Origin of the sequence: Paenibacillus sp. 1011MAR3C5, from assembly GCF_003591485.1 — a bacterium.
In the GTDB taxonomy this organism is placed as follows: domain Bacteria; phylum Bacillota; class Bacilli; order Paenibacillales; family Paenibacillaceae; genus Pristimantibacillus.
The window spans coordinates 57,672-115,342 of record NZ_QZCF01000011.1; the positions used below are offsets into that span (position 1 = coordinate 57,672).

Here is a 57,671-nt window from a genome sequence, read left to right on the forward strand (position 1 = left end):
CCGGTGAGGGAGCCAATGCCTACGACTGCCTCCATGAATTGCGTAATGGATATCGACGTTCCGACCGCCAGAATGCTGAGCCACTGCTCCTTGAAAAATCGGCGTACATCCTTCGTGATGAAGAATATAACGATCAACTCCGCAATGAAAAACCAAAGGATGTAGTAAGCGATCCGGTCAAGCGGCGCCAAGACCTCCTTCGAGATCGGGGTAAAGCCCAATATCGTAACCACTACAAGATATAGCGACAGAATAAACGATACAATCAGATACCACTTCTTAAATTCCTTATGTTCCATGATCGCGCCTCCTACTGAAAACAAGGAATAGTGTAGCATGTTTTAGGGAGGGGGAGCTAGTCCGACTTTGAATCCCAACACTAGAGAGCATGTCTAGCTGATGCGCACCACGACTGATCGCTTTTGCTGCCAATCAAAAAAAGAGTGAACGCACCCGGCGTACACTCCTTTTACTGTTGTTTATGTCATTAATGTCTGCATAAAATGCTCCTGAAACCGCTTGGCGTCGACACGGGTGCAGACGTTGACGTTCGGCTGGTCCGTACAGCGCGGACGCAGATCGGCAATGGTTCTGCCATAGGAGTGGACACCCTCGAGGTCTACCTGGAGAACCATCGGCTGCACCTCGACCAGGCTTGGGTCGATCGCCACAGCTACCGCTAGCGGATCATGCAGGGCACAGCCTGTCCGATCGCCATAGGCTTGCCGGTAGCCTTCGATATAGTAGGAGGTAATGTCGGCCAAAAAGTGTGCAAGGTCCGAATTCTGCTCTCTCCACTGCTGAATATCCTCTAGCCTGAGCTCAGTCTGCATGGTCACATCCAGTCCGATCAGCGTAATCGGAGCTCCGGATTGGAAGACGAGCTGAGCCGCTTCCGGGTCGGAATATACATTCGCCTCCGCATGCATCCGGCGGTTACCCGCCACCTTCACAGCTCCGCCCATTACGATAACCTGCCGCACCAGTGTAGTAATCTCCGGCGCTTGCAGAATGGCAGCAGCCAGATTGGTCAATGGGCCGACACAGATGAGCGTCACCTGCTTGGGGTATCGCCTAATCTGATCTACCATAAAGGCCGCCGCGGGCGTTGACACTGGCTTGCCTGCCGGATCGGGGAATGTCAGGTCTCCAAGCCCATTCTCGCCATGAAACTGGGCGGGATAATCCTTCTTAGAGGGATGGAACAATGGGGCGGCTTCCCCCATTGCGACTGGAATCCCGGTTGCTCCTAACTGTTCCAGCACATGGAGCGTATTGCGCGTCGCGAGATCCACCGGTACATTTCCGAAGCAGGTTGTGATCCCGATAACATCCAGAGCCTGGGACCGGATAGCGTAGGCAATCGCCAGCGCATCGTCAACCCCTGTATCTACATCCAATAATATTCGGTGCATCAATCATGCTCCTCCTTCGTCTGACGGTTATGACAGCACCGTGCGAATGTAATGCTGCAGGAATGCCTCTTCACGGACATGCATACATACGGAGGCATTGGTCCGTGACGGCGGCCGTCTGAAGTCGACCAGCGTCGCACCGGAGGATAGCTGACCCTTTGTCTCTATATAGACGTAATAATCCTCCATCTCTACAAGGGAAGCATCCTCGACGACAGCCACTGCCAGCGGATCATGCATCAGCCGGTTTTTGCCCTCGTTCAAGCGTTCGCTTGCCTCAAAGCTGAATGTGAAGATATGCTGCATGAATGCCTTTAATTCTGCCTGTTCATCCGTAAAACCGTTCATCAGCTCATGAAAATGAGCTTCGCCGAATTTGGCCTTCCCGGTTACGTCAAGGCCTACCATCGTAATCGGAATCCCGGACTCGAACACCCGGTGGGCTGCTTCAGGATCGCCATGGATGTTGGCCTCGGACACCGGCGTTGTATTGCCTGGCACTTTGATGGCGCCACCCATCAGTACCAGTTTGGCCTTCTGTGCAATCGACGGATCTTTGGCGAGCGCGACTGCCAGATTGGTCAGCCTGCCGGTGAATACCAGCGTAATATCATGCGCCTGCTCCCGCACCTTTCGAACGATGAAATCGGATGCCCTCTCGTCCACCGGCAATTGACTAGTCTCAGGCAGCTCGTATCCGGCTAGGCCGTTGGCTCCATGAATGGCGGTTACGTTCTCGCGGCGGGGACGAAACAAAGGGGCGTCCGCCCCCATGGCAACCGGAATCTCGTAGCGGGGCTGAGCCAAGGCCAGCACCCTCAGCGTGTTGTCCGTCGCCTGCTTTACATCCACATTGCCAAATACCGTTGTAACGCCTTCTATATACAGCTTATTGGATTTAAAGGCATAGATGAGCGCGAGAGCATCATCCACGCCGGTATCCACATCCAACAGGATATGCTTTACTTGCTCCATATCGTCACTCCCTTGCTCCCTCACTTATGATGCTTGGCAAGCTCGTCCGCAAGCTCCGGTATCGCCAGGATGTTGCTGCCGATACCCAGGGAGTAGCAGAGTCTGCTAATATGCGGCTGCTTCAGCATCGCCTGCTCCAATACATCCAGATTCCAGAAGATGGCCCTCTTGTCGTCATCCGCAATGACCTGGCGGTTCGCCATGACGATGATCCGCTGGAAGTTGTTCACGACAAATTCCATATCATGCGTAATCGTGATAATGGTTTTACCTTCCTTTTTTAATGTCTCAATGAGATGAGATAACCGCGCCATAGCCGGAATATCCTGGCCCGCTGTCGGCTCATCCAGAATAATGACACTGGAATCCATCGCAATGACGGAGGCAATCGTGACGAATTTACGCATGGAGTAGGGCAAATTGTAGGGATTGTCCTTCAGGAAAGGGACGACACCTGCCAGCTCCGCCGCTTTCATGACGTTCGCTTTGACCTGCTCCTCCGGAAGACCCAGCTTGCGGGGGCCGAATTCAATCTCGCTGTACACATCGTTATGAAAGATCTGGTCATCCGGGTTCTGGAACACATAGCCGACCTTTCTCGATATTTGCGCGGTCGTATAATCCCGCGTATTCCAGCCATCAATGACGACGTCCCCTTCGGAAGGCTTCAGCAGTCCGTTCATCATCTTGACCGTTGTTGTTTTACCCGCGCCGTTCTGGCCTACAATGGCAACCGATTCGCCTTTTTTGAAGGTCATGTTGACTCCATCCACTGCTTTGTAGCCATTCGGATAGGCAAAGGATACATTCGTTAGAGTGAGGAAGCTCATGCTTTTACCCCCTTCTTCATCCAAGCCTTCACGGCTTCAATCGCTTCTTTTTCCGTTAACGGTATCGTACCGAGATCCATTCCGCGCTTGCGCATTTCCAGGCCGAACATCGAATATTGAGGGATGGCGGCCCCGAATGAAAGGGCGCGCTCATCGGTAAGAATCTCTTTCGTGTTACCTTGCATCACCACTTCACCCTCGTTCAGAAGGATGACGTAATCGGCATATTCGGCAATCAGTTCGATTTTGTGCTCGACGAGAATGATAGTTTTTCCTTTCTTCTTCATCAGCTCAATAATTTTGAATACTTCTTCCGTGCCCTTCGGATCAAGCTGTGAGGTCGGCTCGTCAATGACCAGCACATCCGGCTCCATGACGATAATGGAAGCGAGGGCAACCCGCTGCTTCTGACCGCCGGAGAGCTCAAACGGGTTTTTATCCCGCAAATAATCGATTCCCAGCATCCGAATAACCTCAGCTACCTTGGCTCGGATAAGCTCAGGCTCCATGCCCAGATTTTCGAGGCCGAATGCAATCTCTTCGAATACGTTATCCTTTACGCCGCTAATTTGGGTAAAAGGATTCTGAAACACATAGCCGATTTTTTGGGAAAGCTCGCCCAATTCCCATTCACGAATATCCTTGCCTTCAATCAGTACCTCGCCGCGCAGATCCCCTTTATAGAAATGGGGGATAAACCCGCGTATGACGTTGCACAGGGTTGTTTTTCCGCCCCCGTTGGCACCGACCAGCGCGTACAGCTTGCCTTTTTCAATCGTTACATTCACGTCTTTAAGTGCATCCGTCTCGCTAATGGGGTATTGGTAGGATAAATTCTTGATCGTAATGATACTCATAGCGCAACTCTCCAGACGATTAGGATAACAAGCAGAACCAGCAGCAGGATTTGAACGAGCCGGTCAGCCTTTGTTTTCTCCAGTTTGTAGATGCTGCTTTTCTTCACTTTGGCTGAGAAAGCTCGCGATTCCAGCGTCAATACCCGTTCCTCCGTGCTTGCCACCGATCCTAGAATAAGCGGACTAAGCGTTGGTATGAAGGCCTTCATGCGGACAAACAGCTTGCCTTCGGTTTCGACACCTCTTGTTTTTTGCGCATCCATGATGACATGGGTCAGCTTTTTCATCTCCGGAATAAGCTGCAGCGTGGACAAGATCACATAGGTTACTTTGGACGGCAGGCCGACCTGTTCCAGAGAATAGACCAAATCCTTGACCTTGGTGATGCGGAAGAACAGAATGAATGCCGATGCTACCGCCACGATTTTGGATGTCAGGAACAGGGCGAACTCCAGACCCTCCCGCTTGATGGAGAAGATGCTCCAGCTCCACATAATGTCTTTGCCGGGATAGAAGAAGCATTGCAGAATAAAGATGAATACCACAATCATGAGCAGTGCCTTGACCGCCAGATTGGAAAATTCCTTGAAGCTGCCGGCAAAGTAGGCCAGCACCATGCAGATTGGCAGAATGGCGTAGCTGAACCCGTAGCCGGGTACGATAAAGGCGGCCAAACATAAAGCGATGGTAATGAAAAACTTGGTTGTTGGATAAAGACGGCTTAACATGGACCGTTCATTATTCACAAGAACCCCTCCTTCTAAAGAGCGCAACCATTACTGGCTATACGTCATTTCTTTTTGATGAATATCGCGCCGTAATTCAGCTTGGACAAGTATCTAGGCGACATCTTCATCACGATGGCAAAGGCGATGAGATTGGTGAGAATTTTATCGACGCTTTCCACTAAAATTTTGGTTGAGAATACCGCTGTCCATATCTGTTGTCCCGACGCCAGGAACGTAGCGACCACGGCATCTGAGGAGTTGCCGGTCGCACCGCCGAACATCAGTACCTGGATCGGAGATGCAACGATCAGCACGGTTAGGACGACGGCTAATGAAGCCAAGATGACTTTCCACAGCTTCGTATACATCCCTTTCATGGCCAGCACGCCGACCACCAGACCGACGGCCATTTGTACAGGTGTAAATGCGAACGAGACCGGATTCGTTATTCCGACTACGAGATTGGTGCTTGCCCCCGTAACCATACCCACCCAAGGACCGCCGATCATAGCGGTCAGAATCGTTCCGATGGTGTTCAGATATATCGGCAGCTTGAGCAGCAGCACAATTTGCGCACCGACAAAGTTGATTGCGATACCGATTGGAATTAACAAAATGGCCAACAATGAAAAATCATATTTAAGTCCGCGTTTGATTCCCATCGCTTTTTCCCCCTAGGAGTATATTTGGCATAAAAGAATCTCATTAAAGTGCGTGTTCAAAAAGTTGGCTTTTCAGGACCGAGAAGGTTACTAGTGTCAGCCAAGATGGTATGGAGCGCAACCTCCACCATGTCATGGAAGGACTTCTCGCTTTGTTGATGTGACGAGCGTTCATTGGTCAGCAGATGGCTGCCTACCGTTAATATGGACAGCGCCCTTACGCCATACTTAGCGGCTAGCGTGTACAATGCAGCACTTTCCATCTCGACCGCGAGCACGCCGAATTCCATGAATTTATGAAGTCGATCCAGCGTTTCCCTGTAGAATTCATCCGAATTATAAATATTGCCGACAAAGACATTGACGCTTTTCTCTTGAGCCAGTTGATGGGCCTTGCTTAACATCCCATAGTCGGCTGTAGGAGCGTAATTGCAGCCATAAAATATTTTTTCCATCATATTGCTGTCTGAAGATACGGCTTGAGCCAGCACGATATCGCGGACCTGAAGCTCCTTTTGCATGGCGCCGCATGTACCGATGCGGATCAGCTTTTTCACACCGTAATCCTGAATCAGCTCTGTCGCATAAATACTCATGGTCGGGTTGCCCATTCCTGTGCCTTGAACCGACACCGGAACTCCTTTATAAAGCCCGGTATACCCATACATGCCTCTTACTTCGTTGTAGCAATGGACATTCTCCAAAAAGTTCTCTGCTACAAACTTTGCCCGAAGCGGATCGCCGGGCAGCAATACACGTTCTGCGATATCTCCCAATTTTGCTCCCAAATGTATACTCATGCTGCTCCTCCTGCTGGCCTCCCTCTTAAGAAAGCGCTTTATTTTCTATCTGTCTTCATCATAGTAAGAATCAGCGGGAGAACCAAGACCAGAAAGTTACGGAGCTTAACGGAAAAATGCAACCATGAGGTCTCATGGTTGCATTAATTCCTTGCGGATATTCTCCAAATCCCGCTTGGTCGGTATCGTGGAGATGATGACCACGGGTACGGTATTCAGCTCAACGGGGAAGGTGCTGATGACAAAGTCAATGCCGTGCTTCTGAATGATTTCATCATGGAGTCCCTCCATAATGGAGGTGTTGATGATCAACTCGTCACCGATTTCATTCTTGATGAGCTTGGCTACGTAATGGCGGATGGAGAATTCCCCGCCGATCAGTAGGAAAGCTCTTTTGCTCTTATAGCGCAAGCTGGAGATGATCAATAACGTCAGCTTCGTCAGATGATAGTCATTATACAGAATATCGGAATACCGCTGACTCCAATCCTGCATGCAGCTCTTTACCCGTTGGTACATGGGACTGCATTCTTTCTGGACATATTCAGTCAGGTTGCTTGTCGAGATCGCAATCATATCGGGCAGTACATTTTCCAGCCTCAGCTTCTCGAAGAATTCCCCGACTTCCCAGATAAACCGGTCATTCATATCAATGGCAGGGAAAGCGGTAAGCGCAAGCATGAGAAAATGATTGACGATTTGATACTTTTCCTCTTGGATCTGCACGAGATTGGTTTTCTCCATCGCGATCATCGTGCTGATTTTCGCCTCATCATAATAGTTGTATTGGCCCAAGCTGAACATGGCTTGAAGGAACCGGATTTCGTCCATCGGCAAATGAATGGAATACCGCTGCTCAAGCGAGCGGGCCAATGCGGTAACGGATGAATGGAGCATGCTGCTCTCCCAGTCGTATTGACCTTTGGGAACGTCTGCATATTTCCCCTGCAGGACCCTCGTCATAATGATGGCTGCCAGGAAGGAAAGGCTCCGCTTAGCATTGAGGAAATATACGATATCATTCTCTGACTCGATTCTCGTGATGTATTCGTGGATTTGAGCCTGGTCCATGCCAGGGAACGGCCAGCCGGAAAATTCATAGGCATCGTAATACAATTTCCAATAAAAATAACGGATATTCATTTCATTGCCTTTGACCTCGGGCATGGAATACGCGATGCGCAAATGATATCTCTTCAATTCATGATTGTTCAGCCGAATAATCAGCTTTTTCAGCGAGGAGGAGCTCATATACAGCTTGTCGGCCAGCTCTTCCAGTGAGCTTAGGCCCCCCTCGGCGAACAGCAAATCGAGCAGCTGATACAAGGTTCTCTGCCTGTACATGGAGGAGATGACTTCACCGATCGCGGCATTTCGTTTCTCATAATGAAGCATGACGCCTTTGCCTCGGGAAATCTCAATATGAATCGAAGGAGGAAGCTCCTGTATGGTTTCGTCAATAATTTTACGGATTGTTTTGTCCGATACGCCAAGCTGCTCTTCAATTTCGGCCAGGGTAAACCAGCGATATTCCGAATCGAGCAGGATCAACAGTTTTTGTGTTAATGTAAATTCCTTTTCCATGGTCTAATCTCTCCTTCCTGAAAGAATCAGTAAGATGAAGTCGTCTCTTAAGTTGATAGACCTAAGTATGGGACATAATGTGCGTATTTATAAATCACTTCGTAAAGCCTATTGGGCTCCCCGCTTAATTTGGCGTACAGATGGACGAGTATCCTTATAGGTATCGTAATGGGCTTTGCAGCTTTAAGCAATCGGTATATTCAAGCGTTAGGGAAACGCACCCTGGTTGCCAATGCAAAAACACCTCTAAGTTGTCCTCCATATCAAATAGGCAGGATAGCAAAATAATGTCACGAATACTTTCTGCATAGAGTTATTTAAGATGTTCGCAAATAAAACGTTAGATGAAATACCACTAATAATGAAAGGACAATTACAACAATGAAATCAAAGACTATAAAATTACTTAAGTCATCACTACTTCTCTCGGTAATATGTATATTTGTTTCTTTGATTGGATTATTTTCGAATGTTATTATGCAAAATGCGCAAATACCTACCTGGATAATTTTAATTCAGATTATTCCACTGCCAATTTTTTTAATTATATTAACAATGACTAGTCTTGATTTAGGCAAACAGGATGATGTAACTATAAGGGGAAAATTAGTTGAAAAGAAAGTATATACTGTTGGAATTTTAATGGAGAATGGTAAAGTGAAGAAATTTAGGGCGCATGAAGCATTTGTTAAAGAGATTAAAGAGCGGAGATTACAACAAGAAATTGAAATCCAGTATTATAGACGAACTAAAGCAGTGATACAAATTAAGAAATGAATTGAATCAGAGTTCCGCCAGTAGTTATTTCTTCCAGATCATCGCGGAGCGGTAAGAGAAAGAAGCGATTATCCTGACCTTCAATAAATTCTACGGGCATGGGGAGAAAAAAGGTCGGACTCCATACCGTGTCGAATCATTAGACAGAGATTGTTCAGATTATAAAATGACGTCGAGGTACGAAGTGATGAATGAAGAAGAGCTGAAAACAAAGTTTTCAAATTTGTCCATCTGGAAAAAGAATGGTCAGAGAGCACCGCATAAACCACTATTGCTGTTGCTGACACTTGCTCATTTCCAACAGAATATTACGGTCCTCTTCTATGAGGAAATAAGGGTCAAGCTAAAAAAGCTGCTGTTTGAATTTGGACCTCCAAGACAATCATATCATCCAGAAGAACCTTTCGTAAGATTAACTACTGACGGTATCTGGGAGTTGAGTGAACCAGTAGATAAGAGGCGTTTTTCGGAGAAACAGCTTATAGATAACCATGTTACAGGTGGGTTTACTGCTGATGTGATAAGTTTGATGAACAAGAATGGGGATTTAATTCAGCAATTAGCAGAAAGATTGCTGTATGATCATTTTCCTGAAACGACACATCAAGATATCATTGAAGAAGTAGGGTTGAACACCTCTGTTGTCATTAGACGGAGACGCAATCCTGATTTTCGGAATAGAATATTGAGAGCTTATGAATTCAGTTGCGCGGTCTGTGGATTTAATGTCCGGCTAGGTCATCAATTAGTAGCAATAGATGCAGCGCATATCCAATGGCATCAAGCTGGCGGGCCTGATCGTGAAGAGAATGGGATTGCTTTATGTACATTGCATCATAAACTGTTTGATCGAGGCGTATTTTCCATTACGAATGATCGACAATTTCTGGTTTCGGAAGAAGCACATGGATCGCATGGCTTTGAAGAATGGCTGATGAGATATCATGGCACAGCTATCCGTTCCCCAATAAATCCTGTGTATGGACCTCAAAAGGATTATCTCGATTGGCATGTAAAGGAAGTATTCAAAGGGCCTGCCCGTTATTATGGTTAATACAACAGAAACCCAGCCGTAAAGGCTGGGTTTCTGTATTGTTGAAATAGAATTACTGCCGCCCGAACGACTTTAATATTTCCTCTGAAATTCGATGAATGGCTTTAACTTCTTCTAATGATTTGCTGCGTAAAAATTCAGTATGTACCGTTAAGACGTACTCTTTATTCATTTCTGTTTCATCAACCGGGTTATCCTTTAAGTTGTTAAACGGGAATAGTTCGTTATATTCAACATCGAGCGCAATAAGGATCTTTTCCAGTGAATCTAAGGATATGTTGCGGGTTCCTCGCTCGACACCACCGATATATTGATACATGAGGTCAGCTTTTTCTGCCAGTGCTTCCTGTGTCATTCCTTTTCTTTTGCGAATGGTACGTATGCGGTTTCCGATAAATTTTCTTAAGATCTCCATTAGCAAATTCACCTCATTACTATGAGGGTAGGTAAATGGATATGAATTTATAAGTCACTTATGAGTTTTATTATTGATATTAATACATATTAGGATTATAATGAATTCATGAACAATCAACATGTCTAACGTAGGGAGAAGGGTATGGATCTTCTTATACGCGGTATTCCAGCAAAAGCGTTGTTTTATCATTCCGATAGCAATGAAGCCTATGAAGTGTTCGTTTCGATTCAGCATGGCTGGCCTGATGCTCCGCGCTATTGCCGCAGATATGGAGATGTGGACATTTTAGAGGTGGAGCGGTGCGATTATGAGTTCATCCATTATGTTCATAATCGAACGTTGAAGCGGTATTTCGTCGAGAAGATGATTATGGATACAGAGAGCGAAATTCAGATGTATGAGAAGGAAATTATGCATTGCCCGATCATTCATTTGGCCCAAAGATGGGCAGAGACGGACAACGATAGATGGTGGACGCAGCTTTATCCGTCACGCTTTGAATTGCTGCGCTTGAACAAGCAGCGGGCGTTAAGACGGCTCAAGCGTTATTTGAAGCTGCGCAAAGAATGCTGAACGGCTCAGGTATCTCAACAGATTTGGATTACTTCGCCAACTTAAACGATACAAACAAAACCGACCACAGACGGGTCGGTTTTTTCATTGATTCATCCGCTTTAACGTACCGTGCTCAACATGCCCCTAAGCGAAGCATTACCCCGAATAAGGAAGCTCCACGGTGAACACCGTTCCTTGCCCCGGCGTACTTGCCACTTCAAGCATCCCTTGATGGGCAACGACGAATTCCTTGGCAATGGCAAGTCCGAGACCCATACCGCCGCTATTGCGTGCGCGGGCTTCATCCGTTCGATAGAAGCGATTGAAGATATGTTCCAGCTGCTCGGGGTCCATACCGACTCCAGTATCGGAGACCGCAATTCGCAGAAAGGACTTATCTCTGTCATGCCGATCCTCCAGCATAACCCGGACAGCCCCGCCCTCTGAGGTATAGCGTATCGCATTGACCAGCAAGTTGAGCAGCACTTGGGTAATACGGTTAGCGTCGAGCTCTATCATTCTCCCGCTTGAATGATTATCCAGTGTTAAGTCAATGTGCTTCTCTCCGGCATCCGGTTCCACATGCAGCATCACTCGCTGCACGAGCCCGGCTATATCCGCCGGTTTCTTCTCCAGCGGGAGCTTGCGGGCTTCCGCCAGCGACAGGAGATGGAGATCGTCAACCAGCCGCGACAGACGGATCAACTCGTCTTGCAGCGGGAGCAGATTTTCCGGCTCGATGGCAGAGCCCGACTGCTGAAGCGCGTCGAGCTTGCCGCGCACAATCGTCAGCGGCGTGCGCAGCTCATGGGCGACATCGGCAACCAGATTGCGCCGCACATCCTCGTTGCGCTGCAAATGAGTGGACATCGAGTTAAAAGCGATGGCCACCTTGCCATACTCATCCTTCGAGAGGACAGGAGCTTGCGTCCCTAGCTCTCCTTGCCCTAGTCGATCGATCGCTGGAATCAGCCCTCGAAGCGGGGCTGTAATTCGTCTTGCAATCCAGTAGGCAATTAGAAGCGAGATGAGAACAAATAGAATGGTCGATACCAGCAAGAGAAAGGTTACCGAGATCGGGATGCCAAGGCGCAGCTTGGATAGTCCGGCTACCTCGGAGTCGTAATACCGCAAGTGTCCGATCACTTGGCCATCTGAGCGCAGCACTTCCTTCAACCCCAGATTAGCGATCATCTGAGGATTGGCTGTTCCTGCGGCATACAGTTTCCGGCGGTCCTTGGACAGCAGTACGATGCTTGCTTCCGGGTAATGGCGCCACCCTGCGTCGTCTGGCGTGAATTGCTGAATGCCGTCCCACGAGTTCCCATGCTGATTGTAATAGCGGGTGAACTGCTCGGACAGCTCCTCCATGAGTTCCCCTCTGGCCTGTCCCGCCATCACCTCAAAAGACTCCTTAATAACGAAGTACGTCAGGAAGACGAATATCGCAGCCAGACAGACGACGAATGATACGATGGCGACAAATATTTTACGGGTAACCGTCATTAGCTGCCGCCGAACCGATACCCAAAGCCGTACACCGTTTGAACATAAACGGGATTTGCGGGATCATCCTCGATTTTTTTGCGGACACGACTAATATGGGCGTCCACCGTTCGTTCATCGTTCAGGATATCGTCCTCAAGCGCAGCTTGCAGAAGCTGCAGCCTGCTGTAGACGATTCCCGGCTTGGCAGCCAAGGTGAGCAGCATCTTGAATTCCGTAGGCGTAAGCGGCACTTCCTCGCCGCGTTTCCATACGCGGCATTGTGCTTCGGACAGCGTCAGCTCGCCGCGCTCCATCGTCTGGGGCGCCATGGCATTGCCGTCCATCCGCCGCAGGACGGAACGGATTCGCGCAGCCAGCTCGCGCAGCGAGAAGGGCTTCGTCAGGTAGTCATCGGCGCCGACCTCAAGCCCGATAATTTTGTCACTCTCCTCATTGCGGGCCGTGACCATAATAATGCCCACCGGGCCGAGCTTGCGCAGCTCCCGGCATACATCAATTCCGTTCATGCCCGGAAGCATCCAATCGAGTACGACGAGCGACGGATTAGCCTCCTTGGCTTTATTCAGCGCATCGATTCCGGTGTTCGCCGTCACGATGTGATAGCCTTCCTGCTGCAAGAATGACTTCATAAAATCGATAACCCCGGCCTCGTCATCGACCAGCAGCAATGTATGCGTCAATCGCTTGCACCTTCCTTCTTTAAGTCATATTCCCATCAGTATATCCCATATTTTCAGCCCCTGGCGAAAATTCATGTGATCCGCAACAGTTCGTCATAAGTTCACAACATCTTGTTGATAGGATGGCATCAGAGTCAGGAATGAACACATGAAATGGAGGATAGAGAAACCATGAAAAATAGAGCCGTTATTGCGCTGATTGCCACGGTTGGGGGAATCGTCGGAGGGTTTGTGTTAGCCGAGCTGATCGGCATCCTTGGATTTTTATTATTCGGCAAAGCAGTCGGGGTCAAATATTTGCCTATTATCCTGCCCGTTCTTGGTGCAGTCGTCGCCTTGATCTTCACGAGTATTTGGAAGCCAAGCAAAGCTCATGACAAGTAGGAAGAAACAAGAATAGAAGGAGAGGAATTTATATGTCGGACATAAAAACAAACGGCCGTGTCAGGCTGTTCAAAATGATATTTATCGTATTTGCTTGGGCGCTTGTGGCCTGTATTGCCTTGCAGACGTTTATAGCGGGAATGGCTGTATTCGATGATGCCGAGCACTGGAGGCAGCATGTCATCTTTGTACACCTCTTTGAGTTTATCCCGCTCTTGATGCTCCTGTTCGCTTTCCCGGCCCAGCTTCCCAAACGGTTCAAATGGATGAGCCTCACGTTGTTTCTGCTCATCTATCTTCAATATTTCACGGCCAATATGCCGGCGGCAGGCGCGTTCCATCCTGTCATGGCGCTAGTGCTTATCGTGCTGGCGCTGCATGTGGCGAGATTGGCGCAAGCATTCCGAAAGAAGGCGTCTTAATATGGTGGATGTTCGTAACCATCAAAGAAGACGCATCTTCATAACTGGATTGCTGCTTATCTTGCTGATTGCAGTTGCAGGTTGCGGCTATCAGGATGCGAAATATCCCGAAGAAGTGAATATGGGCGATCACCACGGTCATCACAGCAGCGAGGTAGCAGCCGTACAGGCAGCATCCTGCACGGACTTCAAGGATGCTCGCGGCAGCGAGCCTGTCCGTTCCTTTCAATTGACAGCTGCCAAGACCACTATTGAACTTAATAATGGCCAAAAGACGGATGCATGGACGTACGAAGGAACATCTCCGGGGCCGGAGCTGCGTGTCCGGGAAGGCGATCGGGTGGTTGTCCAGCTAGACAACCAAGATATTGATAAAGGTGTATCCATTCACTGGCATGGAGTCGTCCTGCCATGCTCGCAGGACGGCGTTCCCGGCGTGACTCAGGATGCCGTATGGCCCGGGGAGAGCTTCACATATGAATTCATAGCCAGACATCCCGGCACCTACTGGTATCATTCTCATCAGCAAAGCTCCGAACAAGCGACAAAAGGGTTAATCGGCAGATTAATTGTGGAGCCCAAGGAGCCAACATATCAGGCGGATCGGGACTATGCCGTCACGATGCAAAAGCTCAACAATCATAAGCTGACGAATGGACAGACAGGAGGGCTTGCACTGGAGGCAAGGCCGGGGGAGACGGTCCGGCTGAGGATCATTAATGCCTTTAACCGTGTTCAGCATATGGGTGTGGCAGGTACAGACTTCCGTGTCATTGCGATGGACGGACAAGACCTGAATGGCCCAACGGATTTAAGCGAGAAGTGGGTCGCGATTGGCGGCGGCCAGCGCTATGACCTGCTGTTCACGATGCCCGCAAGCGGTCAGGTGCAGGTGTACAGCCGAGATGAAGTGGAATGGAAGGTGTTACTGGGAGAAGGGGCCGCACCGCAGAAGCTGGGCAACGATGCCGATTGGTTTGATTTCACAACGTACGGCACACCTGTAGATGACGGGATTACGACGGATATGATGTTCGACCGGACGTATGATCTGAAGCTTGGAGGGGCGGAGATTAACGGCAAGCGATTTCACGAGATCCCGCCGATTATTGTCCAGGAAGGCGAGTGGATCAAGGTGCGATTCGTTCACCAATCGGGCAGCGAACACCCGATGCACCTGCACGGCCATCTGTTCAAGATCTTAACGAAGAACGGCAAGCCGTTAACCGGCAGTCCGATCTATGCAGACAGCGTGCTGGTGTCCCGCAATGAAGAGTATGAGGTGGCTTTCCTGGCCAACAATCCGGGCTTATGGATGGAGCACTGCCATAATTTGAATCATGCGGCTAATGGGATGACGATGATGGTGAATTATGAAGGTGTGACGACCCCTTACCGGGTAGGTACCAATTCGGGAAATTTGCCTGATTAACGAGGGGGAATTGTTGCCCGGCGGTATGAAAACCTGACCGATTTTGGTCAGGTTTTTTATTATTTTGCTCAACTGTACATTCCATCTTGTTCAAGCGACCTGTTCCTGTTATGATCATGATGGCTTATTAAACGCATTTAAAAAGTAACTCTACTCCGAGGTTGGTGAGACAGGTGAATGAAATACCTACTTCGCAGGATACCAAGTTAGCCATCATTCGAGGCATTCGATCGGTGTTATTAGAGCTGGGCAGCGCCACGAAGGTGGAGCTTAGCGGGGCCTTGCAAATAAGCTTCCCCACAGCAGGCAAGTTTCTGTTGCAGATGGAGAAGGCGGGGGAAGTTTTTTTAGTGGGGTTAGATGAATCCAGTGGGGGACGAAGGGCGCAAAGGTACGCCTACAATCCAAATTATCGGCTGGGCTTGGCTATTTTTTTGGAGCGTAACGAAACGAACTATACCATATTCAATGCTTTGGGTGAACGAATCGATGATGGCAATACGGCTAGTCTGCTCGGGGAAGAGATTTCGAGCTTAACGAAGCTGATTGAGACGATCAAGCATGCCTATCCTGCTATTCATGCCGTATCGATCGGCGTGCCGGGGGCCGTAAATAACGGCAAAATTTTTCTTATACCTGCATATGAACACTACCGCGATGTGGATTTGAAGCACTATCTAGAGGAACGTCTGTCTATTCCTGTTGTCGTCGAAAACGATATGAACGCCGCTGTTCTCGGCTATCAGGATCATCACAAGCTGCAAGATAAGGCGTCGTTGGCCTACATCTATTTAGGGCAAAATGGTCCAGGCGCAGGGATCGTCGTTAATGGTGAGATTGTGCGTGGGAAGTCGTATTTTTCGGGAGAAGTTTCCTTTATACCGCAGTACGATAATCAAAACTTTCATCAGGCTTTAACCATTGGAAAAAGCGGGGGAGCAACAGCTTCAGCGATGGAGGATAGAATCGATGCGATTAGCCGAATCGTCGTTTCTATAACCGCAATCTTGAACCCGCATACGATCATTTTTGGGAAGGAGGAAGTGAATTCCTCTATGCTCTATCAGATCACAGAGAGAAGCGCAGTGTATGTTCCGAAGGAACACCTTCCGGAGCTGGCAGCTAGCGATTGGAAACAGGATTATCTATACGGATTGCAGCGGCTTGGACTTAGCTTGCTGCTTTCCTACCACACACATACGTAACCATCACGAAGGAGCACAGATACCTCATGGCAACTTTCTTCTTAATTATTATTTATTTGGCGTTTATTAGTCTGGGACTGCCGGACTCCATGCTGGGGTCGGCATGGCCTGTCATGAGACTGGATATGGACGCTTCACTTGGTACTGCGGGTGTGCTGTCCATGGTTATTGCTGCCTGTACGATTGTATCCAGCTTATTGAGCGGAACGGTGCTGAGATTATACGGCACGGGTAAGGTGACGCTGGTCAGCTGTATGCTGACAGCAGGCGCTTTGGTCGGATTCTCTTGGTCGCCATCCTTGATTTGGTTCGTTCTGTTCGCCATCCCGCTGGGACTGGGCGCGGGTTCGGTCGATGCAGGCCTCAACAGCTATGTCGCTGCCCATTACAAAGCCCATCATATGAGCTGGCTGCACTGCTTCTGGGGTGTTGGCGCATCGCTTGGACCAATTATTATGGCGTCCTTCATGGCTGGCGATAACCTGATGTGGAGACAAGGTTATCTGGCTGTAGCGGGCATTCAATTTTTGCTTGTGATCATTCTGTTCGTTACGCTGCCATTATGGGACAAAGTAGCGAAAAGCAGCAAGATGGCGCGGGACGATCATGATGCTCCGGATCAGCGTGAGGAGGGGGCAACTACGGCTTCAGGCACGGTGAAATCTTGGCGTGTAAGAGGCGTCAACCTGGCCTTGCTAACTTTCTTGTTCTATAGTGGCGTTGAAGCCAGTGTAGGCTTATGGGGAAGCAGCTTCCTGGTGAATATGAAGGATCTGCCCGCGTCAACAGCGGCCCAGTGGGTATCTTTATTCTATGTAGGGATTACGGTCGGCCGGATGCTGACGGGCTTCATTACGTTTAAAGTGAACAACCGCATGCTCATTCGATATGGTCAATGGATTGCGTTGGCTGGCACCTTGCTCTTGATCCTTCCGCTACCGTCCATTGTCTCGCTGGTCGGCTTGATGGTCATTGGACTTGGACTCGCGCCGATCTTCCCATGCATGCTGCATGAGACGCCTGCCCGATTCGGAAAGGGTCATGCTCCGTCCATTATTGGTTATCAGATGGCGGCAGCCTATACGGGCACCACATTGGTGCCGCCATTCCTGGGTTTGCTCGCGTCCAACTCCACAATCGGCATCTTCCCGATGTTCATTGTTTTGTTCGCCGTAGCAATGATTTTGTGTACGGAGCGATTGAATTATTTTGTGAGAAAAGTGCGGGTGGGATAAGAGATTCAATGAGGGTCATAGCCTTCTCCATGTTTAAAACATAACCATTCGGGTAAAGGCATAACATACCCAGTACAAGGGCTGTACAAGTCCGGTGCAGGATGGGATTGAAAACATTGGAGGCTGCCTATGAAGCGGATATACGCGTGGCTTAATTTGATCGGTTTTGCAGGCATGATTGTCGTGAATTTCTTAGCGAATAAGCTGCCTATTGGCGGCCAAACGACGGGAGAGATTTCGGCTCAATATCCGGTGCTGGTGACGCCAGCCGGGTATGCTTTTTCCATCTGGTCCATCATCTATATGCTGTTGTTCCTGTTTGTTATCTATGGCTTTACCAAGGACGGGAGAGTCAGCGGCAGGGTGGCGGCAATCGGCAAATTTTTCTTTCTTTCGTGCTTGTTCAATATCGGCTGGCTATTACTGTGGCATTATGAGTTGCTGACGAGCAGCGTGTTTATGATGTTCGCGTTGCTGATTGCGCTGGGTATCGTGTATGGTAAAATCAACCGTACACAGCCCGCACGGCAAGCGGAGAGATGGTCGGTCCGGCTGCCGTTCAGCATTTATCTGGGATGGATCTGCGTAGCGACGATTGTGAACGTGGCGATCGCGCTCTCTGCTGGCGGATGGGACGGATTTGGCCTGCCGGATACAACGTGGGCGATCATTATGTTAAGCGCCGCGACCGTTGTTGCATTGGCATTGGGACTTAAGTTCAAGGACATCGCCTGCATGCTGGTTTTCGTCTGGGCATTCATTGCCATTGGCATCAAGCAGCAGGCTTATCCGGAGGTTGCCTATACAAGTTATGCTTTAGCAGGGCTGCTCGTTCTTGTGGCATTGTTCATCGTTGTGAGAATGGTGAGGGGGACGAGAGAGGTGGACGTAGTGTAGCCAATTTTGTTTGTCGTTATTGCAGGTATAAGAATGATTTGCAACTTAATCGGTTTTTGTTGTGTTCTATATTGAGTGAGTAAGCGCGATAGCGGTGGTGAGCAGTCACCGTTATTTGTGTTTATGTAGAATAAGTAAAGGACTGATCGAATGAACCGATTCAGAACAAGCATATTGATCGGATTAACTGTATTGCTGCTTTCATCTGTCATATTGAATGTCATTCAAAATAATAAGAACAAAAAAACGGAGTTTGCCCTCTACCAAGTCGCAATGGATTTTAATCTTCTAGAATACAGAAAGATCGGAACGATTTATCAATCACTTGCTAAAGCCGCAGAAGAAAGGAAATTATACGCGAATGATTTCCGTCTTCATGAGAAGTTTCAACAATTAAGTATGCTGTATATGGAAATGGTGATGCTGTACGGGACCCTGCATTCTTACCAAGATATTAGCAGTATTGGAACGAATCGAATGTTTGATATGTTACAGGATTTTGGACAGTACTTTTCACTGTTAAATTATGCTCAATCTCTTTCTTTAGCTGAAGATGAGATCGGTCAGTACGTTCAATTAACCGATAGGCAAGTTGAAAGCATTGCTGAAATCGCACAAGTGATGGGGGAACTTGATCACATCAGATTAGGGGTGGGGTCTTCATCGGATGATATCCGTTCGAATTGGGTGAATATCATGTTGAATAATGAAGCTATTAGCAACTCGCCTGGCGTAGTAGAAAAGCATCAGCATATTATTAATGAGATAAAATCTTTGAGTGAAGAAAAACAATCATAATGCCGACAACTTTTGTTAATATCTTTTTCAATATATAAACTGACGATCAGGAGTGCTTACGGTGAAAAACAAATGGCTAACACTTTGTTTTCTGGTGTGTACTGCGCTACTCTTAACTTCCTGTTCGACAATTAATGGAGCGGACTCTTTACCACAAGTTGAATTGGATAGGGCTGCCCTTCCCGAAGGTTACACCATTGATTCGTTTAAAAGTGCAATTATCGAATATGTCAATTATCGGATGTGGACAAGTCCGGATCATATCTACGGAACTGTCAGCGAAAAAAGCTTTGAGCCGTTCGTTGGTCAAATAATTGATGTCAACATCAGGGTATATGTCGATGATGCTGAGAAAAAGACGGTGTACGCCCACACGAATGAAGCGGATTGGCTGATCGTGCTAAATCAGAGGGCGGACATAGTGTATGGAGACGGACAAGTGAGCGAAGGGGAAACGAACTGGCCGCAAGGGAAGTGGGAGTCCGTGGCTCAATTTCCGATTTCGGTCGAGAAGGCCCGTAAGCCGAACTACGGATCTTCTCCACGCAAAGACAAGATGATTGCTGCGGCAGAAGTTCAGTTAAAATACTATCTATGTGAAGACTTCGTTCGAGGAGAAGGCGGGGAGAAGTGGATTGGCGCCACAGCTTACTTAACTGATTTCTTTGAGTATGAGGAGGGCGCTTCGGCTTGGCTGATCCGAGGCGATGGATATGCTGCCTATACACCGCTTGCTTTCGTCGAGGGAAACAATGCCTTCAAAGCAGTTGGTGTAAAGGGTTTCTCTCTGGAAAATATACACTCGCAGGACCCTGGATTTACGTATGAGCAACAGATCAAAGACACCGTGTTAAAGTTTACTTGTGAATAGACCCAAATGCCAGAAGGGCTGTTCCAGCAGATAATCTGCGGAACAGCCCATTTGTGATTAACAGCTCCATTATCGCGCCCCAGCTTGCTCCAAGCTCTTAATCATTTCTTGATAGCCGTGCTTCTTCGCATGCTGGAGCGGGGTGACGCCTGCGGAATCGCCGAGGTTGACATCGGCTCCGTGCTCAATCAGCAGATCGACGATCCGCTGGTGCCGCTCGCCTCCGTCGCCCAATATGACGGCCTCCAGCAGCGCGGTCCAACCAAGATTGTTCACATGATCAATGTTCACATCAGAGATCGTCAGCAGCTCCTCCACGATCTCGACATGACCCCGGTCAGCGGCGGGGATAAGGGCCGTGCCGCCAAAACGGTTGGTCAGTGTCGTATCCGCACCCGCTGCGATGGCGGCCCGGACGAACGGGAGCAGCCCTTCCGCTCCTGCGTAGAGAAGCGGGTTGTCAGAACGCTGGTCCCGATTATTGATATCCGCACCATGCTGGGCGAGCAGGTTAAATACGTCCAATTGATTCGAATGGACGGCGATCATGGCGGAGGTGCGTCCTTTCGAATCGACTGTATTCGGATCGGCACCATCATCCAGAAGCTTGAGAACAGCTTCCTGATCTCCTTCTGCGACTGCGGTCCATAACGCCTGGTTCTGAGCAAGATTTCCCATATCATTCACCGTCTGGGAGGATTGCGGCTGGCCTTCTGTCTGAGTGCTGCGGCTGCTTTGGCAGCCGGAGACGGTCAGGGCAAGGGCTAGCAGGATCAAGACGCTTATTCGCAACATGTCCCATCCTTTCTCTCAAGATCCGTTCATTTACGATTGCAGGGTGATGTCAGACGCCGTCGCCCAGTTGCCGACAGGTGTTACTTCATATGTTACGCCTTCTGCAAGCTTGCCTTCATTCTGCAGTTCGAATACGCCAACTGCGCCTTTGCGAGTCTGTACTTTGTATTGAGCGGTCAGCGTCGTGCCGTCGGAGCCCTTCAATTGAATCGAGCGGTAACCGAACAGCTCATCCTCAGGGTCCGCTGTCAACGTCACATTCAGCGTAGCCGCATCTACCTTCGATACGGAAGCAATTTGAAGCGGCGACATAGCTTCAGCTGTGAACGTGTTGTTCTTAAGCACGAACCAGTCTGCTGTCACGGTATACTTCACACCAGGCTGAAGTGTTGAGCCAGCCGGGAGACGGAACTTCGGTTCTTGCTTGCCGTCCGTCGATTGCGTGAATCCGACATAACTTACCGTAATCGGCTCTCCGCCTTCCGGTGTCAGCGTAGCTTGTCTAGTCGCTAGGGACGAGATAATCTGCATAGGTTGCCCGTTCCACTCGTTGTTCTCATCCACGACGATTGCATTGGCGCCGCGGCCTCCGGCATAAGCGGAGATCAGGTAGCCGTAGTCGACGACTCCGTCAGCGCGGAAGGAATCTACCTCGAATGTATCAGCCGTTACCTGGCGGACGTCCTGAAGCTGGATCATCTCATCGCTTGCTGTCACCGTATGCGATTGCTGGCCTTTATAGTTTGTTGTATACGTCGTACCCGGTGTCATCGTCTGTACCGGAACGATGTAAGTCGCGATAGATCCCGTCTTCAGGCGCGGCTGATTGACGAGCTTCAGATCATGGTCGAAGGCAAAGTTGGCATTGGCTGCAGCCGTCGTCTCATCCTCCAGCGTAAGCGGTGCGGAGAATGTTACTTCCAGCGTAATTTTGTTTAGCGATTTGATGGATGTGATCGAGGCGGATTCGGAACGAATCGCTTGCTCAGACAATACCAGAAGCTGAGCGGCTTGTCCGCGAGTCAGGCTTTCCTGGCCGACACCGCTTTGCTCCATCCAATACTGCACGGACTTGTTGTCGCGCTGCAGCGCCTTGGCGATGATAGCCGAGATATCGGAGCTTGCTGCCGGTGCGTTCGGCTGCAAAGCCTCTGCGCCTTCGACCAGGCCGCTTGCAGCAGCGGCTTCCAGATACGAGGTGTACCAGCGGTCCTGCTTGCCTTCCAGCTGTTGTGCGGCTTTGCCTTGATCAGGATTCAGCGCGAGCAGAATCATCTTCATCATCTCGGCATTCGTTACTTGCTTCTCGGCTCTCATACTGCCGTCGGCGTAGCCTCTAAGCACGCCTTGGTTAATTAATTGCTGGATGGCTTGTTCGGCTTGCTGGTTGAAATTCGTGACTGCGGATTGCTGAATATTGGCTACCGGCGCCAGTGATGCCGCTTTTGCCGTGAACGGAAGCAATGCGCCCCCGCCTATAAGTACTGATAGAGCGACGATTGCCGCTTTCTGATTGATCATTTTCATTTGCTTATCTTCCTCTCCGTTAATAGTGGTGTGTGGCTTATATTCATCTTAAGCGACCACTCTAAATCGGCAGATAAGAAAGTATAAACAATTTCTAAACGGAAGGATAACTTTTTGCAAAATCGGCTGTCAGGCCCTCAGATCGTAAAGCGATAGCCGGCGCCCCAGACGGTCTCGATGAACTGCGGATTGGAGGGATCGGCCTCGACCTTCTCTCGGATTCTGGAGATGTGTACCGTCACTGTAGCGATGTCGCCGCTTGATTCCAATCCCCAGATTCGCTCGAACAGCTCATCTTTATTAAACACCCGGTTAGGATTCGAAGCCATGAACAGCAGCACTTCGAATTCCTTGGCGGTGAGCGATACTTCCTTGCCGTGTACGAAAACCCGATGCGACGACTTGTGGATGGACAGTTCGCGGATATCAATGCGATCCGTACTTGCAGCTTTCTGTCCGCCTGTGAACCGTTCATATCGCGCCAGATGCGCCTTCGCCCGGGCGACCAGCTCGTTCGGGCTGAACGGCTTCGTGACGAAGTCGTCCGCGCCAAGGCCGAAGCCCCGGATTTTATCGATATCCTCTTTTCTCGCGGATACGATTAGAATCGGCACATCCAGCTGTCCCCGGATCATCCGGCAGATCTCGAAGCCGTCCATGCCCGGCAGCTGAAGATCGAGAATGATCAGATCATAGCTTCCGCCAAGCGCCTTCTCCGCGCCTTCGCGGCCATCGTGGCACACATCCACGCCGAAGTCATGCAGCAGGAAGTAGTCCTTTTGCAGCTCTGCAATATAAGGGTCATCTTCAATGATTAATATTTTCTTCACCATGCATCACCGACGATCTACAAAGTTTTTTAGTGTAAAACGGATGGTCGTGCCTTGTCCGGGCTCACTGCTTGCCCAAATCACGCCGCCATGCCCTTCGATAATCTGCCTTGCAATCGCAAGCCCCAGTCCGCTGCCGCGAACGGATGGGCTTCGTGACGCTTCCTCCCGATAAAACCGCTCAAAGATATGAGGCAAGGCCTCCGGGTGAATGCCCGGGCCGTTATCCGTAATGCTGACCAGGACTTGTTCTTCCTGTCGCTTGATGCCGATCGTTAATCGCTTCGGATGCTGATTCATATACTTCAGGGCGTTGTCGAGCAGGTTCATCAGCACACGCTTCAGCTTCTCGCGATCGGCGAGCACGTACAACGGCTGCGCTTGTTCTTCTTCATCCCATTGCATCTTCACGGACTGGTTGTCCAATTCGATCGACAGCTCGCTTACGATACGATGCAGGAACGGACTCAGCTCCACCTGCTCGAACGAGAAAGGCTCCTTGTTCAGATCAAGCTTGGAGTAGAAGAGCAGCTCGTCGACCAGCCGTTCCATATCGGAGGCTCTCGTATGGATGGCCTCCACATACTTGTTCAGCTTCTCCGGCGTATGCGTCACACCGTCTCGAATGCCCTCGGCATAACCTTTGATCGTCGTAATCGGCGTACGGAGATCATGCGATATATTCGAGAGCAGCTGCTTGCGGTTGTCCTCGTAATGGAGCTGAAGCTGGACCGACTGATGCAGCTTATCACGCATTTGATCGAAGGTCTGGACAAGCTGTCCCACTTCATCGCGTGAGGAAGCCTTAAGCTCATAGGTCAAATCGCCGTCTTTGATATGCTCGGCTGACTTGCGGAGTTGGTCCAGCGGATGGACAATCTTCCGGGTGACGTAGCGATAGAGCAGGAAGCCGGTTAATAATAAAATCGCGACAAAGACGAATATTAACAGGGGAAGCAGCGTTCTGATCATCTCGGCGAAGGGGCTTCTCTCCCGCAGGACAAAGACACTGCCCTTCTCATCGGCCTCTGCGGAGAAATAGAAATCAAACTTCGCGTACGAGAAAAAATGATTGCCCGCATTCATCGTATGGCGAATGGTGTTGTTATACATATCGTAAGGCGGTAATACCTCGTCCAAATTAACATCCTTAAGCTTGGGAGCGGCATAGAGGATCTTATCGTTCTCCCGGACGACCAGCATTGCCTGCACCATCTTTAGCTGATAATCATATTCCTCGAGTATCTGCTTATTTTTGAGCTGGGCGGGGTCATGCTTGGCGAGATATTTCATGTCGAGAAATAAATTTTCTTCTTCCTCGGAGAGAGGGTGGAGCGAGAGATGAATCTTGTAAAAGCTGCTGATGCTGCGGAAGTCGCCTGTAACAGCGACGGATAGAAGGTAAGCGGCAAGCACGAATAATATGACGGAGATGACGACGACCGATGTGAACGACAATAGCAGTCTGAAGCGAATAGACAACGTCTCACCCTCCCGTATAAATCGATTGTAAGCGTAGAATGGCACATCCCGCGCATTATTTATGAATTGTAGTGGAGAAAGTTATTCTGCGCAACCGCGGAGTGAATCATAATTTACATTGACATATCGAGAATATTCGATATAATGATAAACATGAATCCAATCGAAGTGTTCAAGGCATTGTCCAACGAGTCGAGATTGCAGATTTTGGAATGGCTGAAGGAACCGTATGACCATTTTAGACCCCATGAAGGGATTGATATGAAGGAAATCGGGGTATGTGTAAGTCAATTTACCGAAAAGCTGAGCATGACGCAGTCTACGGCTTCTCAATATCTATCGATATTGCAGAGGGCAGGCCTCATCAAGACGAGGCGTATCGGCAAATTTACGTATTACCAGCGAGATGAAGAGGCGATAAAGAGCCTGGCAGATTTCTTGAAGCGCGAGCTATAAGTGAAAACTGAGTTCTTGAATAAGGAATTCAGTTTTACTCCGGCCAATCAATTCGACATATTGCGATTTATTTATTTTTTTTAATTAACATATCGATAATTCGTAATTTGTCTTCATATAAAACAAAGCATAGGAGTTGGGTCATATCATGTCCGTTAGTTGGAAAGTATACATTTTAGCTATTATCAGTTTTTTAGTGGGAACATCGGAATATATTCTATCCGGCATTTTGGATAAAGTAGCGGCTTCGTTCGGCGTATCGCTCGCTTCCGCAGGGCAGCTTATTACGGTTTTTTCGCTTGTCTATGCGATATGCACGCCCATTCTTATGGCATTAACCGCGAGTATGGAACGGCGCAAATTAATCATTTCCGCTCTTGGCTTGTTTGCTGTCTCTAATTTATTGGCGTTTGTCCTTCCGGGGTATGGTTTATTCGTCGCTGCTAGAATCATTATGGCGCTTGGGGCGGGGGTTGTCGTCGTTACCGCTTTGAATATTGCGGCTAAGATCGCTCCGAAGGGCAAGCAGGCCAGCTCGATCGCTACGGTTATTATGGGATTTACGGCATCTCTCATTATTGGCGTCCCGCTTGGACGGGTAGTATCGGACGCGATTGGCTGGAAGTATGTATTCGGCTTTATTGCGCTGCTCGGAATGATCGCAATGTTGATTATCTATTGGACCATCCCGCGTATGAAAGGGGATGAGCCCATACCGCTGCGCGAGCAATTGGGGCTGCTTAGGAGGCCGAAGGTCGCTTTGGGGTTGTCGATCACCTTCTTTTGGCTTGGCGGCTACTCGATCGCGTATACGTATTTGTCGCCCTATCTGCTTCAAGTGTCGGGTTTGAGCGATTCTTATATCAGCGTAGCTTTGCTCGTATTTGGCATAGCCAGCTTGATTGGTTCAAAGATTGGCGGGGCCGGCACGGATAGATGGGGAATTCATCCTACATTATTTGGCGGTATGACCGTGCACATTGTGATGCTGCTCGCTTTATCATTTGTAGGAAATACGCTTGCCGGCATACTTGTCGTATTAACCTTGTGGTCCATTTCGGCATGGTCTTCGGGACCGACTCAGCAATACTATTTGACGACGATTGAGCCGGAGGCTTCCGGGGTCATGTTAGGACTTAACCAGTCGATGATGCAGCTTGCAATGGCAGCGGGTGCGGGCATTGGCGGGGTTGTTGTGGAGGGAATATCGCTTTCGGCCATTACTTGGATCGGAGCGGCAGGCGTAGCGATTGCTATCATCGCGGCTCTCATCCTTATACGTCTTGGGTCAGAGCGAAAGATGAAGGTTCAGGGGCAAGTTATAGATCAAGGATAAACTGGAAATTGAAGACTCTGTTTTCTAAAACCCGGCTCCGCATGCTATGATGGTGTCAAATCATACCTAATAGCCAGGGAGACTCATATGGAGAAGACCAAGATTCTTATTATCGAGGATGAAGCTGCGATTGCCGAACTGCTCGCCTACGGATTATCGAAGGAAGGTTATGTGGCGCAGACGGCAAATACCGGCGCAGCCGGACTTCGAGAGGTGGCGCAATTCATGCCGGATCTGCTCATTCTGGACTGGATGCTGCCGGATCAGAGCGGGTTGGAAATATGCAAAAAAGTAACCGCGAGCTTCAACATTCCTATTCTGATGATTACGGCCAAATCCGATATTACCGATAAAATTCTCGGCCTCGAATTCGGGGCGGACGACTATGTGACCAAACCCTTCGATCTGCGCGAGGTGATTGCCCGAATCCGCACCATTCTTCGCAGAGTGGCTCAGGCCAGCCGTGCCGGCCAAGAAGAGAACGGGAGCGATACGCTGCAGATCAAGCATATGGAGATTAACCGTCAAGAACGACTGGTGAAGAGCAAAGGCGCTATGGTGGAATTGACACCCAAGGAATATGACTTGCTGCTCAAGCTAAGCGGCCATCGGGGGCGAATCTTTTCGCGGGAAGAGCTGCTGGAGCTGGTGTGGGGTTACGATTATGTCGGCGAGACCCGGACGGTCGACAATCATATTCAGCGGCTGCGCAAGAAGCTGGACGCCAGCGACTTGATTACGACGGTATTCGGCGTTGGCTACAAATTCGAGAAGGATGCAGATTAGCGATGAAGCTGCGCATCCGATCCATCCGGACCAAGTTTATCATCGGTTTTTTTCTGATCTTCGCGGTATCCTTCGTGCTGCTGAATCAGACCGTCACAAGCATTATTCGGACAAGCAACCAGAATATCATTACAGATGATCTGATCGGGCTGAAAAAAACAGGCAGCAGCTATGTGCGCCAAGCCTTCCTGATGAATCACTTCGGCAATGACGATATCTACTTCGAGCAAATCGCGGAGGAAATGATTCGCGATCTCTACTATGCGACATCCAGCGAGGTCAGCGCTTATTCCATAGACGGCAAGCTGATCCATGCCTCCGATCCTTCCGTATTCACTGGTACAACAGTTGATGATCTGGAAGAGGCGATCCGCGGCAATACCGCGTATACCATCTCCTATGAGGAAGGAACGGCAAGCGTTCTGTATGCCTATCCGGTCGTCATCGACGGCGTGAAGGTCGGCATTCTTCGGTATGCCAAGCCGTTCGATCTGCTGTATGAGCAATCGGGGCGCATCCTGAATGCGGTTTTCTATATTGCGCTGGCGATCTTCGCGGCGGCGTTCCTGTTCTCCTACCTTTTATCGCGCCATATTTCAATTCCGCTGACGAAGCTGGCCGCTGCTTCGAATGAAGTGACGAAAGGCAATTTGGATATGCGCCTTTCTATGAAACGGCAGGATGAGATCGGCAGGCTTGCAGTCAACTTCAACGAAATGATTGATCGATTGAAGAACCAGATCGGCAAGATTGAGCGGGACCGCGATCGGCTGGAGAAGCTGCATTTGCAGAATAAGCATTTTTTTGACCATGTGACGCATGAGCTGAAGACGCCGCTCACCTCGATATTGGGCTATGCGGAGCTGATTAAGGAGAATGGGAAGAGCGATCCCGCTTTCTTTGCGAAAGGCATGAATCATATTGTGGATGAAAGCCGCCGGCTGCAAGACATGGTGGCGTCGCTGCTGGAGACGTCGAAGGAGCAGGGGCGCTGGGAGGAGACTGGACGAATCGACGCGGGGCAGCTTCTAAGGGATGTGTGTGACGCGATGTCCTTCAAGGCGCAGCGCTACAAGAAGGTGATTCGCATCGAAGCAGCAGGGGAGCTGTATGTAGAGGCACAGCCTGACAAGCTTCGCCAGTTGTTCATCAATCTCATTGACAATGCGATCAAGTATGGGCATCCTCAGTCGCATATTGAGGTGAAGGCGAGCGCTGAATCCGGCATGATCCGCTTCGAATTTGCCAATACGAGCGATCCCATATCGTCTGAGCGGCTGACGAGCTTGTTCGAGCCGTTCCGTACGGACGACGAGAAGCTGGCAAGAGAGCAAGGCAGCGTAGGGCTAGGCCTTCATATTGCGCAATCCATTGTGGAGGGATTGAACGGAACGATCGCGATGGCAAGCGCGGACGGAATGACGCGTGTAACAGTGCTGCTGCCGATTGCAGCGGAGGGGGTGGGATGGTCATGAATGCGAAACGAATGCCATGGCCCGCTTGGATCGCCGGGGCAGTCCTGCTGCTGCTCTTATCTGGCTGTGCGGGAGGACTGCGCACCGAGACAATCCTTATTCCCGATCAACCTGAGACTGTGCCAGACACGGGAAGCGGACATGCCTTCGACGTGAATACGATTTACCGGCTGCCGGGAATGGAAGAATTCAATGTGAGCTCGTGGCGGTGGATGGCATCGGATATGCTGGCTCGGCTTTCATGGGGGAGAGGCGGCTGGGAGAGTATCGACCGATATGCGTCACCGTACGAGAAGCCGGAGAAGCTTCTTAAGCTGGAAGGCTATCCGCTTGAATTCAGCGACGTATCACCGAATGGCCGCTATTTCGCCCATTTAGCACCTGGCAATGGAGACCAACATCATTCAACCTTAACGCTGGTATCGATTCCGGAAGGCGTCAAGACAGAGGTCAATTCGCCATATCTGCTGCCAAGATCGGCTGCGCGGGAGCTGACGTGGTCTAGCAATAGCCGATTTGTCTCTTCCTTCTACATGGATGAACAAGGGGGAATTGGCATTGCGGTCTATGATGCCGAGCTTGGCGAGCTGATAACGTATATGATGCCGGACCAGAATAAGTCTTCGCTCCTTCACAGCGTGAAGCTGTCGGCGGAAGGAGACGGCGCGATTGTGGTCAGATCGGAGCCAGGCAAGCTTACGAGCTTTGTATTGGGCCTATGGAAGGACGGCCGATTCGTCAGTGAATACGAGCATTCGCTCCATGAGAATGGAGGGGTGGAGTGGCTCGATCCTAATCGTGTCGTGTTTGCCGGTACGGATGGAACGCTGTTCGTCTATGACCGGCGCAATGGGGATCTATCTGTATTAATGGATCAGAGCGGTGCATTCGCCTTATCCGCAGACAGGCAATACATTGCCTATTCGACCGATGAGGCGACCATTGACGTTGCAAAGCTGCAAGGCAACAATCTGTTGAACAAGACAACGGTGTACCACGGCTTGATCGCTGATGAGCTGGCATGGAGCCCGGACAAAAGCGCGCTATTGGTGCAGGGGCGCAAGCCTTACGAGGCACCGTCAGTCGTAGCGCCGGCCGTTGCGGCTGAAGAACCGCTTCCTGCTCCGAGTCAACGGGACCTGTTCGGTCAACAGGCGATTATTATCGCATTCAAGAGCAATAAGTAGGACATACACACATGAGCATCTTCCAAGACGGGGATTCGACGCGCTGCGAATCGTTGACAGAGGATGCTTTTTTTTGTGACAACTTGTAGACATCTCCCACATGCTTTCGTGACATTGCTGCCTTACAGTGAGGAGGCAGGCAACACAGGGGCAAAGATAGAAGGGAGACGCTATACGATGAGAACAAGATTTATAGGCATACTGACAAGTTTATTGTTGATTTTTGCATTGGCCGCATGCAGCGGCTCGAATGATGCGGGTAATGGGGCGACAGGCGGCCAGCCTTCGAATACCTCTGGGGATAGGCAATCGGACAGCGGCAATAGTGAGGGGGGACCATCTCCTCAGAACGGCAGCGGATCAGGTATCTCAAAAGGTGAGAAAAAGACCATTGTATTCTCGACCTTCTGGAAGGATGAGAAATTCGCGGAAGCCAAGAAACGGTATGAAGCGCTTCATCCTAATATTGAGATTAAGCTCGATTATATCGATACAGACAATGACCAAGTGGAGGCCGATCTGGAGAAGTTCGCCACGACGGTCAATACCGCGATGCTGGCGGGAAAAGGGCCCGATCTGCTGGAGATGGACAAGCTGCCGATCGATAGTTATGTGAAGAACGGCCTGCTGATTGATCTGGAGACGATGATCGAGCGGGACCAGACGTTTAAGCGTGACGATTATTTTACGAATATTTTGGATAACGCCAAGGTAGGCGGCGGGTTGTACGGCATGCCGCTTTCGTTCTTCCTTATGGGCTTCGCAGGCGATGCGGATGCCATTGCCAAGGCAGGCGTGCAGGTCGATGACAAGAGCTGGTCCTGGGAGGATTTCGCTCAGGTTGGGAATAAGCTGGTGAAGGACGGAGAGTTCAAGAACGTGATCGCGGCCACTCCGGGCAGCCTGCTGACGATGATGGTGACCGACCATTATGCCAGCTTCGTCGATGTGAAAAACAAGAAGGCGAGCTTCGATTCTGCGGCGTTCATCGCGATGATGCAGCAGGTGAAGAAGATGTCGGAGGAGGGCGTTATCGGCGAAGGGCGTCCGTATTTCTTTCCGACCCAGATCAACTCGGCAGGCGATTACCTGACGACGATGCAGGAATATCTCTCCAAAAACATGCATCTGTACGCCAAGCCGCATACGAAGGAGACAACCCCTGGGGGCTACTTCCGCTCGTACCGAACGATCGGCCTGAATGCCAAGTCTGAAGTGAAACAGGAAGCCTGGGATTTCATCAAATTTATGATGTCGGAGGAAATGGCCTATTCGCCGCTTTCGGCCGGATTCCCTATTAATAAGAACGTATATGCGAAGGGCATCGAGGAGTTGAAGGGGATGGGTTCGGTGAAGGGGCATGAGGAAGGGCCGCTCAAGGGAGCATCCGTGCAGGTGGACGATGCCCGCATCGAGCGATTGAACGGCTATGTGAGCGGAGCGGTTCATCCCGTAGCGTATCAATCGGACAAAATCGAGGAGATCGTCTATCAGGAGACGATGGCTTTCTTCAGCGGACAGAAGTCGGCGGAGGCTGTTGCGAAGCTGATCCAGAACAAGGCGACTACCTATCTGAATGAGTAAGAGTAAGCTGCAGCGCTGGATGCGCAGGGATGCCGCCGCCGCGCTGTTGTTTCTTGCCCCAAGCGTAATGGGATTCGGGATCTTCTATGCGATCCCGTTCCTGCTTGGCATCTACGAATCATTCACGGACCGGACAATGGGAGGCGCGTTTGTCGGCTTGGACAATTACAAGGAGCTGCTGGATAGCGGCTCCTTCCGCAAGGCGGCAGGCCATACGCTGCTTTTCACCGCTGCAGGTGTTCCTCTGTTAATCGTGTTATCACTCGGCCTGGCGATGCTGTTGAACCGCAGCTTGTATGTTCGGAATGGGCTGCGGACCGCATTTATCATCCCGCTCGTCGTGCCGGTGGCTTCGATCGTGATGATCTGGCAAATCTTTTTTGATTGGAACGGCACGCTTAATGCCTGGCTGCATGCGATGGGCAAGGAGAGAGTCGATTGGCTGCAATCCGATTGGTCAATGGGCATCATTGTCATGATGTATGTGTGGAAGAACATCGGCTACAACATGATTCTATTTCTGGCGGGACTTCAGTCGATTCCGAAAGATTATTACGAGACGGCGAGAATTGAAGGAGCGGGAAGGCTGCGTCAGTTATTCGGCATTACGCTTGTGTATTTGACGCCCACGATGTTTTTTGTCGTACTGATCTCGATCATCAATTCATTTAAGGTATTTCGCGAGACGTATTTGCTGGCGGGCGATTATCCATATGACCGCATTTATATGCTGCAGCATTTTATGAACAACATGTTTTTTTCGCTCGATATGCAGAAGCTGACGGCTGCCGCTACGCTGATGGTCGGCTGTATTGTGCTGCTTGTATCGGGGATGCTTCGGGTGGAGAGGCGATTCCGTGAGGATATGGAGTAAGGGGGAGTGGCAAGTGAGGAAGAGATGGGAATGGCTTCCCCGGCTGGCTCTGTCGCTATGGCTCGGATCGCTCGCGGTACTGATGCTGGTGCCTATTCTGCTGACGGTGACGAATTCGCTTATGACGGAGCGGGAGATTGGGCTGAACTACGGCTTGCTGGGGCAGATGGTCGATACGGCTTCGGGCGGGAATAACGCTTTCGTCAATCTGAAAATAGTGCCCGACTGGTTGTCGTTGGAGCAGTATACGCATGTGCTGGTGCTTGCGCCCAAGTTTTTGCGCATGTTCTGGAATTCGGCGGCGATGGTCTTGCCGATCATCGCGGGACAAGTCGCTGTAGCTGCGCTCGCTGCTTATGCTTTCGCCAAGCTGCGGTTTGTGGGAAGGGATAAGCTGTTCATGGTCTATTTGATGACGATGCTGATGCCTTTTCAGGTGACATTAGTGCCCAATTATCTGGTCATCGACTGGCTAGGGCTGATGAACAGCGAGGCCGCAATCATATTACCTGGCATCTTCGGCGCGTTCGGCGTCTTTATGCTGCGGCAATTCATGGCTCATATTCCGTCTGCCTATACCGAGGCGGCCAAGATGGATGGAGCGGGGCAATGGACGATTTTCCTGCGCATCGTTCTGCCGCTGGCGAAGCCGGGGCTCGCGGCGCTTGTCGTGCTGCTGTTCGTCGACTACTGGAATATGATTGAGCAGCCGATTATTTTTTTGCAGGAGGCTTCTAAGCAGCCGCTGTCCCTCTATCTGTCTTATATCGACAAGGAGGCGAGAGGCATCGCGTTCGCAGCGTCCGTACTATACATGACGCCGATGGTGCTGCTGTTCCTTTATGCGGAATCCTATTTTGTCGAGGGCGTGCAGTTGTCGGGCATCAAAGGGTAGATGAGTTTGGGAGTGATGGAGTGTGGAGATAGAAGAGGTGACGGCGCATGCGAAAAAAAGAAAGCTCCGCCTCGCAGCCGGTATATTCATAGGTTTGCTCATCTTGCTGACGCTTGCGGGGAATACGCTGCAATCCTTGACGCTGCCCAGGGTATACACGGTGGAGGCGAGCAGCGGCGAGCTGATTCACGCCTATCAAGGCATATCTGTGGTGTATCCTTCGGAGGTGAAGGAGCTGGCTAATCCGGCTGGCTGGAAGGTGTCGAAGGTGCTGGTGAAAAAGGGGGAAATGGTGCAAAAAGGGCAGACGCTTGTCGAATATGATGATTCGGAGGCAAAGATGCAATTGGAGGACCAATATTCGGCTTTGAAAAAGCTGCAGATGTCAATGGAGGGGCTGGAGCATAATTACAAGTTGGGCTATATGTCCGAGGATGTATCGGCCAAGATGAGCGCCAAGCTTGCGATTGAGACCGCCAAGCTGGATATGGACGATCAGAAGCGGCGTATTGAACGGTTGGAGTCGGAAGCGAGCGAGCATCATCGGTTAACGGCTCCGTTCGACGGTCTTATCTTGGACGTGCTTGCGGAGGAGGGATTCGGCGGCTCCGGCTCTCCGGATGTGCGCATATCCAGTACCGCGAGAGGCTTTCAGGCGGACTTTGCCATTCCCCAGTCGCTCGCGGAGCTGCTCCAAGCAGGAGAAGACCTTGAGGTAGAAGTCGATGGCGAGAATCGCCGCGTAACTACAGGTCAATTGGCTGAATGGATTGCGGCTGATTCTTCAGCGGGGAATGGGGCAGGCAGCGGAGCGGGTAGCGCCGCTGGCGGGCAGAATGCTCCGACTGCGTCGATCAGGCTGCTCCTCAGCGACCAAGAGCTTCGCGGAGGGGAGAAGGTCAGCCTGAATCTGAAGCGGTCCAAGGCAACAGACAGCGTAATTGTTCCGAATGAAGCGATCCGCAAAGATCTGGAAGGTGCGTACGTCTATATCCTGAATGAACAGCAAGGTCCGCTGGGCAATGCCTACTACGCCATGCGCGTATCCATTACAATCGCTGATGCCAATGAAACATCCACTGCTGTTAGCTCCGGGCTGTTCGACAAGCAGCGTGTGATTCTAAGCAGCAGCGAGCCGGTGATGGATGGGATGCGGGTGCGGTATTAAGGACGATATTGGTGAAGTCCGAACCTAGTTCGGACTTTTTTTGGATGCAATCGACATAAATTACGTCAAAATCATTGACATAAATTATGTCAATGCGTATATTGGAGTCATAAAAGATGTCAGCAGGTGATGAAAATGAGAGAAGCGCATCAAGTACAGACGGTATTGGAGTATTTGGTCATGCTGAATGAACTGTCCTATTCTGGTATCGGACGAAAGCTTAACATTACGCCGCAGCAGTTCTCCGATTGGATCAAGAAGCGCAGGCCGATTCCGCAGGAGAGGCTTCATGAGCTTGCCCATTATTTTGGAGTAGTGCCAGACGCGCTCATTGATTCGAATTATTATGCGAAGCCGCTGACGCTGCTTGGACGGATCGAGCTCCATATGCGGCTTGTAGAGCAGAAGATCGCCGCACTGGAAGCCGCTGGCGCGGAGCGTGAGGATATGGAGCCTTATTACGAGAAGCAGAAAGGGCTCAGGCGGGAGAGGGAGGATGAGATTCGACTGGCTAGAGCAGCAGAGCTGCTGCGGCAGGGGGATCATCAGATTCGTTCAATTATTGATGAGGTGCTGGATGTGCTGGAAGCGGGACATGTCGATGAGTTGATCCGCAAGCTGAAGAGGGAGGGTTCGTAGATGAGCACGGCCATTTACTTGAGCAGGGATACCGTGAAGATGCTGGGCAAAAATCAGGATGTCCCTTACGATGGGGCGTATCTGTTCACCAATAGCCGTCAGGTTGCCAAAAAAGCGATGGTCATGCCTCCGGCGAAGCCGATGAATTGGATATCGCGTTTCGGAAGCATTACCGTGTCTCAGGTAGGCAAGGAATACCCGAATGGGGGGATGAATGAGGCGGGCCTAGTCGTGGAGCAGACGACGTTATGGAGTTCATTCTACCCTGAAGTTGGGGCGTTTCCTGCGATTGGTGAATTGCCGTTGATTCAGCTATTGCTGGATACATGCGAAAACGTGCAGGAGGCTATTGAGCTGGCTGCCCGGGTACGTATCGCCGAGCCCATGTCCCGGCTTCACTATATAATGGGCGACGCGCTAGGAGAGTGCGCAGTCCTCGAATATGTGGACGGTGAGTTGAAGGTGTATGACAAGGAGTCGCTGCCGAAGACGATTCTGGCGAATACGCCTTATCGCGAAGCGCTGGCCGATCTGGCCGATACGCGGAATCATTGGCAGCGATCTGATGATGATTACGCGCGGAACTCCATGGAGCGCTTCACCATCGCTGCTGCTGCGGCATCATTGCCTGTGCCGTCAGGCAGAGAGTCCAGGACGGCATATATGCTGAACGCGCTGATGGCCGCGGGAAGAGAGGATACGGCATACAGCCTCGTGTATGACATTGCGGACAAAAGGCTCTATTTTAGAACAAAGCGATATCCGGCACTGAAGAGGATTGAGATGACGCACCTGGACTTCTCGCCGGGGGCTAGAACGCTGGCCCTTGATCTCCATCAGCCGGAGGAAGGTGACAGAGGGAGTCATCTGATGCCTTATGATCAGTCGCTTAACTTTCGAGTAGTCCAATCCTTCTTCCGGGACCCGGTTCTGACAGAAGCATTCGGCTGGAGCCTGTCGGATGAGATGCTGGAGTTCCTGTCAGCTATACCAGACTCCTATGAGGAAGCGGCAGAGAAGAGAGAGTTATAGAATTGCGAACGAGGATATGTCTTAAGCCCATCAAGGGCTTGAGGCGTTTTTTTATTTGGCGAATCGCTTATTCTACTCTTCCAAGTGTTCGACAGCTTATGAGCAAACTGCAGATCGTCCTGTAAAATTAAGGAGCCAATCCAGGTAAACTCTGCTAAAATAACTAAGGGATGCGGACTGGCAGAACTATGTTGCTTTGTAAATTTTGCATCGATCTGGGACGTTGCACGTAATTAGTTTTATGGAGAGATGGATAATGGTTCCACTCAGTGCTCGGAGAGCCCATTCGATGGAATGGAGGGGGTGTATCGGATGAATAGCGCCAAGGCGGTTAAGCTGCTTGGATTAATAATCGGAATCGTAGTACTGAACATCGCAGTATTGTCCCCAGGGCTGCTGGGGGTCGAGATTGGAGGCGACAGCGTACTGGAGACGGCCTCCGGCATTACGCTGCTGGTTGTCAGCTTTTTGGTGCTTCTGTATGGAAGCTACACGCTGCTCATTAAACCTCCGTATGTGCCGCCTGTAAGAGAGGTTAGGACACATGAGGATTATGTAGCTGCGCTTGCACAGTTCCGCAATGTGAAGGGCTTAAAGAAAGAAATCGCCCTTGCTCTGGATCAGCTCGATCGGATCGATAAGAAGAAGGATACGCTGCTTGATGTGCTGGAGCAACGATTCGACCCCTCGGAATTAAGCTACAAGAAGTTTATTTCGGTTATTGATGAGGTTCGCAAGCTGTTTTATCTGAATATTCGCGGTATCCTGAACAAGCTTAGCGTCTTTGACGCCCAAGAGTTCGCCAGCTTTGCCGGCCAACAGCACAAGCCAGGTCTCTTCTCGAACAGGCTGGTGCAGGAGAAGGCGGCGCTCTATCAGGAATACATGGCTCATATGTCCGGATACCTGGGGGTCAATGAGGAGATTTTGCTGAAGCTGGACAAATTGCTGCTGGAGATTTCCTTGCTGGGCAGCACGGATTACCGTGATGTGGATGATATGCCTTGCATGAAGGAAATCGATCAGCTCATAAAACAAACTAAATTTTATAAGCAATAAGGGGGAGTGGGACATGGCAAACAAAGGCAAGGCGTTTTTTGTACTAATTGCTATAGCCGCTGTTGTTTTTGGACTCGTATATGCAGGAATTACATTAACCTCTAATCTGGGCAAGTCGGATTCGCAGGTGAACACGGAAGACGCGGGCAAGCGCCTGGATAAGCTGTACAAAAATATTAACGTCAATAACGTTGAGCCAGTGAAGGGTCAGATCGACCTTGATCCGGTTGCGGTCGGCGATTCCTTGCCGGATATCTCGAAGTTTGCGGTTTCGGTCGAGAATACGACAGACAGCTTCGTCGAGATTTTCTCCTCCACGGAGAAGTCCGGTACCGGCATCGACGGCTGGCTGAATGAAGTGGCGGAGGCTTTCAATCAATCGAATGCGCAGGTGAACGGCAAGCCTGTATCCGTCAAGATTCGCAATATTGCTTCAGGCACAGCCACGGATTATATACGGTCGGGCAAATATGTTCCGGATGCGTTCACGCCATCCAATGAGCTGTGGGGAGAGATGGTGAAGGCCGAGGGGATATCGGCCGAGCTAGTCTCCAAGCGCCTCGTCGGCAACGTGACGGGCATCGTTACACGTAAAGCGAAGTACGATGAGCTGGTTGAGAAGTACGGATCGATTAATGTAAAAACCATTACGGATGCAATCGCGGACAATGAGCTGTCCATGGGCTATACCGATCCTTTTGCAAGCTCGACAGGCCTTAATTTCCTTGTGACTTCACTCAGAACATTCGATCATACGGATTTGCTTGGAGAGACTGCGGTGCAAGGGTTCGAGCGCTTCCAGGCGAATGTGCCGTTTATCGCCTCGACGACGATCCAGATGCGTGACGCGGCCAAGACGGGCATGCTGGACTCCTTCGTTCTGGAATACCAGACATATGTGAATGCAGCGGATCTGAAGAGCGGTTATGTGTTTACGCCGTTCGGCGTAAGGCATGACAGCCCGCTGTACGCGCTTGGAGATCTGCCGAAGGAGAAGCTGGATATCATTAAGGCGTTCGCGGATTTCGTTGCCCAGGATAAGAACCAGAAGCTCGGGACAGAGAAGGGCTTCAACGGCCTGGAGGAATACCAGTCGGAGCTGGAGGCGGTTGATGGCGGTACGCTATTATCTGCACAAAGATTGTGGAAAGAGAAGAAGGACGGAAGCAAGCCGATCGCAGCCGTATTCGTAGCCGATGTATCCGGCAGCATGGACGGCGAGCCGCTGAACCGCTTGAAGGAATCGCTCTTGCAGGGACAGAAGTATCTCGGCCGCGACAATAGCATCGGATTTGTGTCCTATTCCAGCGACGTGTCCATTAATCTTCCGATTGCGAAGTACGATACGAATCAGCAGTCCATGTTCGTCGGAGCGATTAACAGCCTGCAGGCAAGCGGCGGGACGGCGACGTTCGACGGCATCGTCGTTGCGATGAAGCTGCTTCAGGATGAGGTGGCACTGAATCCCGACGTGAAGCCGGTCATCTTCGTGCTAAGTGACGGGGAGACGAATGAAGGCCATTCGCTTAAGGATATTAGAGGTCTGATCGAGACGTATAAAATTCCGGTTTATACGATCGGCTATAACGCTAATATCGAAGCGCTGAAGAGCATATCAAGTATTAATGAAGCTGCCAGCATCAACGCTGACACCGATGATGTCGTGTACAAAATCGGCAATCTGCTGAATGTTCAGATGTAAGTTGTAGCGAGGTTTGGAGCAAGCGTTTGATATAAATGGAGTACCTATTCGCTAAGGAGGGATTGCATGTCGTTTACGATGGAAGTGATCAAGCCGGAGGAAATAAAATCTGCGATTGAAGAGCAGGTGAAGCCGGAGCCTGAGGAAGTAAGCCAACTGAAGGAGCTTGCGCAGAACAATGTATCCTCGATTCTGGCACTCGACATCGAGTCGCTGGAGAAGCGCAAAGAAATATTACAATCGATCGACAGCTTCGGCATGAACACGATGAAGTCGTCCTCGGACAAAAACTCGCTATTGCAGGTTTCCGTAGGAAAGCTGTCCAAGACGGGCGATGAAGGCGGGCAAGTGGCCAAAGGCCTGACAGAGCTGCATTTGCAGCTTAAGGATTTGGACCCTAGTGCGGTCGACTTTGCCAAAGGCGGGTTCCTGGGCAAGCTCTTTAATCCGCTGCGTCATTACTTTGCGAAATACCAGAAGGCGGATGCCGTCATCTCGGATATTATCACTTCCTTGGATAAGGGCAAGACCGTCCTCAGAAACGACAACACGACGCTTGAATTCGAGCAGCAGGCGCTGCGGGATCTGACGAAGCGTCTGCAGAAGGAAATTCAGCTCGGCGTGCTCATGGACCAGGAGATCGAGGCTCAGATAGAAGCGGCAAAGCTTCGTATGGAATCGGAGGACAAGATTCGCTTTATTACGGAGGAAGTGCTGTTCCCGCTGCGCCAGCGGGTGATGGACCTGCAGCAGATGCAGGTCGTGAACCAGCAAGGCATTATGGCAATCGAGGTCGTCATGCGGAACAACAAGGAGCTGATCCGCGGCGTTGACCGGGCAAGGAACGTAACCGTATCCGCTTTGAGGATTTCGGTAACGGTAGCAAGCGCGCTCTATAACCAGAGAATTGTGCTGAAGAAGATCGAGCTGTTAAATCAAACAACCGATAATCTCATTAGCGGCACGTCCAAGATGCTGAAGAATCAGGGCGCGGCGATCCATAAGCAATCGCTGGAGACGAGCATTTCGGTAGACACGCTGAAGCAGGCATTCTCTGATGTTCTGGAGGCTTTGGACTCGATCAGCACCTACAAGCAGGATGCATTGCCGAAGATGAGAGATACCATCACTCAGTTCAGAGAGCTGGCTGACAGCGGTGAACAGCAGATTCAGCGTTTGGAGAAGGGGCAGAAGCTGGGGCTATAATCCATTCAAGTGATCAATGATTAAGACCATACATGATTAAGGACCCAAAGGAAAGGGGCGCTGATGCGCTCCTTTTTTCATTAAATGACGCATATAGACATTAGAATGAGAAAACCTCCCTCCATTCATCTGGAGGAAGGTTATCGTTACGATCTTTATCGGAGCAGACAATTGGGCTAGACGTTAGTTGCAGCTTGTTCCTTGCGCCGATCGTTAATGAGACCTTCGATGCGGCTGCAAGCGTCTTGAGGGCTCTCCATGTTCATCCACATCAACTGCATCTCATCTTTCAGCAGATTGACCTCGCTGTTCGTCAGCTTCAGCTCCAGCAGCGTCTTCGCATTAGGCAATATATCTTTGAAGATATTGTAGTCCTTGGGATGGATCTGCGGATTAAGCAATGAATCGTCTTCCGCGATTTCCTTCCGTGCCGGTATGGTGCAGCCTTGCTTCTTGAGCAGCGACTGCGCTTCGGCTCCTACCATATAATCGACGAAGCTTTGCGCGAGCTTAAGCCGCTGGCTGTTCTTATTGATGGCGAGCCCTCCGCCAAGCAGCAGCGTCCCATCGGACTTCTCCTTCGGGACAGGGCGGACGTTCCAAGGCAGCGCGTTTCCTCTGAATTCATTCATGAAATAGTACGTACTCAAGATCATGGCTACGCGTTCCTTGACGAACAATGCCTCCGCCAGGTACTCGCTTCCATGAGAATAGATGGGGGAAACCTTTTCTTTATACATTAAATCCAGGCAAAATTGCAGTGCCTCGATCGTATTGGCATTGTCAATATTGGCGGCCTCATGGGATGACGCCAAGCTCCCATCATTCTGCAGCATGAACACAGGCCAGCGGTGCGGAGATGAGGAGAAGCAGAAGCCATAATGCTCGATCCGGTCATCCTCGTCCAGGTCAGCCGTAAGCTTCTTCGCTGCATCGAGCAGGGTGTCCCAGTTATGAATAGGATAATCGCTTCCGATACCTGCCTGGCCGAATAGCCCTTCATTGTAGCAGATGACTACTGGCGAGAACAGGAAAGGCGTAATCATCGACTGGCCCTCCCATTCGAACAATTCGAATATTTTGGGATAGCTGTCCTTATCGGGCTGCAGCTCAGGCGAGATGTAAGGCTGGATCAAATGCATCTTCTCCAGGTCCAGCAATTCGCGGAACTGACTGTCGGACACCATGAACACATCCGGTCCATCGCCATTCTCCATGAGCTGGACGATTGTATCCATATAGCCGGACTCTGTGATGATCGAAAGCTCAATGTCCGCGAAGGGTTGTGAGGCTTTATATTGGTTGATAATCTCGCGTACGATATCGATTTCATAGGAGGTCGAAAACCACGCAAGCTTGATCGTTTCTCTGACGGCAAGACCGTTATTCGGAGCGATGACCCGGTTTCCTTTGCCGGATATTTTTTCTATGAGACCTTCTTCGACGAGCTCTGCAAGTACTTTGCGTACGGATACGCGGCTAAGCTGATATTGCTCGCTCAAAGTATTCTCAGGTAGGATAAATTCATCAGGCTTAATATTCCCGCTTAAAATTTCACCGCGGAGATCATCCTTGAATTTCTGATACCGCTCCATGAAATCATCTCTTCTACGTAACACAACAATCCGCTCCTATAACTTTATATCAGCTTCTTTCTATTATATACTAGCCTATTTCTAATTTATACTAGTTTCCTCCTTCAACCAACGATCCAGGAACTGATAGCTTATGCCGCGAATCGGCTCGGGGAAGTCATGTCCTTCATTGCCTAGCAGGGACATATAGCGTTCTGCGCTGCCCAGCCATTGATATAAGCGATGAATATCAAGTGAAGCGAAAGAGGCAGCTTGCCAGTTCGGGAAGATCGCATCATTCTGAGTAAACCAATTGAAGATCGGTCTTGGCGCCATGAGCGCCATAATTTCGTGAAATTCGAATGGTACGTATCCAGCGTTCAGATCCTCCGTCAGCCTCGGAATATGAGAGAACCATTCGCGCTGTCCCCAGCGATTCGGAGTAGGGTCCTGCATGAAGGGGCAGAATCCGCAGCTCGATACAACGGCTTTGACCCGCTCATCTACAGCGGCCAGGAAGTAGGCGTTATAACCGCCTAGCGAATGGCCAATAGCGCCGATCCGATCCGGATCGACATAAGGAAGAGCTTGCAGCAGGGTGAGGCCTTGCTGATGGTCGTGAATCATTTTGCCGACAGCGGTAGATTCCGGGTAGGACGAATAGAAGGGAGCGGTCTGGAACGGCTCAGCCCCCTCATAGATTCGCTCGCCTGCTGTAATCGTATCTGGAGCAAGCACGACATATCCTCTGGCGACAAGCTCCAGTGCATATCTGCGGCCCTCCCGGCCCGCTTCGGTTGCAATATCCGCCTTTCCCTTTTGGTCTGTCGGATGCAGCGCCAGCATGGCAGGATAACGCTTCTCATCGGCAGAAGGGTGCGTTTGGCCTGGGATAAGCAAGTAAGCCGTCACACGATCTCCGAATCCTGTCGCATAAGACAGGTGAACCCGGATGTGATCGGCCTCGTGATGCTCGGAGTGAATGACATGCTGCGGAGGGATCGGAGCGGGCATCCATCCGATATAGCGCTGCCATACAGCTGCGATGTCGTTCCGTTTCACCTCCCAACTCTGGCGGTTCTCTATGCCTTGAAGCAAGCTTGGAAAGGTCTTCTCCGTTAATTGAGACAGCGGATAACGCATGTATCGTTCACCCCTTTGATAGAGAATAGCTCCACAGATGCGTGGATGCGGCAAAAAACAACGTATCTCCCCGCTTGACGAAGCCGGAGGTGACGGGCTGCGGCGGAATGGCTATCCGCTCAGGCTTCAGGCTGCCAAGCGGGATGCGGAATACCGCTTCGCTTAGCACGCCGTAGATGCAATCATCCGCTTCATCGAGCTGCCAGCCAGACCGTACAATCGTTCCCCACATCGATAGATTCTCCTCGCAGAGAATGGATTCGGAAGCAGGGTCCCAGACGATGTATTCCGAGCTGGACGTTAAGGTATGAATCCGTCCCATGGCGTCAATCAAGAGCAGGGAATATTCGCGTATATCGCTGCGCGGCTGCCACCTGTTCAGAACGGCGCGATTTTTCCAATCCAGCCGATAGAGACAAGCCGTATGGCTTACAGGGTCGGCGCCGCCTGGAGTCTCAATGCTTGTGCCGCCTATGAGATAGCCATCCAAGGTCTCTGCCAATGCGACGGTACTCTGATGCGGGATAAGCCCAGTATGGGGAATGAGGGTATCCTCGCCTGTTGGGAGGTGATAGATGCATAGACCGCCGCCTACCATCCCGTAGCCCGGAAAGCCTCCATAGGCGATATGCTCGCCTTCACTCATCGCGACAGCGCATCTTGGCCGGTGAATCTCGATATGCCCGGTTACACAGATCGGATTGCGCAGCTCAACCGGCGATCCCTCCACTTGGATAGGCTTTGCCGTATGGTAGAGATGAAGCCTTCCGCCCGGATAGGAAGCTCCGGCAATCAGCTCTCCTTGTGTGGTGTAGGCGGCAAGATTGCCGCCGGAGCCGTCCTCGATCACGTGAGGTCCCAGATTGTCCAGTCTGGCCGATTCGGGATCATAGGTGAAGAAGTGCAAGGGATGGTTGGACGTCCCGTAGATATTGCCGTCAGGTCCGAGAAAGAGCGGCGAGAGCGAGGCTCCCTCCGAGACATAGGGCAGATGGATCGTCCTGATCTGCCCTGCCTTGCGATGCTTCAGTTCCAGCACGCGTTCCGATAAGCTATGCCGGATGACTTCCCATTCACCGGGAAGCTGGCGATGAAGCTTTCCGAAGCTTTCGCCTATATATAATGAAGCGGGAACCTGATCCTCCGTCAGATTCTCGACAACTATTCCTCGTTCAAGCCGAACCCATTGCTTGCCGATCAGCGCATAAGCCAAGCATGTCTGATGGCGCAGACTGGGATTGCTGGCTGGCAGCAATCGGTATCCTTGTCTGACCAGGCCGATGCCGGTCGTTCGCAGATCATCTGGAAGCAGGGAGTGGCTGGTCCCGCTAATAGAGTCGTAAGCGATCATATTTTTCCTGGCTGTTCCGGTTCCGATATAGACCCAGCCATGGCTGTCGACCGCCATATGGGAAGGGTATTTTTGTTCCGTATCTACCTGACCTAGAGGGATGAGATCCCGTTCGACAGGACGATAGCGATAGAGACGGCATTGCGGGTACGAGGCCATATAGATATGGCCGTGTTCGTTCTCGGCATAGCTGAAGCCGCACAGTTCATCCTGGCTTTCAGCCCTCAAGGCATCGACGAAGTCGAGACGGAAAGGATCGAAAGCATAGAACATAGTGCCGGCTCCCATATACAGCATGCCGTCTCTGCTGCTGAATGTATCATAGGGATACTCGGCATAACCCTCCGGGAAATCCGCTTGCCGGCAATCGCCGGTCATAGGGTCTACGACGAGCAGGAAGCCTTTGGCCGCAATCACGACGCGGCTTTCTCCCGAGGGGTTCGTGCAGACAGCCGCGGTTCTGGATTCGACCGCATCGACCGGTATGCCCAAATCCAAAAAGCTCATCACAGATCCCTCCTATGCCAGTCTACTTTCCATAATATAAAGCAATCTTGCGAATAGCCGCAATAATGTCCAGAATATCCTGATCGGAATAGAACTCGTTCAGAGGCACTTGCACAGCTGTCTGCAGAATCGTCTCCGCATTCGGGCAATCGCCTCGGTTATAGTGAACCTCCGAGAGCTCAAAAGGGAATGGGCTGCCAAGATAGGCTTGCTTCTGCTGGAACATCGGCTGCATATAGAGCACATCCGGAATGTACCCCATCCGATTGGTGATGCCTTCCGCGCTTAGCGCGGCGCAGAATTCCTCGCGGCTGCAAGTCAAGTTGTCCAGGGCAAGGCGGAACATATAGAACCAATAGGTGCATGTGCTATCTTCAGGTATGCTCATCACAGACAGGGAAGGCAGGTCCTGAAGCCCTGCGTTCAGTGCCAGGCCGAGCTGGCTTCTGCGCTCGCATATCCATTCCAGCTTACGGAGCTGCGCGATACCGACCGCTCCCTGCAGCTCAGTCATGCGATAGTTCGGTGCAAGGCTCTCCGGCGCCCGGCTTACGTCGGTACCCATGCGCCGGTAGTTCTTGTCCGCGAAGGCATGCGTCCGATGGTAATCCTCCTCAAGTCCGGAATTTACGGTTACGATGCCGCCGTCCCCGGTTGAGATATGCTTGAAGTCATTCGTGCTGAAGCATCCGTAATCGCCGATAGTGCCAACCAGCTTGCCTTTATATTTAGTAAGGTAGGCTTGTGCGCAGTCTTCAATAACCTTCAGCTTATATTTCTTTGCGAGTGCCATGATCGGGTCCATATCGCAGGGATTGCCTGCCAAATGTACAACCAGGATTGCTTTTGTTCTTGGCGTGATGCGCGATTCGATCGAAGCCGGGTCCAGATTGTACGTGTATGGATCCAGATCAGCGAATACAGGAACCGCATTCTGGTACAAAATTCCGATCACCGTGCCTTGATCGGTAATGGGACTTGTAATGACCTCATCGCCTACGGTGATACCAGCGGCGCCCAGCGCTACATGAAGGGCGGCTGTGCCTGATGAGGTAGCCACGCTGTAAGGGACTTGGTACATATGGTTGAAATCGGACAGAAAGGTTTTGACTTTCTGGCCGAAGTGATAGAACAAAGTGTTCTGCTCCAGCGCTTCAAGCAATTCTTTGGCTTCCTCCGCGCCAAACCGCTGGCCTGTGCCGAAGGGAGTTGTTTTGGTTTTATCCCCGCCATGTATAGCGAGCTTTGGAATAGAATTCACGATTGATTCACCCCGTTAATGTCATTCCATCATTTTCTTTTTGCATCGCAAGCCATATCTGATGTGCACGTCCTCGGCATTGCTGGACTCGTTGCCCAGCAGGGGAGTCCATACGACGGCCCCGCTTGCTTGGCCCGGATTGCTTACGATCGGCAATCCGTTCTCATCCATGCCTTCTACCCGGATTTGGCGTCTTGCCCGCACCCAATTATTGATCTGTGCGCCGGTCCAAAATTCAAAGCCTGCGCTGCGCGCTTCTTGAATGACGGCCACGATCGCTTCCCGGACCTTCGGCTGCTGTAAAATATGCGTCTGATGGAACAGGAAATGCGCCACGCCGCCAACCCTTTGAACGCCTTTCAAAAACGGGCCGATCACGCTTCTGTCTGCGAGCGCATGATGATCGAGATCCTGCGTTAGAAACCCAATCTCCAGAACGGAATAGATACGGTTCTGTTGGTCCGACCAAGCGATAGGGAAGTAGGGATGGCAGGTTCCGAATACAAAGCCGATATTGCCTTTCTTGCTCGGGCCTCGGGATTGATCGGATTCGATATTATATTTCTCGCACCAGTCGAACAACTCTCCCCAGCCTTCGTAACGGGTGTAGTGGTTCTTGTTGGAGATCGAACGGGAAGAGCGGGTGGCAGACTTGAACCAGTCGAGCTGCCTAGCGAATTCATCCTCGTCCCAGAAACCACCATCCAGCTCAAGCGCATTATAATGCAGAGCAAGCTCGTGCCCGTCCGCTTTAATCTGATCATAGAGGCGGGGGGAATACCCCGGCTCGATCATGCACCATGTGCTTTGCACATCCTGCTCCCGCAACACCTGCAAAGTAATCCCCGCCGCTTCATCGATATTCAGGTCGCTGTCATGCGAGATCATCGCGATGTGCTGAATGCCGCTTGGCCAATGATCGACGAATGGCAGCGCAAGTCCTTGCTCGGCAGCAACTTGCAGCAAGTGTCCGGCGAGGGCTTGCTTCCACAGGTCGGCGTAAGGATGGGCGAAATAGTCCATTCCGGTCTCCGTTGCGGTCCGGTCGTATTCCCAGTCCTGCTGAATATCGTCATCCGCTTTCAATATCCAATCATCGACGGAGGCGGTTCCGTCATGAGCGGGCAGGCCGTCGGTTACGATAGGATGCTTCCCTTGCTGAAGCCTGACGACAGTGGCCGGTATATCGACGGACCATCGTTCCAGCCTGCCTTCCCCGATCTGAAAGCTGTGCAGCAGCGTGCCGGATGTCATGCCGTCCGGGTTGTTCTGACGAAGCGCACCGAGCTGAGAGCAGCCGAATTCAGGCTCAGCTTCCGATGGCTCCCAAGGACGCGCGTCGAAGCAGCGGATCGGCACATCGCGGTACCATTCGGATTGGAAGTCGGCATAGCTGACGGAAACTTCCCTCGATTGGCGGAAGCCCAGCCTGGTAGCGAACGGCCCCATTCCGGAATAAGCAATGACAGTTCCGCCTTGCATCATGTACGTCCACAGAGCTTCCATATCTTCTTTTCGTTCGCTGGTCACAGCTGCGATGACGATATCCACGGTGTCGGGATTGATCTGCTCTGCGTGATCCAATCGCTGATACGTGAAACCTGTATGGTCCAAGATTTCATCTATATATTGTTGAAAGACATTGACGCCATAACGGTGTCTATGCTTCACGGCTTCTTGATCCAGCCATACTCCTACTCGGGCCATAGGCATCGTTGTCACAACCTTTAAATGAGATAATGAGAAAAAAGAGGTTGGGCTTGCGCGAAGCCCAACACGGTATCGTTATGCTTTAGAGGTAGTTCAAAAAGTCCGCTTTTGATCACGCACTTATTTATTTCCACACCCGATCGGTATAGCCGCGTGATTTTATCACTGCGTTGTACTCTTCGATGATCTTCGATCCGCCGCGGCTCAAGTATTCCTGAACCAGGGCATCCCAGTCCGCGACAGGACGATTGCCGGTAATCATTTTGGTCTGCTCATTCATTAGTAATAATGTCAATTCTGCACCTACCTCTGTTTCGGTCGGCGAGATAATGCCTACATGCGGCGGGTAGTAGAGCTTATATTGCTTGTTAATATCTACAAGCTGCTGGGTGGCATCGATGAGCTTCGGCTCCGTATAGGCCAGAGGGAATTCCGCATCATCGTTAGGACCAACCCAAGCCGTATTATCAAGGAAATACAGGAATGGCTCTATGCCGTCGCCCGGCTCTGTCAGAGGGACGCGGACATTGTTCTCATCCAGCGTGTAGCCGACGCCTTCATTGCCGTAGAACCAGTCGAAATCCTCGTTGTCCGATGTTACTTTCGATGCTTGGTAATATTGACGGGAGAATCCGTGAATCTCCAGCATCTTGCGTACCTTGTCCGGCTGGTCAGCCAGCTTGGCGTTAAGCGTCAGGAATCTGGAAAATCCAGGGCCGGCTGCAAAACCTTTCGATCCATCAGGCGCAGCGAATGGTTCCAGCACAACGAATTCCGCATCAGGATCGATCGCTAGCAGTGCCTCCATATAATCTTGGGACATGCCGCGCGGCGCAATCAGGAAGACGCCTGCTTTGCTGGAATAAAATTCATTATTGGTATCCGCCCAGTTCACGACCGCGAAGTCGCTGGTCAGCGCTTTCTCCTTGTACAGGTCGCTGAAGAATTGAATGAGTTCTTTTCTTCCCTCTGAGATCAAGCCGGGGATGTAGTTGCCGTCGGCATCTTGGTGATACCAGGTATCATGCTGCCAGTAGGGCCCCATCGCGAAAGTCGGGTTGATGTTCTGGCCAAAAGCAAGGCCGTACGTATCCTGCTTATTGTTTTGGTTAGGATCATCCTTTGTGAAGGCAATGGCAACGTTCTTCAGTTCTTCATAGCTTGTAGGCACCGGAAGTCCCAAATTATCGAGCCAATCCTTGCGTACCATGAACGATTGGGATTCTACCGGAGACCAGGTCGGAATGCCGTAGATTTTCCCGTCTATCGTGAAGGGAAGCCAAAGCTCCTCAGGGATCGCCTTCAAATAATCAAATTCCTCAATATAGTCGTTCAGCGGGAGGAAGGCCTTCTGGTCTGCCCAGCGATTGAACAGGTCGATGTTGGCGGAACGGAAGCTGATCTGATCCGGCATGTTTCCCCCGGCAACCATCGCTGTAATCTTCTCCACAAAGTTGTCATTCGGAATTTTTTCGGCAAAATAATCAACGTTGAACTTCTCGTTCAGCATTTGCTGGCCGCGCCCGTCCTTCGGAGGCGGGTTGCCGAAAATATAGGTAGCCCCCGTAATTTTGTAGGTTTCTTCCGGCTTCTTTGTCTCGGACGGCTGACTGGAGCTGTTGCCTGCCCCTTGAGTAGGCGCGGGCGTTCCATTATTGTTTTTTGAACAAGCTGCGGTGAACACAAGAATCAATACAACAAGCAGCATCATTGATTTTCTGACATTCATTGAGCTGATCCCCTCCATTATGAATTGCCAATCGAATAGCCGAGCCGGTCACTCCCGGCAATTAACCCTTCACAGAGCCGATCATCACCCCCTTGGCAAAATGCTTTTGCAGAAATGGGTACACAAGTAGGATGGGAAGCGTAGCGACCAATATCGCTGCCATCTGAATGGTGACAGGCGGCGGCTGGTTTTCCAGCTGCAGCATGACGTCCGAGCCCAGGGCAGACGTTGCTTCGTTCATAATGACGATTTGCCGTAGAACCACTTGAATAGGCCACTTCGCAGCGTCGTTGAGATACAGGATGCCTTCAAAATATTTGTTCCAGTGGCCTACCGCATAGAACAAGCCGAAAGTGGCGAGTGCCGGCTTGGATAGCGGCAGAATAATCGACCAGAACGTCCGAAGCTCGCTGGCTCCATCGATCAAAGCGGCTTCTGACAGCTCATTGGGTATGCTTAGGAAAAATTGCCGGATCACAATGAGATTGAAGGAACTGATCGCACTAGGGATAATCAACGCCCAGAGCGTGTTCATAAGTCCTGTTTCCTTCACGATCAGATAGACCGGAATCATGCCGGCGTTGAACAAGATGGTGAAGATGACCATCAGCAGAATAACGCGTTGGCCGAGCACCTTGCGCGTAAGTCCGTACGCCATCGTAGATGTCAGAATGAGGCTTACAGCTGTCCCGACAATCGTGATATAGATGGTGACGAAGATGGAGCGGATGAATGAGTCGGAAGCAAATATAGCTTTGTAAGCATCTACGGCCCAGTTCGTCGGCCACAGAATGAACTCTTTCTGAAGCACATCCTGCAGCGAAGAGAAGGAAACCGAGAAGATGTGAATGAACGGCATCAGCATGAGGCCGGCGATAATGACAAGCAGCGCGATATTCAGTCCGTCTACCGCTCGTTCGGCCAGGGTTCGTTTGATCATAAGTACATTCGCCTTCTTCCTTTTCGAGAGTCACTGGAAACCATTAGTACAATCCTTCCTCGCCGAATCGCTTCGCCAGGCGATTGGCCCCAAGCACCAGCACGAGACCAACCAGGCCCTTGAACATGCCTACCGCTGTAGCAAAGCCGATATTGCCTTGCTGTATGCCTTTGAAGTAGACATAGGTATCAAGCACATTCCCGGTATCCATATTGAATGGATTCAGCATCAGGAAGATTTGCTCAAAGCCCGTATCCATTACGTTGCCGAGCCGCAAGATGAACAAGATAATAATGACGCTGCGAATGGCCGGCAGCGTAACATGCCAGAGCTGTCTCCAGCGGTTGGCTCCGTCAATGACAGCGGCTTCATAAAGCGACGGATTGACGCCAGCCAGCGCGGCCAGAAAGATAATCGTGCCCCAGCCGGCTTCCTTCCAGATGACCTGGAGAATAATAATCGGTTTAAAGTAGGCCGGATCGGTCAAGAACGGAATTGCCTCGATGCCGAAGTTCGACAGGATGGAGTTAACGAGTCCTTCGCCGCGAAGGAAGACGACGAAGATGCCGACGACCACAACCCAGGATAGAAAGTGAGGCAAGTAGATCATGGATTGGATAAAGCGCTTAAGCGCCGCATGCCGAAGCTCGTTCAGCATTAAAGCGAGAATAATAGAGATCGGAAAGGCGACAAATATTTGGAGAAGCGAGATTTGGATGGTGTTGACCAGTACCTGAATAACTTCACCGCTTTCGAACATGCGGGCAAAATGCTTGAAGCCGACCCAGTCGCTATCCCAGAACCCGGTAAAGGGATTATAGTCCTTAAAGGCAATGATCAGTCCGGCCATCGGCACATACCGGTATATGATGAAATACAGAACACCCGGTAAAAGCAACAGATAGATATACTTTTCGCGTTTCATTCTCGTTAGCAATTTCCCCACAATAGCGCCACCTCGTTATACCTGTATTTTACCTGTATATAAAAATTATCGTAAAATGGATTAGGTGTCAATAACCCTGACATATATTTTTTATTTCGAAAAGTAAACGGTTTCTAATTTTTTTGGTGTGAGAAAATATTACTTGACTCTTGAGTTGAACCTATGCATACATGTAATATACACGTATGCAAAAGAATCTGTTGTATGCGTAATCTTTGAAAAAGGAGTTGGATGATGATGAAAAGAGGGTTTCGGAAGTCATTATTGTACTTGCTTTGCTTTTTTCTGATTGCGCTTTCATGGGCAGGGATTCCGGCGGATGCTGTGCAGGCTGAAGCAGAGCCGACAAGAATCGAGCTTGCCAATGCCGGGTTTGAGGAGGCGGTTGTCGATGGCAGCATTCCAGGCTGGACCCAAATCATGGGTACGGCTGAAGGGGGAACCATCTCCGTTGATTCTGCCCAGAGCAGCGAAGGCAGCAACAGCTTGAAAATGGCAGACAATGCAGCGGTGAATTATGCGGTTGAGAGCGATAAGGCGGCTGTCGAGTCGGGCCAATCCTACCGCGTAACGGCATCGGCCTATATTGGCGTAGCGGTGCAGCTCCAACTGCGCTTCTATGACAGTACCGGTAAGCTGATCAGCCCGATACCGGTGCATGATCCGAACTTTCAAGCCGATCCCAAGGGAACATGGCAGACACTATCGCTTGATGCGATAGCGCCGGAAGGTGCGGCCCAAGCATCTGTCGTCTTAGTCACTGCCAAGAGCGGCAAGGGTACGAGCTACTGGGATGATATTCGTCTCTACAGCTTGGCTCAGAATGAACCAGATCCGGAGCCAAGTCCGGAACCAAGTCCTGAACCAAGCCCGGAGCCAAGTCCGGAGCCTGAAGACCCGCAATACCACATCGCCAATGCTGGCTTTGAGCATCAAGGCGATGGCGCTATTCCTAATTGGACAATCAAGTCTGGAACGCCTGTCGTCAGCGATGAGCGGGCGGCTGTCGGTGATTACAGCCTGAAGGCGCATTTGGTGAAAGATCAAGGGCAGGCGGCGATCAATATGGAGTCTGATCTGATCGATGTCGAAGCAAACAAGTCATATATCTTCTCTGCTCAGATGTACCTGGAGCTCGGATCGATTCAGGGCTTCTACATTTACGCATACGATAAGGACGGTAATCTTGTGAAGGGTGCGGACGGAAGAGACTTCCATTCCTATATAGCCGTTACAAAGCCTCAAGAAGAATGGCAATATGTGGAGCAAGCGTTTACGGTTCAACCGGGAGGAGAGAAGCTTAAGGTTTCCTTGATCACGGGGGCGAGAAATTCTTTCACATTTTATGTGGATGAGGTCAGCGTGACGGAACAAATGGCAAATGGCGATATGGAGGAGCCGGTCATCGGCGGCCTCATTCCGGGCTGGAGCAAGACCAAGCCTGCCGATGCCGACTCCTTTGCGATTACGAACGAGCGGCAGGATAGCGGGGAACATAGTCTTCACATTAAGAATACGCCGGGTGAATACATCAATATCATAAGCGAAAGAGTTCCTGTCGAGGCGGGCGCTACATACACGGCGGCTGCTCGCACCTGGATCGAGCAAGGCTCGGCGGATATGTATGTGCGGTTTTTCGATGCGAGCGGAGCTTATATGGGCAAGCAAAATTGGAGCATCGTTGCCGAGCCGACGGATGTGTGGTTCGATCAATATGTAACGGCCGTTGTGCCAGAAGGCGCGCAGTATGCGGCTGTCATGTTCGCCGGCAGCAACAACAAGAACTACTCGTATTATGTCGATAACGTAAAGCTGATGCGCGGAGCGCATGAGAAGCCGGAGACGCCTGTCCCGGATAATTCAATCACGCTTGTAGGGGAGAATCTGGGGCCGCAAATTCGAAAAGCGACCTTGATGCGCGGAGCAATCGGACTAGACGGCGATAACCGTCCAGTCATCTATACTGTTGTTGCAGGCGCTCCGGCGATCTTCACGATCATCGATATCGAGACGGAGCAAGTCGTGAAGAGCTTGCCGATGCCGGATACCTCCGGCGCGTGGTCGGTTACGATGTCGAGTGACGGCTCCGTCTATCTGGGCGCTTACAACCTGGGCCTGCTGTACCGGTATATCCCGTCGACGGATGAGCTGGTGAATCTGGGGCATCCGCTGCCGTCCAAGGATTCCGTTCTCTATCCGATGGCCGCCGGCAAGGACGGCATCATGTACGGCAGCACCTATCCAACCGCTCATCTATACGCCTACGATCCGTCTAAAGGCTCCTTTGCCGATTATGGGACGATGGCTGAGAAAAGCTCAGGAGAACGCTGGACGCGAGTGACGGTATATGACGAGGAATCGCATAAGATTTATGCCGGAGTGGGCAATGTCCCTCGCTTGCTCGAATACGATCTGGCGACCGGGGCCAAGCGGGACCTGCTTCCGGCAGGCTACGAGAATATCGTATCGGTCTACGATTTGAATATTGCGGATGGCAGGCTGTTCGCCCGCAAGGAAGCGAATAATCCCAACGAAACCTTCGTGATCGATATAGAGAGCGGTGAGCAGGTAGAGGTAACCAATGCGGATACGGGAGAGTCGTCCATGACGTTTATCAATTTCTCCCGCGGCATATCGCCGGTTTCGCCTGTTGCGAACAAGTTTTATTTTGCAGGATCAGGCGGCATGTTGTTTGAATACGATCTCGACACGAATCGCTATCGTTCAACGGGAGCATCCATTGAGGGGGCAGCTATAGCCTATGACTATGTGGAGCTGAATGAAGCAGGCTTCCCGGGGTACAGCCTGGTCGGATTATCGGGCAATTCAGGCAAGATGTTCAAGTATAATCTCGAGACGGGCGCGGTCAAGCTGACCGACATTCAAGTACCGGCAGAGCCGGTCAACATCCACGAGATCATCAAGGGTCCTGATGGAAAAATATATACAGCAGGTTATCTGCAAGGGAATATGGGTGTCTATACGCCTTCATCTGGCGAATCCCTTTATTACGAGGGCATCGGGCAAGGCGAAGGCATGACCGTCATTCATAATAAGCTGTACTTGGGTGTATATCCAGGGGCTTCGATCTTTGAGTACGATCTGTCCCAGCCATGGAACCGTACGAATGCCGATCAACTGAACCCGAATCGCCTGTTTACGCTTGGGGATATCAATCAGGATCGCCCGTTCGGACTTGCGGGAGCAGAGGATCTGAATAAGCTCTTTGTGGGGACCGTGCCGAAGAATGGCATGTTGGGCGGAGCGTTGGCTGTCTATGATATCGAAGCCGGAGGCGCGCCGGAAGTTTACTCGAATCTGATACCGGATCAAAGTATTCTATCCTTGGCGTATCAAGACGGCTTTCTCTACGGCGGAACATCCATTCACGGAGGACAAGGCGGCACGCCGACGAAATCCGAAGCCGTATTGTTCGTATGGGATGTTGCGAAGAAGGAAAAGGTGTTTGAGGTTATTCCGGCAGCCGGCAAGCAGGCGATCACCGCGCTGCATATCGGTCCGGACGGCAATCTGTGGGGCCTCGCTAACGGCACGCTGTTCGTCTTTGATATTGCGAAGCGGGAGGTTGTATATAGTCATAATGCGTTCCCGGCCGCAAACGGTCGATGGATTGACGGATCGATGGAGACGGGAACCGACGGTCATGTGTACGCAACCGTAGGCGGCAGCTTCTTCAAGGTCGATGCAGCTACAAAGGAGATTACAGTTCTGGCAACCGGCGTACGGAAGCTTGCTCAGGACGACTTCGGCAGCTTCTATATGTTCACCAACCCGGAATCGCCCGATTTGTACAAATATACGATTGAGGAGCTCTTGCTGAAGCTGACAGGCGTCGAATTGTCCTTGTCGGCAGCGAGGTTAAAGTCAGGTGAACAGGCTTCTGTCAGCTTACTCGCCCAACTGGAAAAGGGACGCACAACGACCGATTTGGCGGGCGCGGTGAAAACCTATACAAGCAGCCTTCCCAATGTGGCTGAGGTAGACGAAAACGGAGTCGTGACAGCCAAGAGACCTGGCATGACAGAAATATCGGTACAGGTCGCACTAGACGGCGTAACGGTGGGATCCGAGCCGGTTAAGCTTGTCGTAACGGGACCGGTCTCGCCGGGGGGACCTGGCAATGGATCTCCTGCGGGCGGCTCGCTGGTCGAGACGGTGGAGGTGAAGCTCGAAGCGTCCGCGGGTATTCTGGACGGCCTGATGCTGGACATTACCCGAACCAAGGAGCCGGATGGAACGGCAACGGATTGGCTTCGCCTGGATGCGAGGCTGGCGCAGCAAGTGGTCGAGCGTCTGGAGGGCGCGGCCTCTACGCTTGTCATCCCGTTGCCGGATGCGAAGGAAGAGATTAGCGGGACGACGATCGTCATCGATACGCAAGCGGCTGCCATCTTATCGGATGCGGAGATCGAGCTGGTTCTAACTAGCGGGCATGCCAGAATCGCGATTCCTGGCCAATCCATGAACGGTCGCAGCGAAGAAATCACCTTCCGCATCATACCGCTGCGGAAGGGTGAAGACCGCTCGAAAATCGAGGATCGAGCGAATCAAGATGCGGAAATCGTAGCAGCAGGTCATGGAGAGATTGAAGTGATGGGGCGTCCTGTGAACATCGAGACGAATTTGCAAGGCAGATCCGTTATTCTGACGCTGCCTGTTGATACTCGCGCCTTCACCCTTGCGGAAAGCCATGCGCTTGGTGTCTATATCGAGCATAGCGATGGCTCCAAAGAGCTTGTGCGTGGGGAATTCGTTCGCCTGGATGGCAACAAGCCGGGGATTCGGGTGAACGTCGATCAGTTCAGCACATTCGCTGTTGTGAAGGTAAACGCGTGGCTGAAGGAAGGCAACTCAGCGGTTCCGAAGTATATGCATGGATACGATGACGGCAGCTTCCGGCCGCAGCGTTCCGTATCGCGCGCGGAAGCGGCGGCTATGGTGGCCCGTATTATCGAAGACACAGGGACGGGTCCCGCTGTATCGTTCCAAGACGTGCCGGGCACGCATTGGGCGGAGCCCTCTATTCGACAGTTAGTGCAGCTAGGCGTAATGAGAGGATACGGCAATGATAGCTTCAAGCCAGACCAAGCGATGACGCGCGCCGAGTTCGCGATGGTATTGCTGCCGCTGCTCGCAGAGATAGACAGGGAACAAGAGAAGGCATTGGTTTCTTTCTCTGACATGTCGGGACACTGGGCGGAAGAAGCCGTTACAGGGCTGCAAGCAAGAGGCATTGTGCAAGGTTATGGTGACGGATCGTACCGTCCGGATCTCACGTTGACACGGGCTGAGGCCGTGACCATGATCAATCGTCTAATCGGCGTTACGCCCGTAGATGCGGCAGCACCGATATGGTCGGATGTGCCCGCCGCTCATTGGGCATATGGGGACATTCAGGCGGTATCCGAGTAACATTCGGCAGATAGGAGGAGCGACGATGAAGAAGCAGCCTGCAGCCATAGCAGGAATTGAAGTATTGGCAGTGCGTTACCTAGAGACGGGGGAGCGGGCTGCTGTCCACATACACGCGCATGATGCGAATGGTGGTTTTATAGCGGCTATTCCACCTCAGGATGTGATGATCAGCGTTAGCGACTCTACAATCCTGCAAGTAGAGGGAGACGCTATCATCGGTGCTGGTTTGGGCGAGGCTGACGTCACGGTGACAGTCTCAATGGAGGATGGACGCTCGTTTGGAACATGTTTTGCAGTCGGTGTGATTCCCGGTGCGAGGGCGTATATCTCACAGTTAATTGACCATCCCCGCATTTTGTTTACGGCAGAGGAGAGGCGTACCCTGCAGAGCAGGATAGCTTTCCAGGAGCATAACGTATTCGGCATCAATGTTCCGGCGATCTGGGAGGAACTGAGGAAGGAAGGAGACCGTTACGCGGAGGAGAGCGGCTTCCGGGTCACTTATGCCAATGCGCCCGATGTCATCGATGTTGTCTATCCGCTCTTGCAGCCTGATCCGCTGCCGAATCCCCCCGGATATGTAGACTATCCGTTCTGGACGATGTATTCACGCGGAATCGAACATCGGTTGATTACGCTGTCCCTCTTATATGCTCTGACGGAGGAGCGGGGGTACGCGGATAAGGCAAAGGCGATGCTTCTCGACTTGGCTGCTTATCGGCGCTGGTATGAGTTTCCGGCCCGCGGAGCGGAAGGGAACTTGAGCAATGCGCATTTTACGCTGGGGGCTGCGACTGCGTATGATACGTTGTATGGCATGCTGACGATTGAGGAAAGAGAGATTATTCGTACATCTATTCTAGAGAAGGGGCTTAGACCGCTGGCAATCGATTTCGGCAACGCCGATCAGCATAATATCATTGTAGCCAAACAGGTGGCAATGATGATCGGGG

At 51.0% G+C, this 57,671-nt stretch carries 51 protein-coding genes (2 of these 51 cut by a window edge); 27 read left to right on the top strand and 24 right to left on the bottom strand.

Annotated features, from left to right (window positions below):
• The 9 genes from D3P07_RS24135 to D3P07_RS24175 all read right to left on the bottom strand — a co-directional run.
• Positions 1-299, bottom strand: partial view of an ion transporter gene (locus D3P07_RS24135; protein WP_119803144.1) — the 5' portion only. Its footprint begins 139 nt before the window's first position; only the first 299 of its 438 coding nucleotides appear in the window; the start codon lies at positions 297-299; its stop codon lies beyond the left edge, outside the window.
• A gap of 180 nt (positions 300-479) precedes the next feature.
• Positions 480-1,415, bottom strand: coding sequence for a nucleoside hydrolase (locus D3P07_RS24140; RefSeq protein ID WP_119803146.1), 936 nt, complete (start codon positions 1,413-1,415; stop codon positions 480-482).
• 27 nt (positions 1,416-1,442) lie between these two features.
• Complete coding sequence (locus D3P07_RS24145; protein WP_119803148.1) at positions 1,443-2,390, bottom strand: nucleoside hydrolase; 948 nt, start codon at positions 2,388-2,390, stop codon at positions 1,443-1,445.
• Positions 2,391-2,410: 20 nt separating this feature from the next.
• Entirely contained in the window at positions 2,411-3,220 is an 810-nt protein-coding gene (locus tag D3P07_RS24150) for an energy-coupling factor ABC transporter ATP-binding protein (protein WP_119803150.1), read from the bottom strand.
• Positions 3,217-4,077, bottom strand: coding sequence for an energy-coupling factor ABC transporter ATP-binding protein (locus D3P07_RS24155; RefSeq protein ID WP_119803152.1), 861 nt, complete (start codon positions 4,075-4,077; stop codon positions 3,217-3,219). Before D3P07_RS24155 ends, D3P07_RS24150 begins: the two co-directional genes overlap by 4 nt.
• Positions 4,074-4,823 (bottom strand): energy-coupling factor transporter transmembrane component T, encoded by a 750-nt coding sequence (locus D3P07_RS24160; protein ID WP_119803154.1) that lies wholly within the window; start codon positions 4,821-4,823, stop codon positions 4,074-4,076. Before D3P07_RS24160 ends, D3P07_RS24155 begins: the two co-directional genes overlap by 4 nt.
• Positions 4,824-4,867: 44 nt before the next feature.
• Entirely contained in the window at positions 4,868-5,467 is a 600-nt protein-coding gene (locus tag D3P07_RS24165; RefSeq protein ID WP_119803156.1) for an ECF transporter S component, read from the bottom strand.
• Between the two features lie 56 nt (positions 5,468-5,523).
• Positions 5,524-6,267: a purine-nucleoside phosphorylase gene (deoD, locus tag D3P07_RS24170; protein ID WP_119803158.1), complete on the bottom strand. Its 744-nt coding sequence runs from the start codon at positions 6,265-6,267 to the stop codon at positions 5,524-5,526.
• Positions 6,268-6,399: 132 nt separating this feature from the next.
• Entirely contained in the window at positions 6,400-7,851 is a 1,452-nt protein-coding gene (locus D3P07_RS24175) for an AcpB/EbpR/MafR family transcriptional regulator (protein WP_119803160.1), read from the bottom strand.
• Positions 7,852-8,232: 381 nt separating this feature from the next.
• On the opposite strand from D3P07_RS24175, the gene D3P07_RS24180 reads away from it, so the two are divergent.
• Complete coding sequence (locus D3P07_RS24180; RefSeq protein WP_119803162.1) at positions 8,233-8,628, top strand: hypothetical protein; 396 nt, start codon at positions 8,233-8,235, stop codon at positions 8,626-8,628.
• Between the two features lie 187 nt (positions 8,629-8,815).
• The gene (locus D3P07_RS24185; RefSeq protein ID WP_119803164.1) at positions 8,816-9,682 is read left to right on the top strand and encodes a phosphorothioated DNA-binding restriction endonuclease; all 867 of its coding nucleotides are present in this window, start codon (positions 8,816-8,818) and stop codon (positions 9,680-9,682) included.
• A gap of 52 nt (positions 9,683-9,734) precedes the next feature.
• On the opposite strand, the gene D3P07_RS24190 is transcribed toward D3P07_RS24185, so the two are convergent.
• Positions 9,735-10,097: a helix-turn-helix domain-containing protein gene (locus tag D3P07_RS24190; protein WP_119803166.1), complete on the bottom strand. Its 363-nt coding sequence runs from the start codon at positions 10,095-10,097 to the stop codon at positions 9,735-9,737.
• 144 nt (positions 10,098-10,241) lie between these two features.
• On the opposite strand from D3P07_RS24190, the gene D3P07_RS24195 reads away from it, so the two are divergent.
• On the top strand, positions 10,242-10,673 hold the full coding sequence (locus D3P07_RS24195) for a hypothetical protein (RefSeq protein ID WP_119803168.1): 432 nt from the start codon (positions 10,242-10,244) through the stop codon (positions 10,671-10,673).
• Positions 10,674-10,811: 138 nt separating this feature from the next.
• On the opposite strand, the gene D3P07_RS24200 is transcribed toward D3P07_RS24195, so the two are convergent.
• Together D3P07_RS24200 and D3P07_RS24205 are read right to left on the bottom strand one after the other, a co-directional pair.
• Positions 10,812-12,161 carry a sensor histidine kinase gene (locus D3P07_RS24200; protein ID WP_119803170.1) on the bottom strand — a complete coding sequence of 450 codons (1,350 nt, stop codon included), beginning with the start codon at positions 12,159-12,161 and terminating at the stop codon, positions 10,812-10,814.
• The gene (locus D3P07_RS24205) at positions 12,161-12,844 is read right to left on the bottom strand and encodes a response regulator (RefSeq protein ID WP_119803172.1); all 684 of its coding nucleotides are present in this window, start codon (positions 12,842-12,844) and stop codon (positions 12,161-12,163) included. Before D3P07_RS24205 ends, D3P07_RS24200 begins: the two co-directional genes overlap by 1 nt.
• A gap of 171 nt (positions 12,845-13,015) precedes the next feature.
• Here D3P07_RS24205 and D3P07_RS24210 point away from each other — a divergent pair, with 171 nt between their 5' ends.
• The 8 genes from D3P07_RS24210 (at position 13,016) to D3P07_RS24245 (ending at position 20,088) form a co-directional block, all read left to right on the top strand.
• A complete protein-coding gene (locus D3P07_RS24210) occupies positions 13,016-13,228 on the top strand; it encodes a DUF5957 family protein (RefSeq protein WP_119803174.1) in 213 nt (70 codons plus the stop codon).
• Positions 13,229-13,260: 32 nt separating this feature from the next.
• A complete protein-coding gene (locus D3P07_RS24215; RefSeq protein WP_259391679.1) occupies positions 13,261-13,650 on the top strand; it encodes a DUF6220 domain-containing protein in 390 nt (129 codons plus the stop codon).
• 1 nt (position 13,651) lies between these two features.
• A complete protein-coding gene (locus D3P07_RS24220) occupies positions 13,652-15,082 on the top strand; it encodes a multicopper oxidase family protein (protein WP_119803176.1) in 1,431 nt (476 codons plus the stop codon).
• Between the two features lie 173 nt (positions 15,083-15,255).
• Entirely contained in the window at positions 15,256-16,287 is a 1,032-nt protein-coding gene (locus tag D3P07_RS24225) for an ROK family protein (protein ID WP_119803178.1), read from the top strand.
• Between the two features lie 26 nt (positions 16,288-16,313).
• A complete protein-coding gene (locus D3P07_RS24230) occupies positions 16,314-17,522 on the top strand; it encodes an MFS transporter (RefSeq protein WP_119803180.1) in 1,209 nt (402 codons plus the stop codon).
• 129 nt (positions 17,523-17,651) lie between these two features.
• A complete protein-coding gene (locus tag D3P07_RS24235) occupies positions 17,652-18,419 on the top strand; it encodes a tryptophan-rich sensory protein (RefSeq protein WP_119803182.1) in 768 nt (255 codons plus the stop codon).
• A gap of 150 nt (positions 18,420-18,569) precedes the next feature.
• Positions 18,570-19,217, top strand: a complete 648-nt coding sequence (locus tag D3P07_RS24240; RefSeq protein WP_119803184.1) for a hypothetical protein — start codon at positions 18,570-18,572, stop codon at positions 19,215-19,217.
• A gap of 61 nt (positions 19,218-19,278) precedes the next feature.
• Positions 19,279-20,088: a hypothetical protein gene (locus tag D3P07_RS24245; RefSeq protein WP_119803186.1), complete on the top strand. Its 810-nt coding sequence runs from the start codon at positions 19,279-19,281 to the stop codon at positions 20,086-20,088.
• 69 nt (positions 20,089-20,157) lie between these two features.
• Here the strand turns inward: D3P07_RS24245 and D3P07_RS24250 are convergent, their stop codons facing one another.
• From D3P07_RS24250 to D3P07_RS24265, 4 genes are all read right to left on the bottom strand, one after another.
• On the bottom strand, positions 20,158-20,883 hold the full coding sequence (locus D3P07_RS24250) for an ankyrin repeat domain-containing protein (RefSeq protein WP_119803188.1): 726 nt from the start codon (positions 20,881-20,883) through the stop codon (positions 20,158-20,160).
• 30 nt (positions 20,884-20,913) lie between these two features.
• On the bottom strand, positions 20,914-22,410 hold the full coding sequence (locus D3P07_RS24255) for an S-layer homology domain-containing protein (RefSeq protein WP_119803190.1): 1,497 nt from the start codon (positions 22,408-22,410) through the stop codon (positions 20,914-20,916).
• 137 nt (positions 22,411-22,547) lie between these two features.
• Positions 22,548-23,243 carry a response regulator transcription factor gene (locus D3P07_RS24260; protein ID WP_119803192.1) on the bottom strand — a complete coding sequence of 232 codons (696 nt, stop codon included), beginning with the start codon at positions 23,241-23,243 and terminating at the stop codon, positions 22,548-22,550.
• A gap of 3 nt (positions 23,244-23,246) precedes the next feature.
• Positions 23,247-24,722, bottom strand: a complete 1,476-nt coding sequence (locus tag D3P07_RS24265) for a sensor histidine kinase (RefSeq protein WP_119803194.1) — start codon at positions 24,720-24,722, stop codon at positions 23,247-23,249.
• A gap of 153 nt (positions 24,723-24,875) precedes the next feature.
• Between D3P07_RS24265 and D3P07_RS24270 the strand changes: the two genes are divergently transcribed.
• From D3P07_RS24270 to D3P07_RS24335, 14 genes are all read left to right on the top strand, one after another.
• Positions 24,876-25,178 (top strand): ArsR/SmtB family transcription factor, encoded by a 303-nt coding sequence (locus D3P07_RS24270; RefSeq protein ID WP_119803306.1) that lies wholly within the window; start codon positions 24,876-24,878, stop codon positions 25,176-25,178.
• Positions 25,179-25,326: 148 nt separating this feature from the next.
• Entirely contained in the window at positions 25,327-26,514 is a 1,188-nt protein-coding gene (locus tag D3P07_RS24275) for an MFS transporter (protein ID WP_119803196.1), read from the top strand.
• Positions 26,515-26,601: 87 nt separating this feature from the next.
• On the top strand, positions 26,602-27,300 hold the full coding sequence (locus tag D3P07_RS24280) for a response regulator transcription factor (protein ID WP_119803198.1): 699 nt from the start codon (positions 26,602-26,604) through the stop codon (positions 27,298-27,300).
• A 2-nt stretch (positions 27,301-27,302) separates the two neighbouring features.
• Complete coding sequence (locus D3P07_RS24285) at positions 27,303-28,775, top strand: sensor histidine kinase (RefSeq protein WP_119803200.1); 1,473 nt, start codon at positions 27,303-27,305, stop codon at positions 28,773-28,775.
• Positions 28,772-29,962, top strand: a complete 1,191-nt coding sequence (locus tag D3P07_RS24290; RefSeq protein WP_147384567.1) for a WD40 repeat domain-containing protein — start codon at positions 28,772-28,774, stop codon at positions 29,960-29,962. Before D3P07_RS24285 ends, D3P07_RS24290 begins: the two co-directional genes overlap by 4 nt.
• Before the next feature lie 177 nt (positions 29,963-30,139).
• A complete protein-coding gene (locus tag D3P07_RS24295; protein WP_182914492.1) occupies positions 30,140-31,546 on the top strand; it encodes an ABC transporter substrate-binding protein in 1,407 nt (468 codons plus the stop codon).
• Positions 31,539-32,420, top strand: a complete 882-nt coding sequence (locus D3P07_RS24300) for a carbohydrate ABC transporter permease (protein ID WP_182914493.1) — start codon at positions 31,539-31,541, stop codon at positions 32,418-32,420. The genes D3P07_RS24295 and D3P07_RS24300 overlap by 8 nt, the downstream gene beginning before the upstream one ends.
• Before the next feature lie 82 nt (positions 32,421-32,502).
• The gene (locus D3P07_RS24305; RefSeq protein WP_119803310.1) at positions 32,503-33,315 is read left to right on the top strand and encodes a carbohydrate ABC transporter permease; all 813 of its coding nucleotides are present in this window, start codon (positions 32,503-32,505) and stop codon (positions 33,313-33,315) included.
• Positions 33,316-33,337: 22 nt separating this feature from the next.
• Complete coding sequence (locus D3P07_RS24310) at positions 33,338-34,483, top strand: efflux RND transporter periplasmic adaptor subunit (RefSeq protein WP_119803206.1); 1,146 nt, start codon at positions 33,338-33,340, stop codon at positions 34,481-34,483.
• Between the two features lie 135 nt (positions 34,484-34,618).
• Complete coding sequence (locus D3P07_RS24315) at positions 34,619-35,122, top strand: helix-turn-helix domain-containing protein (protein ID WP_259391680.1); 504 nt, start codon at positions 34,619-34,621, stop codon at positions 35,120-35,122.
• The gene (locus D3P07_RS24320) at positions 35,123-36,154 is read left to right on the top strand and encodes a linear amide C-N hydrolase (protein ID WP_119803210.1); all 1,032 of its coding nucleotides are present in this window, start codon (positions 35,123-35,125) and stop codon (positions 36,152-36,154) included.
• Between the two features lie 312 nt (positions 36,155-36,466).
• Positions 36,467-37,213 carry a hypothetical protein gene (locus D3P07_RS24325; protein ID WP_119803212.1) on the top strand — a complete coding sequence of 249 codons (747 nt, stop codon included), beginning with the start codon at positions 36,467-36,469 and terminating at the stop codon, positions 37,211-37,213.
• Between the two features lie 13 nt (positions 37,214-37,226).
• Entirely contained in the window at positions 37,227-38,915 is a 1,689-nt protein-coding gene (locus tag D3P07_RS24330) for a vWA domain-containing protein (protein ID WP_119803214.1), read from the top strand.
• Between the two features lie 66 nt (positions 38,916-38,981).
• On the top strand, positions 38,982-40,121 hold the full coding sequence (locus D3P07_RS24335; RefSeq protein WP_119803216.1) for a toxic anion resistance protein: 1,140 nt from the start codon (positions 38,982-38,984) through the stop codon (positions 40,119-40,121).
• A 176-nt stretch (positions 40,122-40,297) separates the two neighbouring features.
• Here D3P07_RS24335 and D3P07_RS24340 read toward each other — a convergent pair whose 3' ends face one another.
• The 8 genes from D3P07_RS24340 to D3P07_RS24375 form a co-directional block, all read right to left on the bottom strand.
• Entirely contained in the window at positions 40,298-41,740 is a 1,443-nt protein-coding gene (locus tag D3P07_RS24340; RefSeq protein WP_119803218.1) for an extracellular solute-binding protein, read from the bottom strand.
• 57 nt (positions 41,741-41,797) lie between these two features.
• On the bottom strand, positions 41,798-42,838 hold the full coding sequence (locus D3P07_RS24345) for an alpha/beta hydrolase family protein (protein ID WP_119803220.1): 1,041 nt from the start codon (positions 42,836-42,838) through the stop codon (positions 41,798-41,800).
• Between the two features lie 7 nt (positions 42,839-42,845).
• Positions 42,846-44,696, bottom strand: coding sequence for a hypothetical protein (locus tag D3P07_RS24350; RefSeq protein WP_119803222.1), 1,851 nt, complete (start codon positions 44,694-44,696; stop codon positions 42,846-42,848).
• A 22-nt stretch (positions 44,697-44,718) separates the two neighbouring features.
• The gene (locus D3P07_RS24355) at positions 44,719-45,957 is read right to left on the bottom strand and encodes a DegT/DnrJ/EryC1/StrS family aminotransferase (protein WP_310732576.1); all 1,239 of its coding nucleotides are present in this window, start codon (positions 45,955-45,957) and stop codon (positions 44,719-44,721) included.
• Between the two features lie 21 nt (positions 45,958-45,978).
• Positions 45,979-47,670, bottom strand: a complete 1,692-nt coding sequence (locus D3P07_RS24360; protein ID WP_119803224.1) for a polysaccharide deacetylase family protein — start codon at positions 47,668-47,670, stop codon at positions 45,979-45,981.
• A 121-nt stretch (positions 47,671-47,791) separates the two neighbouring features.
• On the bottom strand, positions 47,792-49,396 hold the full coding sequence (locus D3P07_RS24365; protein ID WP_182914494.1) for an extracellular solute-binding protein: 1,605 nt from the start codon (positions 49,394-49,396) through the stop codon (positions 47,792-47,794).
• A 61-nt stretch (positions 49,397-49,457) separates the two neighbouring features.
• Positions 49,458-50,336, bottom strand: coding sequence for a carbohydrate ABC transporter permease (locus D3P07_RS24370; RefSeq protein ID WP_119803228.1), 879 nt, complete (start codon positions 50,334-50,336; stop codon positions 49,458-49,460).
• Positions 50,337-50,379: 43 nt separating this feature from the next.
• Positions 50,380-51,261 carry an ABC transporter permease gene (locus tag D3P07_RS24375; RefSeq protein WP_119803314.1) on the bottom strand — a complete coding sequence of 294 codons (882 nt, stop codon included), beginning with the start codon at positions 51,259-51,261 and terminating at the stop codon, positions 50,380-50,382.
• Between the two features lie 258 nt (positions 51,262-51,519).
• Between D3P07_RS24375 and D3P07_RS24380 the strand changes: the two genes are divergently transcribed.
• The gene (locus D3P07_RS24380; RefSeq protein WP_182914495.1) at positions 51,520-56,715 is read left to right on the top strand and encodes an S-layer homology domain-containing protein; all 5,196 of its coding nucleotides are present in this window, start codon (positions 51,520-51,522) and stop codon (positions 56,713-56,715) included.
• Positions 56,716-56,740: 25 nt separating this feature from the next.
• A protein-coding gene (locus D3P07_RS24385; protein ID WP_182914496.1) for a heparinase II/III domain-containing protein crosses the window boundary here: on the top strand, positions 56,741-57,671 show its start. It continues 1,568 nt past the right edge of the window; 931 of the gene's 2,499 nt are visible here — the first part of the coding sequence; it begins with the start codon at positions 56,741-56,743; the stop codon falls past the right edge of the window.

Excerpts from the sequence above, each read along its gene's own strand:
- D3P07_RS24140 (WP_119803146.1), bottom strand. The coding sequence starts at position 1,415 with ATGCACCGAATATTATTGGATGTAGATACAGGGGTTGACGATGCGCTG.
- D3P07_RS24145 (WP_119803148.1), bottom strand. The coding sequence starts at position 2,390 with ATGGAGCAAGTAAAGCATATCCTGTTGGATGTGGATACCGGCGTGGAT.
- D3P07_RS24150 (WP_119803150.1), bottom strand. The coding sequence starts at position 3,220 with ATGAGCTTCCTCACTCTAACGAATGTATCCTTTGCCTATCCGAATGGC.
- D3P07_RS24155 (WP_119803152.1), bottom strand. The coding sequence starts at position 4,077 with ATGAGTATCATTACGATCAAGAATTTATCCTACCAATACCCCATTAGC.
- D3P07_RS24165 (WP_119803156.1), bottom strand. The coding sequence starts at position 5,467 with ATGGGAATCAAACGCGGACTTAAATATGATTTTTCATTGTTGGCCATT.
- deoD (WP_119803158.1), bottom strand. The coding sequence starts at position 6,267 with ATGAGTATACATTTGGGAGCAAAATTGGGAGATATCGCAGAACGTGTA.
- D3P07_RS24175 (WP_119803160.1), bottom strand. The coding sequence starts at position 7,851 with ATGGAAAAGGAATTTACATTAACACAAAAACTGTTGATCCTGCTCGAT.
- D3P07_RS24180 (WP_119803162.1), top strand. The coding sequence starts at position 8,233 with ATGAAATCAAAGACTATAAAATTACTTAAGTCATCACTACTTCTCTCG.
- D3P07_RS24185 (WP_119803164.1), top strand. The coding sequence starts at position 8,816 with ATGAATGAAGAAGAGCTGAAAACAAAGTTTTCAAATTTGTCCATCTGG.
- D3P07_RS24190 (WP_119803166.1), bottom strand. The coding sequence starts at position 10,097 with ATGGAGATCTTAAGAAAATTTATCGGAAACCGCATACGTACCATTCGC.
- D3P07_RS24195 (WP_119803168.1), top strand. The coding sequence starts at position 10,242 with ATGGATCTTCTTATACGCGGTATTCCAGCAAAAGCGTTGTTTTATCAT.
- D3P07_RS24200 (WP_119803170.1), bottom strand. The coding sequence starts at position 12,161 with ATGACGGTTACCCGTAAAATATTTGTCGCCATCGTATCATTCGTCGTC.
- D3P07_RS24210 (WP_119803174.1), top strand. The coding sequence starts at position 13,016 with ATGAAAAATAGAGCCGTTATTGCGCTGATTGCCACGGTTGGGGGAATC.
- D3P07_RS24215 (WP_259391679.1), top strand. The coding sequence starts at position 13,261 with ATGTCGGACATAAAAACAAACGGCCGTGTCAGGCTGTTCAAAATGATA.
- D3P07_RS24220 (WP_119803176.1), top strand. The coding sequence starts at position 13,652 with ATGGTGGATGTTCGTAACCATCAAAGAAGACGCATCTTCATAACTGGA.
- D3P07_RS24230 (WP_119803180.1), top strand. The coding sequence starts at position 16,314 with ATGGCAACTTTCTTCTTAATTATTATTTATTTGGCGTTTATTAGTCTG.
- D3P07_RS24235 (WP_119803182.1), top strand. The coding sequence starts at position 17,652 with ATGAAGCGGATATACGCGTGGCTTAATTTGATCGGTTTTGCAGGCATG.
- D3P07_RS24240 (WP_119803184.1), top strand. The coding sequence starts at position 18,570 with ATGAACCGATTCAGAACAAGCATATTGATCGGATTAACTGTATTGCTG.
- D3P07_RS24250 (WP_119803188.1), bottom strand. The coding sequence starts at position 20,883 with ATGTTGCGAATAAGCGTCTTGATCCTGCTAGCCCTTGCCCTGACCGTC.
- D3P07_RS24255 (WP_119803190.1), bottom strand. The coding sequence starts at position 22,410 with ATGAAAATGATCAATCAGAAAGCGGCAATCGTCGCTCTATCAGTACTT.
- D3P07_RS24260 (WP_119803192.1), bottom strand. The coding sequence starts at position 23,243 with ATGGTGAAGAAAATATTAATCATTGAAGATGACCCTTATATTGCAGAG.
- D3P07_RS24270 (WP_119803306.1), top strand. The coding sequence starts at position 24,876 with ATGAATCCAATCGAAGTGTTCAAGGCATTGTCCAACGAGTCGAGATTG.
- D3P07_RS24275 (WP_119803196.1), top strand. The coding sequence starts at position 25,327 with ATGTCCGTTAGTTGGAAAGTATACATTTTAGCTATTATCAGTTTTTTA.
- D3P07_RS24280 (WP_119803198.1), top strand. The coding sequence starts at position 26,602 with ATGGAGAAGACCAAGATTCTTATTATCGAGGATGAAGCTGCGATTGCC.
- D3P07_RS24285 (WP_119803200.1), top strand. The coding sequence starts at position 27,303 with ATGAAGCTGCGCATCCGATCCATCCGGACCAAGTTTATCATCGGTTTT.
- D3P07_RS24290 (WP_147384567.1), top strand. The coding sequence starts at position 28,772 with ATGAATGCGAAACGAATGCCATGGCCCGCTTGGATCGCCGGGGCAGTC.
- D3P07_RS24295 (WP_182914492.1), top strand. The coding sequence starts at position 30,140 with ATGAGAACAAGATTTATAGGCATACTGACAAGTTTATTGTTGATTTTT.
- D3P07_RS24300 (WP_182914493.1), top strand. The coding sequence starts at position 31,539 with ATGAGTAAGAGTAAGCTGCAGCGCTGGATGCGCAGGGATGCCGCCGCC.
- D3P07_RS24305 (WP_119803310.1), top strand. The coding sequence starts at position 32,503 with ATGCTGGTGCCTATTCTGCTGACGGTGACGAATTCGCTTATGACGGAG.
- D3P07_RS24315 (WP_259391680.1), top strand. The coding sequence starts at position 34,619 with ATGAGAGAAGCGCATCAAGTACAGACGGTATTGGAGTATTTGGTCATG.
- D3P07_RS24320 (WP_119803210.1), top strand. The coding sequence starts at position 35,123 with ATGAGCACGGCCATTTACTTGAGCAGGGATACCGTGAAGATGCTGGGC.
- D3P07_RS24325 (WP_119803212.1), top strand. The coding sequence starts at position 36,467 with ATGAATAGCGCCAAGGCGGTTAAGCTGCTTGGATTAATAATCGGAATC.
- D3P07_RS24330 (WP_119803214.1), top strand. The coding sequence starts at position 37,227 with ATGGCAAACAAAGGCAAGGCGTTTTTTGTACTAATTGCTATAGCCGCT.
- D3P07_RS24335 (WP_119803216.1), top strand. The coding sequence starts at position 38,982 with ATGTCGTTTACGATGGAAGTGATCAAGCCGGAGGAAATAAAATCTGCG.
- D3P07_RS24345 (WP_119803220.1), bottom strand. The coding sequence starts at position 42,838 with ATGCGTTATCCGCTGTCTCAATTAACGGAGAAGACCTTTCCAAGCTTG.
- D3P07_RS24350 (WP_119803222.1), bottom strand. The coding sequence starts at position 44,696 with ATGAGCTTTTTGGATTTGGGCATACCGGTCGATGCGGTCGAATCCAGA.
- D3P07_RS24360 (WP_119803224.1), bottom strand. The coding sequence starts at position 47,670 with ATGCCTATGGCCCGAGTAGGAGTATGGCTGGATCAAGAAGCCGTGAAG.
- D3P07_RS24365 (WP_182914494.1), bottom strand. The coding sequence starts at position 49,396 with ATGAATGTCAGAAAATCAATGATGCTGCTTGTTGTATTGATTCTTGTG.
- D3P07_RS24370 (WP_119803228.1), bottom strand. The coding sequence starts at position 50,336 with ATGATCAAACGAACCCTGGCCGAACGAGCGGTAGACGGACTGAATATC.
- D3P07_RS24375 (WP_119803314.1), bottom strand. The coding sequence starts at position 51,261 with ATGAAACGCGAAAAGTATATCTATCTGTTGCTTTTACCGGGTGTTCTG.
- D3P07_RS24380 (WP_182914495.1), top strand. The coding sequence starts at position 51,520 with ATGAAAAGAGGGTTTCGGAAGTCATTATTGTACTTGCTTTGCTTTTTT.